This is a genomic window from Prevotella pectinovora (assembly GCF_041323955.1).
Lineage (GTDB): Bacteria > Bacteroidota > Bacteroidia > Bacteroidales > Bacteroidaceae > Prevotella > Prevotella pectinovora.
Map to the genome: position 1 here is coordinate 2,479,868 of NZ_JBGLIV010000001.1, position 57,671 is coordinate 2,537,538.

Sequence of the window (57,671 nt, forward strand, 5' to 3'; positions counted from 1 at the left end):
ACTGCCTGCAGGATGCTACGTAAACTGCGACAAGTGCGGATTCAAGAACGTGATGATGGCTATGCCTACAACTATCGACAAGACTGGCGTTCACTTCGTTGAACCTAAGGGAACAGAAGAGGAGATGGCTTCTCTTGCCAAGTCTTATGAGCACCTCTGCAAGATGCGCGACGAGATTGTTGAACTCGGCATCGTTCCTCCTGTGGCAGAGTGGACAAAGATGAACCCGAACCTCTAATTCATCTGCCGACAATAACGGCACAAAAGATATGCGGGCGACAAGGAAGACAATTCCATGTCGCCCGTTTTCTTGATGAATAATATTTGATTAATATTTTCCCCCACGGCGTGGGGAATGAAACCCCACATTAGGGGGTTCTGTTCCCCACGGCGTGGGGGATTTTTGGCATATATTTTTGTCTTCGTATTTTGGGGCAATTCATTTAACCCAAATCACAAACAAGTATCTCTGCCGAAGGTTATATCGTTTATCGCCTCAATGACCACAGCTTTGCTCTTGACAAAGAATAATTATCCTGCAACTGCTGAATGACAAAAAAAAGAAGTAAATTTGCAGAAGATTAATAATATACATAACAAGAAAAATCAATGGCACTTATAAAATCAATAAAGGGTCTCACTCCCAAATGGGGCAAGGACTGCTATTTCAGTGAGAACGCCGCAATTGTCGGCGAAGTGACGATGGGCGACGAATGCTCAATATGGTTCAATGCCGTGGTGCGCGGCGATGTGGCTCCCATTACAATCGGCAACAGAGTGAACGTGCAGGACGGAGCCTGCGTACATGTGACCAACCAGACAGGACCCACGATAATCGAGGACGATGTGTCAATAGGCCACAATGCCACAGTACATGCATGCACAGTGCGCCGAGGTGCCCTGATAGGCATGGGCGCGACGGTGCTCGACAACGCTGAAGTGGGCGAAGGAGCAGTAGTTGCCGCCGGAGCACTCGTTCTGGGAGGCACTAAAATCGGCGAACATGAAATCTGGGGAGGTGTACCGGCAAAATTCATCAAGAAGACGAGACCGAACCAGGCGGAGAGCTTCGCACAACACTACGTGGAATATTCAAAGTGGTATCTTGAGGAACAAGACTGAAAACGACATCCCCACAATCCAAGAGCATCACAACCACATATCATCCTATGACAGAAAGACCGACGACATACGTTGACATCATATTGCCTCTGCCCCTCAACAGCCTCTTCACCTACTCCATTCCGGAGCCGTTGACAGAGGCGGTGAAGAGCGGCGTAAGGGTTATCGTGCCGTTCGGCAAGCAGAAGATGATGGTGGGACTGGCGGTGCGCATCCACGACAAGGAGCCGGAATTCAAGGTAAAGGACATCACGAGGGTGCTCGACACGACGCCTATCGTGACCGAAGACCAGCTGCGGATGTGGAACTGGATTGCAGATTATTACATGTCTCCCATCGGCGAGGTCTTCAACGCCGCATTGCCTGCCGGACTGAAGGCAGAGGACGGGTTCAGGCCGAAGACGGAGACCTACGTCACACTGCCTGAGAACCTGCGCCACGAACAGGCGCTGCACATCGCTTTCGGCATGCTGAAGAGAGCACTGGCACAGCTCAAGACATTCAACACATATCTGACACTCTCCCACTGGGACACCATTGTGGGCGACTGCACCGACGAACCGGTGGTGGAGGTGACGAAAGATGAACTGATAAACGAATCGCATGCCACAGCCGGAGTCATGAAGCAACTGCTGGACAAGAAGATGCTCGTGACCTACGAGAAGGAGGTGGGACGTCTGAACTGTGGCGGAGTGCCTCAGCTCGACAACGTGAAGCGACTGTCGGCAGCACAGCAGGAAGCATACAACAACATACTGTTCCAGTTCCTGAAAAAGAACGTGGTGCTGCTGCGCGGCGTGACGTCGAGCGGCAAGACGGAGATATACATCCATCTCATCAAGCAGGCACTGGAGCGCCACGAGCAGGTGCTCTATCTCCTGCCGGAAATCGCCCTGACGGTACAAATAAGGCAAAGGCTTCAGAAGGTGTTTGGCGACAGACTCGGTATCTACCATTCCAAATACAGTGATGCCGAGAGGGTGGAGATATGGAAAAAGCAACTCTCCGACTCACCTTACGATGTGATACTGGGAGCACGCTCCGCCGTGTTGCTGCCGTTCTCCAAACTCGGTCTCGTGATAATCGACGAGGAACATGAAACGTCTTTCAAACAGCAGGACCCTGCACCGCGCTACCATGCCCGCAGCGTGGCGATAATGCTCGCCCACCAGCATGGAGCGAAAACGCTGTTGGGCTCCGCCACACCGTCGGCAGAGAGCTGGCATAACGCCGAGACCGGCAAATACGGTCTTGTGGAACTCGACGAGAGATACAAGGGCATCGAGATGCCGGAGATAAAGGTAGTGGACGTGAAGGACATGCAACGCCGCAAGATGATGTACGGTCCGATATCACCGCTGCTGCTCGAGACGATGAAAAAGGCATTGGATAACGGGGAGCAGGTGATACTGTTCCAGAACAGGCGCGGTTTTGCGCCGATGGTGGAATGCCGCACCTGCGGATGGGTGCCGAAATGCGACAACTGCGATGTCTCACTCACCTTCCACAAGAACATGAACATGCTGACATGTCACTACTGCGGTTTCACCTACAGCGTGCCAAAGAAATGTCCGAACTGCGAGGGGGAGGACCTGAGGCCCTATGGGTATGGAACGGAGAAGATTGAGGAGAAGATAATGGAACTGTTCCCCAACGTGCCCGTTGCCAGGATGGACCTTGACACTACCCGTTCCCGCAACGCATACGAGAGGATAATAAATGACTTCTCTGCCGGGCGTACGAAGATTCTCATCGGAACGCAGATGGTGAGCAAGGGACTCGACTTCGACCACGTACGTGTGGTGGGAATACTGAATGCCGATTCCATGCTCAACGTGCCCGACTTCAGGGCATACGAACACGCCTTCACCATGATGTCGCAGGTGGCGGGAAGAGCAGGAAGGAAAGGCGACCGCGGACTGGTGATACTGCAGACGAAAGACGTGGAGCAGCCCATCATAGAACAAGTGGTGACAAACAACTGGCGGGCATTCTATTCACAGCTGATGGCAGAGAGACGACTGTTCCACTACCCTCCCTTCTATCGGCTCATATATGTCTACCTGAAGCACAAAGACGATGACCGCGTGAACACGGCAGCGATAGAGATGGGCGGCAGACTGAGACAATGGCTTGGAGCAAGGGTGCTCGGTCCTGACAAGCCTGCGGTATCGAAGGTGCGCACATTCTTCATCCGCAAGATAATGCTGAAGCTCGAACCGGGTATCGACATGAAGAGGGTGCGCCAGTGTCTGTTGCTCGCCCAGCGCCAGATGGAACAGGACAAGCGATACTCCTCCCTGCAGATTTACTACGACGTGGACCCGAGCTGACATCCATCCGACGTCCGACAAACAAAGCACCAATCCCCGGCTCTCTCACACGAGACAACCGGGGATTATTCTATTTCTTATAAGACCAATTGTTTTGCCCATTCCGGGACGTCGTCAATATACTGTTTGAAGACAGGTCTTGTCAATTTACTCATAATCCCATTCTATGTGTCGCTTTGCGCCTAGCAATCTCAGCTTTGGCAGCATTAAATCTCTTATCAAGTTCTGCCTTGGCCTTGAGTGTTGACAGGCATGCCGATTTCTGAACTTCAAGCATTATGGCTTCCAGCATCTCATCCGTCGGTTCCTCTGCTGAATTCAATCTGTATGACCTAAGTTCTTCTTTTGACATTGCAACGAATCATTTTAAGTTCCAATTAATTAATCAATGCAAAGATTGTGCAAACGAGAGCAATGAAAATTTACTTTCAAATTGCCAAGTGCAGCCAATCTTATGCAAGGATAGTGCAAGGCAAGAGCAGAATGAAATAAATACATTTATTTCTTATGCCGAGCCGCAGCTTATCTTATGCAAGGATAGTGCAAACCGAGTGCAATGAAGCTTGCTTCAATTGCTGAGGTGCAGCCTATCTTATGCAAAGATAAGACATTTTTCAATACAGAATAACAAATCAAGAAAAATAAATTGCCTTTATTACTATTACAAACACACCTAAAGGCAAGCGTGCTATCAATAATCCCCAGTCCTCTCACTACGAGACAACCGGGGATTCATCATTTATGTGTGTTATTTCAAAGAGTAGTTTCTTATCAGAAATCGATGTCAAGACCAACACCAAGCACATCATTGTCACGAGTGTAGTCTGCTGTATATGTCAGCTTGTCTGACACCTGCTCCGAAGTCTTCTTGTGCTTGTAGAAGGTATGGAAATAAGCTACGGAGAGTGACATCTTGCTTGTCAGGTTCACTTTCGCACCGAAACCGACAGAGTTTGAACTTACCACAAACGACTTGTCATCCATTGAGGCATCCGACAGACCATAGTTTGTGCTCTGCCATCCTGCACTCACGGTGAGCATCTTGTTCACATCATACTCAGCACCGGCATTATACTCCAGTGTACCACGTTTGAGATTCTTGTGACGGTCTACACGCTCCTTCGTTCCGTCAGCCTTGATCCAATTGTAGCCAGAGGTTGCCTCCTTGTCGTCAAACCAGTGGAAGCCCACATTGATGCGGAGAGCATCGATAGGACTATAGCCCACTCCGAGGGTGAGCAATGCAGGAATGTCACCGGCATCCTTGTGGTTCTGCTCCGGGTCATACTCAGCAATAAGCTCGTTGATGTTCTCCTTTGCCTGCTGGATTGCCGGACTGATGCCCTGGAGCACCTGTACCGGAACACCGGCGGCAGCAAGGTTCTCACCGATAGCGTTCAGCTTCTTCACAGGAGTGATGACGGTACCCTGGTTTACAAGACACAGATGGGTCTTGAACTCATACTTTGCAGAGAAGTTCCAACGGCCGGTCTTGTAGTCGATACCGATGATTGGAGTGAAGCCATAACCTGTCTGGTCGGTGTTCAGCTCAATGTCTGAACTCTCCGGATCGTTTCTGTCCACCATAGTAGAGAGTGGCAGTTTGGCACCGTTGTTACCCACGAAAGCGATGTTCTTCACATATCCGTAGTAGTTACATGTGGCGTAGATTCCTCTCACGCCTCCGAATACAGACAGGTGGTCGTTGATTCTGTAGGCAGCGCCGACAGAAAGTCCATAGTAATACTGACGACCGCGCATGAAGCTGTCGTAGGTATATCCATATCCTCCCATCGTTCCCGTTGCAGGGTTTGCGATATTTGGATTTACCGGCAATATGCCGTTAAGATATGGAGCGAGGGAGTTGCCGAGGAAACCGATGTTTGCCACAACCTTCTCGAAAGAACCGAGTCCGTTGTCGAACTTACATTTTCCACCTCCTCCGGCAAGGTCGAAGTTGGCCTGGAACGACCATCTGTTCTTGTTGTATGCATACTGGAACGAAGGAATTACAGGGGCAAAAGCCTTACCCTCGAATTTCCTTGGCGTAGTAGGATTCTTTACGTTGTAGTTGAAGAGAGCGTAGTCGTTCTCGATAGTACGTGTCTGCCATGCAGTCTGCAGATTGATGCTGAGGTGATGGCCGTCTTTCATAAATGCCACACCGGCAGGGTTGTAATACACTCCGTCAATGCCGATAGATGCCTCACGGCTCATCATACGGTTGAAAGCAATGTTCTGGTTGGTGTTAGTGAGCAGACCGCCAGCAGTGGCGGTTACTGCGGATGCCGACAACAGGGCTGCCAAGCAAACATTTTTTAAATTAATCATCTTTACCTAAAATACTTTTTAAAACAAATTGGTTGCAAAGGTATCTTATTTGTCCTTTATTTCCGTATAAAGAGTTGTTTGTTTAACATTGCTTAACCACAAAACGCCTATGTTTTGCGCAAAACAAAAGGTTTGTGCAAGAATTATAGCACAAACCTTCCATATTTATCCCCAAATGTGTATGTTACCCCCACTTGCCTATTCCTCGTCGTCTCTCTTCAGAGCCGGCTTCTTCAGTTCAGGATAGCTCACTCTCGTATGATAAATGGACTTGAGTCTTTCTATCAACACCTGCTTGGCCATCGCGATGTCGTGGAATGTGATCGGGCAATACTCAAAGTATCCCTCCTTCAGTTGTCCGTCCACGATCTTGTTCACGATATTGCTGATGCTGAATTCCGTATATTCCGGAAGCGAGCGTGCGGCAGCCTCAACGCTGTCTGCCATCATCAGGATAGCTTGTTCGCGAGTGAACGGATTAGGGCCTGGATAGGTGAAGAGCGAATCGTCGATAGGCTCATCCGGATGCTCGTTGCGATACGACACATAGAAATACTTCGTCATTCCCGCACCATGGTGAGTGCTGATGAAGTCCTTTATCACTCCCGGCAGATTATACTTCTCCGCCAGTTTCAGTCCGTCTGTCACATGGTTTATCACGATATGTGCGGCATCAATCCTCGACATGTTGTCGAGAGGGTTCACGCCATTCTGGTTCTCAGTGAAGAATGCCGGATTCTGCATCTTGCCGATGTCATGATACAAGGCTCCTGTACGCACCAGCTGCGCTTTTGCCCCGATCTTCTCGGCGATGGCAGAGGCAAGGTTGCTAACCATTATAGAATGCTGGAACGTTCCCGGCGCCACCTCGCTCAACCGGCGCAGCAGGTCCTTGCTGGTATTCGACAGCTCGATGAGCGTAACGTTGGATATGAATCCGAACGTCTTCTCGATGATGAGCATGAGAGGATACACGAAGAGCAGCATTATACCGTTTATCACGAAATACTTATACATGCTGTTGTCAATGGTAGTGAACGTATTGTCTGTCATCAGCTGCAGGGCGAAGTAGATGGCGCAGCTCGCCAACGTCACGAAGAGCGCCGTCTTGAAGAGCTGCCCTCGCTGCGATAGTTCCCTCAGCGAGTATATCGCCACGAGTCCCGCCACGAGCTGCACGATGATGAACTCATACTGATATTTCAACGCCGCCGCACACAACATCACCATCACGATGTGTGTAAGGAATGCCGTACGCGAGTCCATGAACACACGGATGAATATGGGCGCCATGGCAAAAGGCAGTATGTAGACGCTGAACACATTGTGTTCTATCATCAGCGACACGAGGATAGGAAAGACGGTGATCATCGCATAGAGCATGGCTATGCTGCGCGGCTTGCTGAAATAGTCGCGGCGGAACATGCCGAGATACATAGTAAAGAGGATTATGAAGAGCGAAACGAATATCACCTGTCCGGCAATGGTAGAAGGCACTGCGGTTGTGCTGGCGCTACGGCGCTGGGTCTCCTTTTCAAATGAACTGAGCACACGGAAGGTGTAGTCGTCAACGATTTCTCCTCTGTCCACGATTTTCTGTCCGGCAAGCACCATACCGCTTGCCAGCGGTATCTGCCCGAGCAGGTCGTTCTTCTCTGCCTCGCTCCTCTCCTTGTCGTATATCAGGTTCGGCTCTATGTATTCGTTGAGATTGCAACGCTGCAGCTGCGAACGGTAGGGTGCGAGTCTCTCGTCAAGGTATATCTGCTCATAGGCGGTCATTGTTGACAACACCCTGGATATGCGCACGCTGTAAGCAGTCTTGCCGTCAATGACCCTTATCATCTTGGTGGTGTCCTGGGCTATCGACGAGAATTCCGTCGCCCCCATGATTCCAGACTTGTACAGCTGGTGCAGCTTGTCTGCCACGATGTTGGTGTAGGTAGCCGGCATACCAGGCAGTCCGCCGGTGAAGTCTTCGAAGAAGCGCGTCATCTGGGCGCTCTCCATATTATTCTTAAAGTTGAAGTAAGGTTCGAAGTTGCGCAGCAGACTGTCGCGCTCCTGCTTTATCGCCTCGTCGGTCTTGTATATCGGGAAGTCGAACTTGGCAATCAGCGAACCATACATCCACGGCTTTCCCACGTCGTAGCGGAACTGCGGTCCGCTGTTGCGCGGAATAAACAATACGATGATAACCACGGAAATCAGGACCAACGCCATACGGCTGAGGATCTTCTTCCATTGGTTGCGTTCAGACATGTCGTACTTATTCATATTCTCATTCTTTTATAAGTCCGGCGCAACGACAAACCAGTGTAGCTGGCGCCAGCATTAATTACAGTGTATTATCTCGGTTTTAGCCTCCGAAAAGTACCTATTATATATATAAGGCACGTTTCAACTGCGAAAATACAAAAAATAATACAACAATTGATAAAAAAGTTGTATTTTTGCACGGTTTAGCATATATCTCTTGCCCAAATGCAGCATTACGAGGTAATAAAATCAATAAATTCACATATACACATAGCAATGTCAGAAAGAAAAGTTAGGGTGCGTTTCGCACCAAGTCCCACGGGCGCCTTACACATCGGCGGCGTGCGCACAGCATTATACAACTATCTCTTCGCCAAGCAGCACGGCGGCGATCTCGTGTTCCGTATCGAGGATACCGACTCCAATCGTTTCGTACCCGGTGCTGAAGAATACATCATCGAGTCGTTCAAGTGGCTCGGCATCAAGTTCGACGAGGGAGTGAGCTTCGGCGGAAACTATGGTCCTTACCGCCAGAGCGAGCGCCGCGACATCTACAAGAAGTACGTAGACCAGCTGCTGGATGCCGGCAAGGCATACATCGCCTTCGACACTCCTGAGGAGCTCGACGCCAAACGTGCAGAGATAAAGAACTTCCAGTATGATGCACACACCCGCATGCAGATGCGCAACTCGCTTGCCATGCCAAAGGAGGAGGTTGAAGCCCTCATCGCCGACGGCAAGCAGTATGTAGTGCGTTTCCTCATCCAGCCGGGAGAGGATATCCATGTCAACGACATGATCCGCGGCGACGTGGTGATAAAGAGCGACATCCTCGACGACAAGGTGCTCTACAAGAGTGCCGACGAGCTGCCTACCTATCATCTCGCCAACATCGTTGACGACCATCTGATGGAGATAAGCCATGTGATACGCGGCGAGGAATGGTTGCCAAGCGCCCCACTCCACGTCCTACTATACCGTGCGTTCGGATGGGAAGACACAATGCCACGCTTCGCCCACCTGCCTCTGCTGCTGAAACCAGACGGCAAGGGAAAACTGAGCAAGCGCGATGGCGACCGCCTCGGATTCCCTGTGTTCCCGTTGGAATGGCACGACCCCAAGACCGGCGACGTGAGCAATGGTTTCCGTGAGAGCGGATATTTCCCGGAGGCAGTAATAAACTTCCTTGCCCTGCTTGGATGGAACCCAGGCACAGAGCAGGAGCTGTTCTCTCTGCAGGAACTCGTGGAGCAGTTCGACATCACGAAATGCAGCAAGGCGGGAGCACGCTTCGACTATCAGAAGGGCATCTGGTTCAACCATGAATATATCCTGCGCAAGAGCAACGAAGAGATTGCAGAACTCTTCGCCCCGATCGTTGCCGGCAACGGCGTGGACGAGTCGATGGAGCGCATCACCAAGGTGGTGTCTATGATGAAAGACCGCGTAAGCTTCGTAAAGGAACTGTGGCCTCTCTGCTCATTCTTCTTCATCGCTCCTACGGAATACGACGAGAAGACTGTCCGCAAGCGCTGGAAGGCTGACTCTGCCGTGGTAATGGGCGAACTTGCCGACGTGATAGAAGGCATCGACGACTTCTCTCTCGAAAACCAGGAGAAAGTGGTTCTCGCATGGGTGGAGAGCAAGGGTTACAAGCTCGGCGACGTGATGAACGCCTTCCGTCTGGCTCTCGTCGGCATCGGCAAGGGTCCCGGCATGTTCGACATCACTGCCTTCCTCGGCAAGGAGGAGACACTGAAGAGACTCAGAAAAGCCATTGAAGTGCTGAAATAACAAACCGCATTCTATATGCCCGCTCTCCCTTCCACCGAGGGAGAGCCACAAGGGCAGAGAGAGAAACTGGAATAAAGAACTAAAAGCAACAAAGAAGCAGGCGTGTACAACATCATTATATATATATACCTTCTTGGTGTGGCGATAGCCAGCCGTTGGAACAGCAAGATACGCAAGATGTGGCGAGGGGAAAGAGAAACTTTCGACATACTGAGGCAGAAGACAGACCCGAATGCGAAATACCTGTGGTTCCATGCAGCATCGCTCGGAGAGTTTGAGCAGGGACGCCCCATAATGGAGCGTCTGCGCAAGAGCCATCCCGAATACAAGATTCTCCTCACATTCTTCTCCCCTTCTGGATACGAAGTGAGGAAGAACTACGAGGGGGCCGACATCGTCTGCTACCTGCCGCTCGACACTCCGCTCAACGTCAGACGCTTCTTCAAGATAATACACCCGGAGATGGCGTTCTTCATCAAGTATGAGTTCTGGTGGAACTACATGACATACATGAAGAAACACGACATCCCCGTATACAGCGTGAGCAGCATCTTCCGCCCGCAGCAGGTGTTCTTCCGCTGGTATGGCAACAGCTATCGCCGCGTACTGAACTGCATCACCCGGTTCTTCGTGCAGAACGAGAAGAGCCGCGAGCTGCTCGCCACACTCGGCATAACGAATGTGGAGATTACAGGCGACACGCGCTTCGACCGCGTGCTGGAGATAAAGCAGAGCGCAAGTCAGAAGCAGATGCCTATCGTGGATGCCTTCGCCAAGGGCTACAAGGTGTTCGTAGCCGGCAGCAGCTGGCCGCCAGACGAGGATATCTTCATCCGCTATTTCAACGATCACAAGGACTGGCGCATCGTCATCGCCCCTCATGTGATAGGCGAAGACCATCTGCAGCAGATACTCTCGAAGCTCAACCGCACCGCCGTGCGCTACACCCAAACCACTCCCGAAGAGGCAGCCAAGGCTGACTGCCTGATAATTGACTGCTTCGGACTCCTGTCGAGCATATACTCTTGTGCCAAGGTCACCTATGTGGGTGGCGGATTCGGAGTGGGTATCCACAATGTGCTGGAGGCTGCCGTATGGAACGTGCCGGTGATATTCGGCCCCAACAACAAGCGTTTCCAGGAGGCTCAGGAACTGCTCGCCACACAGGGCGGAATGGAGATAAACAGCTACGAGGACTTTGAGAGAATCATGGACCGCTTCGACTCTGACGCCGAATATCTCAGCATTTCGTCTGATCTGGCCGGTGCCTATGTGAAGACGAAAGCCGGTGCTGCCGACAAGGTTATCAAGGGTGTGGGACTATAATGGAATAATCACGACCGACTTCCTGTCTGCAGGACAACAAACAATATGGCAATCCCCGACATTCTTCACAGACCGTGTGGTCTGCATAGAATGCCGGGGATTGCCGTATTTATTCATTCATGTATGTCGGGGGGGCTGACTTCTTCCAATTCGAGAGTCAGTATCATCATTTGCCCTGGAGCTCGGTTCCGGAGATTTTCTTCAGGCTGTTGGTCGCCACATTAAATATACCCTTGATATATTTGTCGGGAGTACGCTCCTGCAGCTCTTTCATACCGTCGATACACAATGCGCGCTCATCCATAGTCATCACCGATCCCTTCTGCTTGCAGAGGTCGAGGATGGAATTTGCGAGTCCGGTCAGCAGGTTGGTGTTGTCGATATTGTCTCTCAGATTATTGAGATAAGCGGCACGAAGGTTGCCGAACTGCTGGATGGGATCGGTGTTGCTGCCCACGAGAGGTTTGGAAGCAGACTGCTGCATTCCCTTTACATTGCCGTCGGCTCCTATTTTCATGACGTTTCCCTCACCATCGTCAATAGTCATCGAACCATCTTTCTCTATCACTATCCGCTGCCTGTTCGACTTGAGGATGGTCTTGCCTTCTTTCGTCTCTATAGTATCGGTACCGTCAACGATTTTCCCGCCAAAAGCCTTTGCCAGTTTTCCCAAGTCGCCCAGACCTGACAGTACCGAGAGATCGCCAAGGTCGAACGAGTCATCATCATCGTCGTCGTCGTCAATGCTGTCGAGTTTGTCTGAGAGGTCTTCAAGATTCTTCAGCACTCCGTCGAGGTTCTGTGCGGAGCGTTTCTGCTTGGCAGACATCTTCTTGGGGTTCATACTGTAAAGCTTATACACCTTGCCTTCGATGTTCTTCCCGCGTTTCTGCCATTCCAGTCCGTAGACATAGCGATAGAGAGAGTCGGCGGTATCATCAACACACATCGTGAGATAGTTACGCCCCCACTTGCAATAGGGCCAGCCCAGATGCATTAGTTTTTCCAGATGGTCGCCATAGGCAATCAACCTGTTCGACTTCGCCGCATCTGTCTCTTTCTTCACGAACACGTCGTATGCCGCTGACATATCCTGATAGAAAGCCTTCTTCAGCGGTTCCAGATTCTTCTCCTGCTTCTTGGGCAGCGAGAATTCGTATATCTTGGCGTATGCCTTGGTATTTCCTTTGTCGACGGTAGAAGACTTTATGCCGTTTATCTCCACTGCCGTGCCAAAGGCATCAATCGCCTTGTTCACATGTTCCTGCGCCGAAGCGCCTAAGGGCAGCATCACGATGGATGCGAGTGCCACGATGTCAAATAGTCTTTTCATTGTCATATTCCTTTCCGTTTTATTCAATACACGTCTTCTTCGTCACACACGGCTGCTATCTGCGCAGAGTTCAATAAGCTGGCAGCCTTGACGAGATTCAGCATATATTGTTGTTCACATTCCACTTTCATCAATTCTATGTCGGCAAGCTGTTTCGCCACCACATTCACGGAGTCTGTCACCGAGATCGCCTCTGCATCGGCAAGCAACACCTCTGGCGGTGCGGGCTTGTAGCGGTATTTCCTCATCACCCGCCTTTTTTCCGGCATTTCGTCTGCATGTCTCTCCTTGTCAGAGATGGTATCGGGCTTGGCGACGGCACTGTCGGTGGGTTGTGCCTGTGCCACCAAGCGTTTGGAAGTCTGCATGACAGGAGTTTCATCCGTTCCGCCGGGCACAAAATGATAGGCTGCCACAAATATCACTGCTACTGCTGCAGCAATGCCTGCTATCCAACGGAGGCTCCAGACCGGAGCGGTATGGCGGACAGGCTTGCCTGATGGTTCACCGGTCATCCCGTTGTCGAAATATGCGAACATCTCCCGATAGGGGTCCAGTTCGGCAGGCACATGCTCATTCTGGCGGAAGAAGTCTCCCAATGCCTTTTCCTCATCCAGAGTGGTGGTGCCGCTCATGAACTTGTCGATCAATATTTTCAAATCCTCCTGTTTCATCTTCTTCGTTTTATCTCGTCAAACAATTTCTTTCTCGCCCTCGCCAGCATCGTGGGCACGGAGACGGCACTGACTCCCACTATGGCGGCAATCTCTTCGGTGGTTTTGTGTTCCACCTGTCTGAGATGCAGCACGGCGTGTTCCTTGGTAGGCAATTTGTCGAGCTGCGACTTCAGCCATCTGTCGTCTTCTGCCGTCTGGAGCAGCGAGTCGGGCTGACGATAACTGCTGTCTGGGGCGGCTGTCATATCGAGGGCTATCGTCTTGTTCCTTCGCAGCATGTCAATAGACAGATGCCTGGCTATTGTAGTGGCCATCGCCGCGGCAGACGGTTTGTCGTCTATCTTCTCTCTGATGGTCCATAGCTTGAGCATCGTGTCTTGAGCCACATCCTCAGCCGAGTCTGAATCGAGCCGGAATCCCCTCGCCAGCGTCACTATGCGCCGGCGCAGGTCTGCTGCCATGTCTTCAAACTCTTTCTGAACCATACTCATACATTTATATATATATATGACGCCGTTTCCTCCTGCCGTCACTCTATTAACGCACGATACACAGGATTATGAACAGACATTAATATTGTTTAACAATCAGACAATAAACTTGTACACTAAAAACACGAACAATGTGTCGAAAATGTGTAGATTCGCACAAAACAAGTACCAAAAATGTGTAAAGCTTCACATTTTTAGCACATCAACGATTCAATACCTCCTAAAAAAACCGCAACGTCGTCGAATTGACACGCTGCGGTTTTTTGATTATTTCCTAAGGATTATCGTCATTTTATCTGCACCTTGCCCGTCTTGATGCCGTTGGCAGAAACGGTCTTGATGATATACATGCCCTTGGCAAGTCCGCCGACAGCCTGGCCCGCTGTGGCGTCGGACATTTCTGCCACCTTGTTGCCGGCGAGGTCGTAGACTGAAACACGGGCTTTCTCTGTCATGTCGAGAGTAGAGATGCCAGAAGTCTCGCTTGCAAAATTCTTATAACATTTGTGACAGAAAGGACAAAAGCCGAATCAGTCATAATGGAAATAGTATAAAGAAAAATGTCATATCACAAAAAACGGTCGAAACTGTCAGATTGTCTGGTTTTTCATTGTAACATTCTGACAAACAGACAGTTGACTATCTGACGATTGTCAGCCGATTGTCTGGATGATTTGCAGATAAGAGGAAGTATCTGACAGCAGGTATTCAGATGACAGGAATTGCATGTGTTGGCAGAATCCTGAAAACAGGAATATGGATATTACAACATTAACTTATTGGGCAACCGCCTGGCGTCTTTTCTGCCCATCCGGGGCAAGCAGCGTGCCCATGTGGGGCAAGCACCTTGCCCTTGTTGGGCAAGCGGCGTGCCCATCTTACCCCAGAATCGGTCATAAGATGTAAGATATGTATATTTGCATAACACTTAGCTACACTCGGCAAATTGAGATTAAACTCTCTTTGCACTCGTTGGCAGAGTGTTTGCAGAAAACAACAAAACATCAAGCTTATGATGGTAAACATTGCTAATCCGATATACGACTCTGTTTTCAAATACCTTATGGAGGACGAGCGCATAGCAAAGACTCTTATCTCCGCTCTTTTGAAAAAAGATTTTGATCAAAGTCTGAAGGAGAAAGGCAACCACTAAGTATTGAGCGTTGATGAAGACAAGTTCAATGGCGACCTTCCTTTCATCAGCAAACCATCCAGACAGTTGGCTGACAATCGTCAGGTAGCCAACTGTCTGCCTGTCAGAATGTTACAAGGAAAAACCAGATGATCTGACAGTTTTTTTGAAATTTCTTGTTTATACTGAGAATCAGCGATATTGGCAACTTTTACTCATATCAACACTCGCTATTACTCATCAAAAGCCAAACAAAATCCACTCTTCTAAAAATCCAAATCCAAGCAAGCCCTAATGACCGATTTGGGTTGAATTAATTCCGCCAACCGGCAAGGTCTGTATATCCCTGCAATATGGCGACATTTATAAACCACAAAAGAAATTAGGATCTTCTGAATTAATACAAAACGGAATTGCAAGTTCAAAACTTTGCGATTCCGCTTTTCTATTTTCTTGATGATGCAAATTGCAACAGCAAAATGTATGGCCAGAATGTCATTCCGGCTGATATTTCAACACGTCGTCAGGATAAAGGATGCAGCAGTCTACCTCGGAAAGAGGGTGCTCTTTAAGGAAGAGCACATACACGATATTCTTGCCTTGCGAGAATGGAGCCTTTTCTGTCTTTGCCTTCAGTTTGGCAAGCAGACGGTCTGCAAAGTCTGCTGATTTCCATTTGCATTCTCCTACAAGGATTGTGTTCTTGTCACCGATGGCTTCTGCCACGACATCAAACTCCAGGTCTTCATAGCCTACAGGTGTCTTACGCCCGTCTTCATAAACAGAAGCCTTTCCCCACCAGCGCCGGGCCATCCCCCATGTATGTCCGAAAAGCTCGTTCCCCGAAACAGCTGTCTGACACAGCCGCTCCCATACATTCCCTACGAATGCAGGGAAACCGCTTCCTATTTTCTGCATAACAAAAGATGTTCTTCCGAGAGCAAGCATCGAACGGTGAGGCTCGATAAACGTATAGTAGAACGCCATGAAGTTGTCATCGATGACATACAATGTCTTTTTTGTCTTTTCCTCACTTTCACCGAAAGGAATTTCTTTACTGATATACGACATCTCCGTCAAGGCATTCAACGGCTTGGATATCTCCGTCGTCTTCTTTCCTATGGCTGATGCCACGGCAGAATATCGTGTGTTGCCATGTCCGAGGGCTGTCATGATAGACTGGAATGGAGCTATGTCGTTAGCCTCATCAATAAAGAGCGCACTCGGCTCACCGTACAGGATGCCGTGCTCGTCGAGTATCAGTTCGTTTATTGCTTCGCGCAATGACGGATATTCCTCACGCAGAGTCCAATAGCGGGGCACACCGCCCCACACGCTGTACTCTTCTATCGTGCTGACAGCGTCTAAATGTATGGCTTCCTGCCAATGCTGCGGACGAATCGGACGAAGGTTCATCTTTTCGTGTGCCCTGCCGTATAGAGGGTCTGTACTGTCAAGTACAAAATGCTGCATCATACGCTGTGATGAACCGCAGATTACAAGATTATACCGCAGTTCACCACTATCAAGGATATGCTGCAAGACGGAAGGCAAAGAGGAATCCTTCTCCACCATATATGGGAACTCATCAAGTACGAGCACGCTATTTTCCCTGCATACCTTGTTGAATGCCGTAAGCACAGACTCCCACGTAGGATAAAGAGGCATGTCAAATCCGCTGTACAAATTGGCTATCGTACCAGCCAGGAGCGAAATCTGCACTTGTGTCTCTTGGCGGCCTGCTTCAAAATACACGTCTTCGTCAGTTATCACTCTCTTCAGCAATGTTGACTTGCCAAGACGTCTGCGCCCGTATATCACGACGAATTTCTTCGTCTCGGATTCAAAAGCCCTTTTAAGACGCTTCTGTTCCTTGCCTCTGTCTACAAATTCCATAGAATATGATTTTTCTGAAAATGATTTTTCAAAATATGTTTTTGCAAAAATAATGTTTTTATGAATGCGCTGCAAGTGGAAACATATATTTTATGCATACATAATATTGATTTTTTTCTTTCCCCGAAGGGTTATACCGACTGCTCGTCCAATAGGAAATCAAGCACATTCATTATTACGATACCGTCGTCGTTCTGGTATTTCTTTATGCGGTCGCCGGTTATGACGTATTTCATGAAACTGTCGTTGATGCGGAGCAAGGAGGCAGACTCCTGCTGCATCTTCTCTCTGTCTGGCAGACTGAGTGCCGACTGTATGTAGCAGCGCTTGTAACCACGGTTGCACACGAAATCCACCTCAAGCATTCGCCTTACCTTGGTTCCTTTCTCGTCTACGGTATTCACTTCCACATTGCCGACATCAACACTATAGCCCCTTGCACAAAGTTCATTGTATACGGCATTCTCCATAAGATGGGTCTTCTCCTGCTGACGGAAACCGAGCAGGGCATTGCGGATGCCCAAATCGGAGAAATAATATTTCAACGGAGTACCGATGTATTTCCTTCCCTTCACGTCATAACGGTTGCAAGACTCAAGAAGGAATGCATCAGAAAGGCATTCGATGTATTTCTTTATCGTTGCCGGACTTATGGATACATTCTTCACAGACTGGAAGGTATTTGAAAGACGCTGCGGATTTGTCAGTCCGCCTATCCCCGAGGCAAGAATCTTGAAGAGATCATTCAGTTCTGAATCGTTCTTTATCTTGTTTCGGTTCACAACATCTATTATATATGTCTCAGCCAGCAGACTGTCAAGGAGCTTCACTTTCTCCTCTTCCGTTTTCAGAAGCACTACAGGTGGCAGTCCGCCATAAAGCAGATATTCGTTCCAGCCATCCTCGCGGTCGCCCTCATAAACGCTCATGAACTCTGCAAAGCTCAATGGCGACACATGTATCTGATAGCCCCTGCCACGAAATTCGGTTATTATGTCCTTTGAAAGGAACTTGGCATTGCTGCCCGTCACATACACGTCGGCATTGGGGATATGCAACAGTCCGTTGAGCACATCCTCAAACTCATCAAGCATCTGCACCTCATCAAGCAATATATAATAAGGTTGGTCGTCGATAATCCTGCCCTTCACGTAGGCATAGAACTTGTCGGGATTGCGAAATTCCTTGAAAGCGTAATCATCGAAAGCCATTTCCACGATATGGTCGTTCGCCACTCCATTATCCTCAAGAAACCTTCGGAACAGTCTGAACAGCAGGAACGATTTGCCGCAACGCCTCATTCCTGTAATAATCTTCACCAGTCCGTTATGCCGACAACTGACCAGTTCCTGCAGATATTTATTTCTCTCTATAACCATAGTCTACAAAAGATTTTTGCGGATATCCGCACTTTTCTTCTGCAAATATAGTCATTTTATCAATTCCATGAAAGATTTTTGCGGATATCCGCACTTTTCTTAGATAGAAGCAATTGGGGATGATGTTTGTAGCGTTACTAAAACGTACTCTAAAACGAGAACATAGAACTGGGCACCCTATAAAGTAATATCCGTTGATGGGATCAGTGCCTTGGTAAGTCCAAGCCTCACTTCTTTGTTAGGCACGTCGAGAGTATAGTAGTCATAATCTCTGTTGTAGTCTTTTATGGTGATGTAGCCGCTCTGGTAGAGCAGCGGCATTATGGTCGGCATATTCTCCGTAGGAGCATCAAACTCGCTGGCAGAAGCCTCAACACGTGTAATGTCGACAGGCTGCACATCGTATTTGCGCATCATGTTTATAAGATATGTAGGAGTGCCTGAAGCGAACCAGTATGCCTCGAATTTCTTTTCTGCAAAACAGCTTAGCAGACTGAAGGGATTGAACACGTCGGGAGAGGAAGCGGAGAAATGATAACCATCATAATTGTCTTTCAGCCTGCCGATGGTCTGTGTCCTGTCCATCCCCATTGCCTTCGACAACACATCTATGTCTGCCGACATCTGGGTCAGCAGTTCATCTTTCGTGATACCGCAGATTCCTGCATAATCATCATTCATGGATATGTTGGTGATATTGTTCAGCTCGCTGAAAATGCTAAGTTGTGAAAATTTCGTGATTCCCGTGAGGAACACGAAACGTAGCTTTGCCTCGCAAAATTTAAGAGGACTGTAAAAATTGCGCATTATATTGCGCAGCTCGTCAAGTTGTTCCTTTTCATAGGCAGCGTCGAGCATCGGTGCATCGTATTCGTCAACGAGCACAACAACCTGTTTGCCAGACTTTCGGTATGCAGCATTAACAAGGTCTATCAATCGGTTGTTGCTGCCGTTAGCCGGACTGCTGATTCCCCATTTCAGTTCTTCGTCCTTCAGTCTATAGCCCAGATATTCCTCCAGTTGTTGTGGATTCATATGCTTTCCGCCGCTCATATCAAAGTGCAACACTGGATATTCTGTCCATTCCTTTTCCAGTTTTTCAATGGCAAGTCCCTTGAACAAATCTTTCTTTCCCTCAAAGTAGCTTTGGAAAGTGGATACAAGCAGCGACTTTCCAAAACGGCGAGGGCGCCCCAAAAAGAAATACACTCCGCTGGTGTGTGCCATACGGTATACGTATTCCGTCTTGTCGATATAGAGTTTGTCTTCCCTACGGATTCTCTCAAATGTCTGTATTCCTAATGGATATAGTTTCAATGCCATAATCGTTGCCATTATTGTTTCCGACCGTAAATGTACGGCATTTATTCGATACATACAAACATTAATGCGTTTTTCTTCTATTACGGCAAGGTCATGAAATGTTTTCCCTGACAAACTCCTTTGGCTGTCAAACAGACAGAAGACATGCTACGGCATTGTAGCACTTATGTACGAATATGACAACATTGTTGAAACCATACTGTAACATAACGCCCCTATCTTTGCACCGGACAAAGAAAACAAACGATTTTATTGTATGGACAGAAAGGTAAAGAAGGTTCTGACAACCACAATGATGATGGTCGTCCCTGTGATAGGGACAATGGCCGCCGACATCATCGGCAAAGTGACCGACGCAAAGTCGAAGGAGGCTCTCATAGGAGCTACGGTGCAGGTGGACGGCACCGATTTCATTGCCGCTACTGACATTGACGGCAACTTCAAGCTTACAGGATTGGATTCAAACGCCAAGTACTCGCTGACGATAAAGTACGTGGCATACGAGAATAAAAAAATTGACGGGGTTCTGGCGAGTGACCAGCCTCAGATGATTAGCGTAGCGCTGACGCCCGAAGAACAGACACTGGGCGAAGTCACCGTAACCGGGATCGCACGGAGAAACACGGAAACGGCTATGGTGCAAGTAGCGAAGAACAGTCCCGTCATAGTGAACAACGTCTCGGCACAGGAGATTGGAAAAACGCAGGACACCAATGCGGGAGAGGTGATCAGACGTGTGCCGGGCGTAAGCCTTATCGATGACAAGTTCGTGATGGTGCGCGGCTTGTCGCAGAGATACAACAATGTGTGGATAAACGGTGGAGCGGCACCAAGCTCTGAGGCTGATTCGAGGGCTTTCTCGTTCGACCTCATACCGAGCGCACAGATCGACAACATGCAGATCGTGAAAACGCCGTCACCGGAATATCCTGCCGACTACACCGGTGGATTCATAGTGGTGAACACAAAAGACATACCGGCAGAAAGCATCACGCAGGTGCAGGTGGGCGGCAACTGGAACACGACATCGGTATTCAACGACTTCACACATGCCAAGGGTTCGGCAACTGATTTCCTCGGTTTCGACAACGGCATGAGGAGCCTCAACGGGGGATTCAATGCCTCACTCCGCCCTATCGGCAACGGAGGAACGGACCTGACGGGGAACGGACTGAACAATGATTGGACAACAAAGAGCATGAAGCCTTTCGGCGACCTGAAACTGTCGGCTAACATCGGCAGAAGATGGAAACTGGGCAGAAACCAGCTTGGAATGATCGCCGCCCTGAACTACACAAACGAATACCGCACGTTCAGTGATATGCAGAACAACCAGTTCGGTGTGTACGACGAGCGCAACGACCGTTCCATATACCTGAGCAACTCTCTCGACAACCAGTATAACCACAACGCCCGTCTCGGCGCTATGCTCAATCTGACGCTGCTCACTGCCGGAGGCAACAGCAAGTTCCAGATGAAAAACATCTTCAACCAGCTGGGCAACGACCGCTACACGTTCAGACAGGGCGTGGACGAACAGAACAACGACACTCGCTCGGCGGAATATTACTACCGCAGCCGCACTACATACAACGGACAGTTCACGGGCAAGCATACGCTGAACGACGATGAACTGGACTGGAGTCTCAGCTACTCTTATGCCAACCGCAACGTGCCTGACCGCCGACGCTATCTGCAGAACGACGCTCTGGAGACGGGAACGATACAGCTGACCACAGGAAACGACATTTCGAGGGAATGGACAAAACTCGACGAGCATATACTGTCGGCTGCAGTAAACGACAAACACGACTTCGACCTGAACGGATGGAGACCATCCATAAAGGTTGGTGCATACGGTGAATACCGTACACGTGAATACAAGACTCGCGAGTTCATATACAACTGGGAGCCGGAAAACAACACTCTGCCTGCGGACTTCCGCAAATGCGATTTACCTACACTGCTGAGCAACAGTGACAACTTCGGACAGGACAAGCTGTATCTGCTGGAAGAGCCGAACATGAGAGACAACTATAAGGGACACAACACTATGGGGGCCGGATATCTTGCTGCCACCCTACCCCTTGGCAAACTGAACGTATATGCCGGAGTGCGCTATGAATACGACAAGATGGAACTGGTGACCAACACCCGCGACGACCGCCCGAGCCCGTTGAGCCATTTCTATAAATACAGCGACCTTTTCCCGTCGCTCAACACCACATACAAAATCTCCGACAAACACCAGCTGCGCCTCTCATACGGCAAGACGGTGAACCGCCCGGAGTTCCGCGAAGTGTCACCGTCGGTGTTCTACGACTTCGACCTCGCCGCCGACGTGAAGGGAAATACGGAACTGACACCATGCTACGTGCAGAACCTCGACCTGCGCTACGAGTTCTACCCATCAAGAGGCGAACTGATCTCTGTGGCACTGTTCTACAAATATTTCGACGCTCCGATAGAATGGACATATACCCTCTCTGGCGGCAACAGACTGATATACTCTTACACAAATGCCGACCACGCAAACAACTACGGTATAGAGGTGGACATAAAGAAAGACCTCTCGTTTATCGGACTGCCGAACTTCAGTTGGTCGTTCAACGGAGCTCTGATAAAGAGCAGAGTGAACTTCAGCGGCAATGCGTTGATGGAAAACCGCCCTATGCAGGGACAGTCGCCATATCTCGTGAACACTGGTATCTTCTACAAGAACGAAAAGCTGCAACTCGATGCCGCCCTACTCTACAACCGCATCGGAAAAAGAATCATCGGTGTGGGACGCAGCGAAGGAACGACAAGTGGCAACGAGGCGCTCAGAGTGCCCGACAGCTACGAGATGCCACGCGACGTGCTCGACCTGTCAGTATCGAAGAAATTCGGAACACATTGGGAGGTGAAGGCAAACATACGCGACATTCTCGCCCAGAGGGTTTACTACAAGGAATTCGTGACGGCAACTCTCAACGACGGCACCACAAAGAAGGTGGAGCAGATAACGAGAAGTTTCAAGCCTGGCCGCAACATCGGTCTGAGTATCACATATAAACTCTAAGAACATACCCCTTCTATATAATCCAGAATTCCCAGAAGACCTAGAAAGCCTAGAATATCTTGAAAGTCTATAATAGGCTAGAATATCTAGAAAGCCTAGCCTCAACAAAAAAAACTATTATTCTAAATAATAAATTATGAACAAGACAAAATTTTACGGATGCCTTGGCATCCTCGCACTTGCAGGAACAATGTTTACTGCGTGCAGCGATGATGATGACAACAACGGAAAGAACAATGCCTCCACTGCCGTATGGACAGTAAACGGCGGCATCAACGCCTGCGACCACGTGCTCTTCACGGAGAGTGACAAAGCAGGCAGCAAAGACGTTAACGACAAAGGTACTCAGATTGGAAACGGTGACCAAGAGTTCGTGTTCACAGGAAAGCAGACTCTTAAGAAAGGTACATATATTCTGAAAGGTTGGGTGTACATCGCCGACGGCGCTGAACTGACTATCGAACCGGGAACCGTTATCAAGGGCGACAAAGACACCAAGGCCGCCCTCATAGCAGAGCGTGGCGGAAAGCTAATAGCCCAGGGTTCTGAGACACAGCCTATCGTATTCACTTCTGAGCAGGCTCCCGGCAGCCGCCGTCCTGGCGACTGGGGTGGCATCATCATCTGCGGCAAGGCTCGCACAAACGCCACTGAACAGCAGATTGAAGGCGGTCCGCGCACAAAGCACGGTGGCAACGACGACAACGACAACTCTGGTGTGCTGAGCTACGTGCGCATCGAGTTCGCCGGCTATCCGTTCGCAACGGACCAGGAAATCAACGGACTCACTCTCGGCTCCGTGGGAAAGCAGACAAAAATCGACCACGTACAGGTGTCTTACTCTAACGATGACTCCTACGAGTGGTTCGGCGGTACTGTTGACTGCAAATACCTCATCGCCTATAAAGGATGGGACGACGACTTCGATACCGACAACGGATTCAGCGGCCATGTGCAGTATGGTCTCTCCATCCGCGACCCGAAGATTGCCGACAAGTCTATGAGCAACGGATTCGAAAGCGACAACAACGCAAAGGGAACAAACGCTGACCCTCACACCTCTGCCGTATTCTCGAACATCACCTTCGTGGGTCCTAAGGCTGGTGCAGCTGACTTCGTAAACGACGCTTCATATATCACAGCTGGCAGCATGAACCCTAACAACGGTTCTGGTCTCGGACGCTTCCAGAGCGGTATGCAAATCCGCCGCGACTCTCATCTGAGCTGCTTCAACTCAGTGATAGTAGGCTGGCCTGTAGGTCTTATCCTCGACAACGACCTGGGTGACACCCAGGGTGCAGCAACATCAGCTTTGCTAAAACTGCAGAACATCTATATGACTAACGTTGACGCCATCGGAACTGACAAGAACAAGGTGCTCAGCAATCCTGAAAACGATTCTTTCTCAGCGAAGTTTTTCCTCGCACAGCCGGGCAACGTATACTCTCAGGCTGCAACAGGATGGTTTGACATGACTGGCTACCGTCCTCTCGCCGGCAGTCCGCTGCTCACTGGAGCTTCATTCACAGACGCTCTGCTCGCAGGATTCGAGAAAGTGGCATACGTGGGAGCATTCGGAGGAACCGACTGGACTGCAAACTGGACTAACTTCGACCCGCAGAACACAAACTACTAAATCTTAATAACCTGTAATATTGATGAGGGTGTGTCGTTTTTGACATACCCTCATTTTTTTGATTCCGTTCAGCCAATAGACCATTTAACTCCAATCTGCAAGTAGTACGTTTATCCCCAAACAGCAAGTAGTCCCTTTGGGGTGAGGTTAGCTTAAATACACTCTTCCCAAACTATATTATGGGACATTCCATAGGTTAAAACCCACCTAGAATAATAGGGAATCATACCAAAAGAGCGGCTTCATTTATACCCGAAAGGGTGTAATATAAATCTTAAATATTAATTTTATACCCGAAAGGGTGTAAATAAATATAATAATTACTATATTTGCACCCTAAAGGGTATAATTATATGGAGAACAGTTTATCGGGATTTGTAAAGGAAATGCGAAAGCAGTTCGGACTGACACAGGTTGACCTTGCAGAGAAATCGGGTGTTGGACTGAGATTCGTGCGCGAACTGGAACAGGGAAAGACAACGCTCCGTCTGGACAAGGTGAACCAGGTGCTTGCCCTGTTCGGCAGACAGGTGGGAGCGGTCAGAATAGGAAATGAGGAGGATAAAGCATGAAAACAGGAAAAGTATATATGCATGACCGTCTTGCCGGCACGCTGACGGAAGACGAGACGGGATTCACTTTCAGATACGACAGCGCTTATCTCGATTCTGACAATGCGGAAGCGATAAGTCTCACTATGCCGCTGACAAACAAGGAATACCACGACACGGTGTTGTTTCCGTTTTTCGACGGACTGATTCCTGAGGGGTGGCTGCTCGACATAGCGGAAAAGAGTTGGAAGATAAACCAGCGCGACAGGATGTCGCTGCTCATGGCATGCTGCAAAGACTGCATCGGAGCAGTGAGTGTGGTACCTATTGAAGAAGAAAGGGAATAAGGATGGCAAAATGTCTATATTGCTACAAAGAGCTGAAAGAGGGACAGACTGACTATCATCCCTCATGCGCAAAAAAACTGTATGGGGTGAAGACGGCACCGGTGCTGCCATACAACAGGAGCCAGATTGGAGAACTGGCAAAGAGAGTGGTGAGAGCACAGACCACGCTGACCGGAGTGCAGGCGAAACTGTCGCTCGACGTGAACCATGGCCAGAAGAACGAACCTGACCGCTTCACCATCGTGGGTCTGTGGGGACGCTTCATACTGAAGCCCCAAACCGATACCTACCGTTCGCTGCCCGAACTGGAAGACCTGACCATGCATATGGCAGAGGCAGCGAAAATCGCAGTAGTGCCTCACGGGCTGATAAGATTCGACGACGGTGAACTGTGTTACATAACGCGGAGGATTGACCGCCAACCCGACGGCAGCAAAACGGCAATGGAAGACATGTGCCAGTTGTCGGAGCGACTGACGGAATACAAATACAAGGGGTCGTATGAGCAGATAGCGAAGCTGATAAAGAAGTATTCGGCGGTGCCACAGCTCGATCTGGTGAATTTCTGGGAGGTAGTGGTCTTCTCATGGATAACGGGAAACTCCGATATGCACCTGAAGAATTTCTCGCTATACAAGACCCCTCTGGGATTCTGTCTCACTCCTGCCTACGACCTGTTGTCTACTCTGATAGTGATGCCACAGGACACGGAAGAGCTGGCGTTGACACTGAACGGAAAGAAAAGGAAGATAAAGAGGTCTGACTTCGAGAAGGCAATGACTGCATCGGGACTTAACGAGAAGGTGATACAGAACATGGCTAACAAGTTCGGCAAGGCAATATCAAAATGGATCGACCTCATAGACAACTCTTTCCTGCCAAACGACATGAAACGGGAATACAAAAGACTTATCATCAAAAGGGTGATAATGATGAGATGACAAAGGATAATCCATGGTACGGCAATAACACGCCATCACAAAAATGTGATAACACACTAAACAGCCTGATGACCGATTGGGGATAAACCCCAGACGGAGAGGAAACATACTCTGAACAAAAAAGGCCGGAGGAACATCATGTCCACCGACCTTCTTTTTTTATCCCTTACCCATAAGGCAATGGGGAATTAACCGTTCAGCACTTATCAGAAATAATATGCTGCTGAAATCTGCCAAGCGTTAGACTTGCCTTCGCTGTCGAGCAGATTCTTGATAGTCTCTGTAGCAACGCTCTTTCCTGTCACCTCACCGGTCTTGCCACAAGCGATGTTGTAGTTGAAACCAATCTCCAGATGATTGATGAGAGTAACGCCGGCACCAACGTTAACGCTGAAGTTTGTTGACTTCAACTTATAGTTGGCAGCCTTCAGCATGTCGAAGTTCTTGTCACCGACGTTGAAACCGAACTGTGGACCGGCAGCAAGATAAACTCCGGCGATGTCGCCAAGACCAAAGGTATAGCGAAGGTTCACAGGGATGTTGATAGCCTGCTGCTTAACCTTGGTGTTGAGATCTGCCTCATATCCGCTTTCCTCTCCCTTCAGTTTTGCCTCACGCTGGTCGTAGAGAGCAGAAGCGTCGATTCCCAAACCCACTACAGGAAGAGTGAACTTTACAGACGGACCGATGAAGAATCCTGCGCGGTTAGAGGCGTCGAGCACCTTGCTGTCCATAGACATATCAGTGATGTTGAGACCACCCTTGAGACCGAACTTGATCTGAGCCTGAGCCGGATTTGCAGTCATCATACCTAATGCCACGAGGGCAAGAGCGAAAATCTTTTTCATAAGCTTAATTTTGTTTTATGGTTAATATAGTTGTTATAATAAAACTAATGTCTGAATAATAAAAGCACCAGTTCATCTTATCCCCCAATCGGCCATTAGCGCTTGCTTGGATTTTGGTATTTTATAAGCAGAAAGGACAAGCAAGTCTCACCCTGACGGCTTCTCGCTTGTCCCCTTGTATATATGTTTCTTAGTGGCGCTGACGGCGCACCGACACCCTTGCTGACGATGAGCCTCCGCCAGAGGATGAAGAAGAGCTGCTACGTGATTTCTTCTTTACAGTGGTCTGTTTGTCTTCCGTAGCCGATCCACCGGCACGACGGTTCTTCTTGCGCACCTTCTTTCCCTTCACGGTCTGCTGAGCCTTGGCGATGCTGTCGAGAGAATCCTTGAGCTGCTGGTCGCCCCAGATATTCTTCTCAAAGGCGATGAGCTCTCCCTCTATACGTTTCTGCTCCTTGGTCATGGCAGAGTCTGACTTGCAATACTGTGCGAGCGTCTTGCCGAGCATATTGGTGGTCTTGTATATCTTGCCGCGATACATGTTCTTGGTGAAATAATCATCAAGAGTCATCGTGGCGGCATTGTTCAAGTCGCTCGTCATTATTATCTGCTTGCTCAGATATGGGGCGATGTCGTCATACTTCACCCAGAAGAGCGGATAGGTCTGAGGAGCATCGCCGAAGTCGTCTTCTCTCGACATGATAGGACAGAGCGCTATCACCTTGGTGTGGAAGGTGGCTGAACGCTGGTCGTAGTAGGCACTCTCCTTTATGTAATACGACTTCACTTCCTTCGACGGTATGTCGCTGTTGTCGATGTTGATGCCGTTGCCCTTCTTTTCATAATATATATGATAATTGTCGAGAAATGCCAATGGCTTTATCTTCGATGCGTCGTTGAACACCTCGTTGCCGTCGAGTCTGTATTCATAGGCATTGATGCGCTGGCGCATCATGAGCTTGAACATATAGGTGAAGAGGTTCATCTGTGAACCCACTGCCTCAACAGGATAGTAGAGTCCGGCATTGGCATCTTCGTTGAGGTCGATGATGCGATAGATGTCGCGGCGCCAAACCACGTCCTCGTCCATAGTGGCAGCGACGGGGAAGGATATCTGAGCCCTCGTCGTGATGTTCTGGGCGTTTGAGGTGGTCTGTTGCTGCTGTTTGCGGCGTGCGGCAGGCTGTGCGTTCGCCATTCCGGTGAGGCAAGCTGCGAATATTATTAGAAATATCTTCTTCATATATCGTATATAGTTTTTCTCATATTGTTATTTCACGATGACCTCCATCGACGAAGGCAACGTTCGCTTGATGCCGTCAGGACCTACTGCAGTGACACGGCTGATATAGAAGCGGCGGTTGCGGGAGAGTCCGCGGAAGGCATTCTTCTGGCGTTCCGAGAATGAAGCTCCGGCAGAAGCCATAGGAACGGCATTTCCCATATTGTCAAAGAATACTGTCTCGAAGCTGAGCACCTTGAACTGAATATCGAGGAGTCCGTCGTCGATTGCAGCCTTCACTTCGTGAGAACCCATAAGCGATGCCTTGGCGAGTCCGCCGCCACGATAGCGGTTGGTGCCGATGGCGAGATATGCCGTCGGATCCGGCAGTTTGCGCACGTGGAACGTGAACTTTCCCATCTGGCGCGGATGACCGGTGGTGGTCGACATCACTGTGATGGTGACGTCCTTGCCTACTGCTGCAGGACGGGCGATATACTTGCCCGGTCCTACCGGCTGCAGCGTACCGCCGCTCATTGATGCCGTCACTTTGTTGAGAGGCACTCCTGGAATGCTTATGCTTATAGGGTTTGTATATCCGGCATAGAGCACGTTCATGAGGTCGGCAGACACCGTGGCGCTCGGATCCACTACAGTATACTTCTGTGTGAAGTCACGACGAATCACGTCGCCCTGTCCGTTCTGCATCGTGATGTATCCGGCGAGATTGAACTCGCCAGTCCGTCCTGTCACTATCTCATAAGTGTTGTTGCGCAGGTTCATCTGTCGTCCGCCGATGTAGATCTTCGGCTGCTGTGTGGTGTCTACGGCAGCCATCACTATCTGGGCAGAGAACTTGTCGCCACGCACGATGGTCTGTGCGTTGGGAATTACGAATGCACTGAGTTTGTTCACTCTGATATCCTTCATGTCAATGTTTGCCACGAGAGTGTGCAACACTTCACCTTCGGCATAACGCACGTCGTTCTGCAGTTTGGTGAGAAGCGTTACGGCAGCAGCCACCGGCATGTCTTCAAACATATACTCCTGCCAGTTCTTGCCCATTGTCTTGGCTTTCTTGGGGAGTGTGGTCGACAGGTTACCGGCGATGATCTTATGCTGTGCGGCATCTGGCACCATCTTCAGGATGCGTTCACGGAAGGAATTGATGGCATCGAAGAGTTTCTTGCCTTTTCCCGTACCGGGAGCGAGCATCACATGACTGGCAGCCTCGAGGTCGTCCTTTCTTTCTATGTTATGGATGTCACCGTCTGCACCGTCTGCCTCGCGCACGATCTCCACCTTCAGTTCCTGAGCGAAGTTATACAGAGAGTCGCTCATGCGCTTCACTGCCGTGGCCTTTTCAAACCACTCACGCACCTTCTCAGGGTTGCTCTTCATCTGCTCGGCAAAATTGCCGTAGATGCTTTGGTTCTCCTTCGCCGAGTTGTCGGTTGAGCGCTGCAGGCTCTCCTCCACGATGGAGAAACCGTCGAGCACCTGTGTCGAGACGTTCATCGCGAGCATTGCCATCAAGACGACATACATGAGGTTGATCATCTTCTGGCGAGGAGATATTGGTCTTTTCTTTATTGCCACTTTTATGCTGTTTAATAATCAAGGATTTGTCTTTATTGCTGTGGGGTGCCGGGGGCTGCGACACGCATGTTGACGGTCATTGCCTCTATCATGCGGGCATAGATGGCGTTGAGCTGTTCTATCTGCTGTGCCATCTTCTGCAGCTTGTCGTTAATCTGGTCACCCGTACCGATTTGGGCGCTTGCTGCCTTAAGCTGCATCTCGTATATCTTGCAGATTCCGGTGAGCGTGCGGTTGAGGTTTTCCATCTCCTCTGAATCGCGGGTGAGGTGCATGCTCTGCTCCGACACCTTCTGTATGATTTCGGTGAGGTTGTTGAGCGACTCCACATAGTTTGTCGTTGCCTCTGCCATTTCCGGAGACACTTGTGCCTGCTGTGCCACCCACTGCTGCATGTTCACAGTCTGCGATGCTGCCATTGCAGCTGCTCCGGCAACTGTCGCCGCATCCTGTCCCTCGCTGTCGGCTTCCGATGATGGCGTTGGCTGCGCTGCAGCTGCTCCGGCTGGCATTCCGCCGCCGATGATTATCGTTCCGCCGCCGTTCACGCCTGCCATGGCAGCAGGCTGTACCATTGCCGGTTGTGTTGAGAATGGTTGTGAGTCGGGATTCTCTGCTGCCTCGCGGGCTTCCATATCCTCCTTATACTCTTCTTCTATCTCTTCTTTGGTGACGTGTGTCGGCAGGTCCTTACCGTCGGCAGTCTTGTCGAACGGACGGTCGAAGGCTGAGATGAAGAACACTATAACCTCTGTTCCCATTCCGAGGAAAAGCATGAAGTTTGCTCCCGGCAGGTGGGTGAGTTTGAACAGAGTACCGAGGATAACGATAGACGCACCCCAACTGTAAGCGTAGTTCATGAACGTCTGTCCCGGTACGCTATCCAACCACTTCTGCAAGCGGTATATCACGTTAAAATTGCTGTATACTGTCATTTTTTCTTCTTACTCCCTTTTTGTTTAGAACTTGTTGTACTTGCCAGACTTCTCACGCAACGGAAACCGATATAGCTTCTTGGCTGGTTCTGGTATTCCCATGTGCGCCATGCCGAACGGATATACGACTCAGGGTCTTTCCACGAACCGCCTCTCACGCTCTTCTTCTTCATCTTGTACGGATCTTCTATCGCCGCATTGTAGGAAAGCTGCGGATTGAGGTCGTTCATGGCGGTCACTCCGGCTTCGGTATATATCGTGCTTGTCCATTCTGCCACATTTCCCGCCATGTCATACAGTCCGTTTGAATTGGCGGAGTATATCCCCACGCGGCTCGTTATCAGGTTGCCGTCCTGGGTGTAGTTGCCGCGGTCTGGTTTGAAGTTGGCATAGAAGCATCCGCGGTCGTTCTTCACGTCGCGGTTCTCCCATGGGAATTCGTTTCCGTCTTTTCCGCGCGCCGCATACTCCCATTCTGCCTCTGTAGGCAGACGGTAGCGCTGGATGTATTTCGCCACGCCTCCGAGTCCTTTGAGCAGATAGTCGGTACGCCATGCACAGAAGGCGTTTGCCTGCTCCCAGGTCACTCCCACCACAGGATATTCGTTGTAGGTAGGACTGCTGAAATAGAGGCGCATGTATGTCTCGTTGTCTGAGTTCTGAAAATCGTTCACCCAGCATGTAGTGTCGGGATATACGTTCACGATGTAAGTGTTGAGGAAGTCCCACGGACCGGTGAGCTGTCTGTTGATGGTCTGTCTCACTATCCTTCCCTCATCGTCGATATATGCCGTATCCTTTGAAATCATCACCACCTCGTCCGGGTTCACCTGGACGTCGGTGTTGAGATTGCGCTCTGATGGATTCAGACGGTTACGGCGCTTTGCCGCCGTAACGTAGTCGTAAATCTCGTAGCGGTAGTTCATCTGGCTGGCGTCGAGCATCTTCTCACCGGTCACGGGATTGGTGACATAAAGGCTCTCTATGGCACGCTGCTCGTCTTCGTTCGGCTTGCGCGGAAGAGCCTTTTTCCAGTTGAGGTGTGGGGTCACGGGGTCACCGTTCTTGTCTTCGGTAATCATATACGACTCGTCGCCGCCGTATGAAGGGTCGGCGAGACGTGTTCTGAGGATTGAGTCGCGCACCCAGTATACAAACTGTCGATACTCGGAATTGGTTATCTCCGTGTCGTCCATCCAGAATCCGTCCACTGATATTTCCTTCACAGGGGTCTGCTTTCCCCAGAGGCTGTCCTGCCTCTCGAGTCCCATCTTCAGGAAGCCTTTCTTCACAAGGGTCATTCCGAACGGCGTCGGCTCGGAGAAGCCTCTGCCGCCTCCTGTTCCTGTCAGCTCGCCTCCCCTGCCGGTTGTGGCCATCTTTCCGCCGAAGCAGCCCGTAAACAGGGTTGCCACGCAGATCAGGGCTGCGATCACAATGCTATTCTTCATTTTCATATTTCTTTTTCCTATATTCTTTATTATATGTATCTATTCAGCAAGAGCGTCCCCTCTTATTGCCGCCAGCGTTTTGCCGGCCGTTTCGCATCACAGGATTCTCACGTTCTTGTGCTTGTTCTTGCCTTTCTTGAAGAGGTTGAGGTCGGTCTGATAACTGACCATCAGTTCATGGCTGCCGTTGCCCAAGCTTATCGCTGAGGTGTACATCTCGTAGCTGTAGCTCAGGTTGATGCCGTGGAACGATCCTCCGATTAGCGCCGTGACGGAATTCGTCGGACTGTATGACACTCCGGCATACATGAGTTTTTTCTCGTTAGTATACACTATCCTTGCGGATATGTCGGCACGGTATGCCTTGGTGTCTGTGCGCACGAGCACCGACGTAGGTATTGTAACAAACGGATTTCGTAGCTTTATATTGTATCCGCCCGTCAAATAATATGTAGGATCTATCTGCAGCTCGTTGGTCTCACCAAGCTCCACGAGCGGAGAAGTGAGGTGCTGCGCCGAGACTCCGGCATACCATCGGCCATGTGTGTAGTAGATACCTGCCGCCAGGTCCATGGCGTTTCCCTTCACGTCGGAAGTGGCGAATGCCGGGTCGTTTGACTCGCCCAGATCCACTTTCGAGCCATCAAACTGTTCGTTGAGGAATCCGAATTGTGCGCCCACGCTTATATTGCCGCCAAAGAGCTTGTGCTTATAAGCATACTGCAGGGCTATGCGCTGGTGGGTGAAAAGACCTATCTGGTCGTTAATGAGAGACACGCCGGCTCCGTGATATGCGCCGAGCAGGAAGAAGGGCATATCAGCACCGAGATACATCGTGCGGGGATTGTTTTCAAAACCTGCCATATCGAGGGCGTATGCCGCCACGACATTGAGTTTTGGCTGCTTTCCCACCGCTGCCGGGTTGAAATAAGGTTCCATGTCCCAGTAGTGGCTGAACGATGCGTCATACTGCGCCTTTGCCCCTACAGAAAGGAGCAGCGCAAGCGTAATTGTTATGTATAAACGTTTAAACACGTTTACATAACGAGGCTTTATAATATTTATTGTATAGAGGTTCTAAAAAATACTCCACGAGGACACTTCTACACGGCTTTGCATCCTATTTGGCGACTTCAGAAATCCAGTCGCCGATGTCGGAGAGCACTTCTTCTGAAATAGTGGTCTCTATCTTGGCATAGTCGAGCGGAGAACCGCTTTCTGACGGCTGGAAGAAATGGTTGAGCTTGGAATACGTCTTGAAGAGGCTCTTTGCCCTTACGGTCTTGCTGAAAAGAGTCTCCGCTGCATGGAAGTTTATTGTTGAGTTCACCTGCTTGTCGTTGTCGCCAATGAGAAGCATCACCGGACATTCCACTTTGCGGATATCCGCTGCCGGGTCGTATTTCAGATAGGAGATGAGCCATGGTGAGTCTATCTGCTTCACCACGCCAACGAGGTTGGCACGGAGTTCGGGCAGGAGGTCGATATCTGCCGTCAGCATCGGAATGAGTGCTTCGGGAGTTTGTGCAAACTTGTTCTGCTGTCCCGACATCTTGTATCTGAACACTCTGCCCAATGCTGTTGCGTATTTTTCGATACTTGCCTCATCGAGACCGGAAACGGCAAGCAGATCCCGGTTTTGTATCAGCAGCACACTGTCGCCACGCAACACGGGACCGGCGAGTGACACCACGAAGTCTGCCTTGCCTTTGGCGGCAAGCATATAGCCGATAATGCCTCCCTCGCTATGGCCGAGCACACCTATCTTGCCGAATTTCTTCGTGCTCCTCAGATAGTCTATTCCAGCCTGGGCGTCGAGCATGTTGCTCTGGATGGTGACCTTCGTAGGATCGCCTGTCGACTTGCCCACTCCACGGTCGTCATAGCGCAGCGTGGCTATGCCGCGACGGGCGAGATAGTCGGCTATCACGAGGAAGGGCTTGTGACCAAGGATTTCCTCGTCGCGGTCTTGCTGTCCGCTGCCGCTTACCATGATAACGACCGGCATCCCTGCCTTGAAATTCTTTGGATATGTAAGCGTACCGCCCAGCCAGGCTTCTCCGCCTTCCGTTGGAAGACCAGTCTTGCCGTCGACGCCCTTGTTCTGGAATGCCACCTCCTGCATGGTATAGTCGAAAGGCGGCTGCGGAGTCTGCGGACGGTTTACTTTCACCTCGCCGCGTTTCAAGTTCAACGGGAATGAGTAGCCCATCTGTGAGAATGTGCCAAGAATCTCCTCGCCCTTGAGCTTTCCTGTATATTGCGCCCGAAGCTGGGGCAGTTCGATAGACAAGGTGTCTTCTTGCAGACATTTCACCTCTGCCGGCCGTCCCGTGGCCCCCTGGTCCGGACTGTCCATGGTAACGGTGCCGTCGGCATTGATATGGAAAACGATTGTCAATTTTGACGGACCTGCTTCAAGCAGTCCGTTCCACGCTCCCTTTATCCCCTGGGCATTCGCCAGCAGCGGCATAAGGACAGACAGGCATAGGAATATGTACTTTTTCATGGTTCACAGTTGTTTAGATAATTCAACATTTGCTCTGTATGCATATAAACTCCCAACCGCCTGACGACAGAATTGGGGTAGAATATGCGACAGCTGTGGGCAAAGATATAAAAAAAACAGAAAGCAGCAAACTATTGTGAATTAGAAACAGGCAAAAGACGCCTTATAAAAAGCAAAAGACTGCAAGCAGTTATTAAAATTATACATTAAACGGCCTAATGACCGATTTGGGGTTAACACGGATTTCCCCCTTCACTTTAGGGGAAACCATACACAGGCATATAGTTTCCCCTTTGCGGCAGAGAGCAAGATTACGTATCTTTGCAGCAGAAAAACAAGTAATAACCCTCAAAAAAATCTGGATTATGAAACGTACATTATTAGCAATCGTAGCGGCAATCGTGATGATAACATCCGCGAACGCCCAGAGACTTACCAACATTCAGGCTGAAGCCAGCTTCATCACCGACAAGATGATGGTGGAACTGGGATTGAGCAAGGCTCACCGCAACAGCATCCTGAGCATAAACCTCTCATATCTCAACAGCATAAACAGCTATCGCGACATCGATGCCTATGGATGGCAATACCGCAACAAACAGCTAAGGCGTATAATGTCGCCAAAGCAATGGAGAAGGTTCTGCGAGTCGTATTACTTCTACCGTCCCATCAGTTGGCGTGACAGGGCATACGTACACAACATCTACGTGAAATATCCTAAACACGACTGCCGCCCTTGCCACCACCGTCCGCACTACTACGACAGGCACTGCAAGCACTATAAGCACGACAAACACTGGAAGCAACACAAGAAGCACGACAAGCACTATAAGAAATATGACAAACATCACAAGCACCACAAACACCACAAACACCACAAACACCACAAGGACAGAGATGATGACTGACACGACGGCAGCCACATAGTCCGAACATGAAAACCTATCAATGAATGAGCCATAACAAATAGCGATATAGGGAATCCGCAAAGATTATCCCATATCGCTATTTTCATATCATATTCAAGAATGCTGGATGTCTCTTTCAATCCTCATATCCGCACCAATAACTAACGATTTGTGCCAGACATGACATTTTCCCGAACTTATCAGGTGGAAATACACAAAATACAGAGGGAACTTACAACTTTTCTGAAAGTTATTTTCACTCACTCTTTCAAGAAAAACAAGTCTGTTCATCGCATCAGACACTTAGATACGGACTTGTCGTAAGAATCATCAAGTGGTAAAAGCCCGAAAAAGCGGTATAGGAATCTCATAAAAAATTCCTATACCGCTTATATTCATTGCTTTGAGCTATACCGGATAGCTGCTTGAGCGATTAGTATTCGTCCTCGTTGAAGAGGAAGTCTTCTTTTGTCGGATAGTCGGGCCAGATATCCTCGATGCTCTCGTAGACGTCACCCTCATCCTCTATCTCCTGCAGATTCTCCAACACTTCAAGCGGCGCCCCGGAACGAGTTGCGTAGTCAATCAATTCGTCCTTCGTTGCAGGCCATGGCGCATCTTCGAGCTTTGAAGCTAATTCAAGTGTCCAATACATAGTAAATATAAATTATCAGTTTGCGATACCAGGCAGCATCACCATGCCAGCTCGCTGCCTATTATAAAATTGAGCGCAAAAATAATGTTTTTTTTCTTATCTACAAGTTTTTCTTCCATATTTTTTCTCTCACACCGTCATTAAAGTTTAATTTGCGTGCGAGCATGAAGAGATAGTCAGAAAGACGGTTGATATACTGCAATACATTTCCATCGAGCTTAGTGGTTTCACCGAGGAAGAATATGCGCCTCTCCGCCCTGCGGCATACCGTGCGGCAAACATGTGCGAGAGCTGCCTCATGTGAGCCTCCGGGGATGATGAATGACGTCTGTCGGGGCAGACTGCCGTTCAGATGGTCAATTTCCTCTTCCAGCACCGTCACCTCCTGCGGGTCGATGGTATACGAAGGTGCCAACTTGGTCTGAGTGGTATCGGTAGCGAGATATGAGCATACCGTGAACAGCGTGCGCTGAATGCTGATCACCATATTCTTGTCGTCGCCATCCTTCATGAAGGAAGCAAGCAGACCGAGCTGCGCACTGAGTTCATCCACGGTGCCGTATGCCTCGATACGAGGGTTTGTCTTTCTCACCCTCACTCCTCCTACCAAGCTCGTCATGCCCTCGTCGCCTGTCTTTGTATAAACCTTTGTTATTGCCATAGTCTTGAGATTTTTAAAAGTTAATCTTGTAATTCTGCTTATATCGTTTCGGATCGACATACACCAATCCACAATAATACATATCAAAGGACACTATATTCTGAAGTCTCCCCACTACATCTTGCCAGACCGCCTTGTTGTAGTTCAACCTATCCACTACCACGAAATCACCGGTCCGCAACCGCTTCACCGCTTCCGTCAGCCATTCTGCATCTATTGCAGGGGCATTGGCATGCAGGATATGCGCCCCCGGTGCATTTCCAAGCGTTTCCAGCGCCGGATCCGCATCACACGGCCCAATGCCCGTCCAACGCAGAGAATTGCAGCCTGCACGGAAATAAGCCTTGTCACGCTTCATGTCTTCATCATCAAAGCCCACCGCCACCACCATCTCCGGCTGGGCATGGTTGGCGAGACGGAGAAAGAACTCACCCATCTTGCGTCTCACGGCATCTGCCTCAGGAAAATCCTTTGCCAGACGTTCGTAGGCATAATACGGGTAATGCTCATTTATGACGTATCTGACGAGGCTGTAAGCCCAAGGCGACTGTATTCCGAAGCCCCGGCAACAGCCAATCCTACTGAGCCATATCATTCCGCGTATTAACCTATTTGTCGTCATCAGGCGCAAATATACGTATTTTTATCAAAAATAAAACGATTTGTCAGGACATTTTTCCACCAAGAACGTAAATATCAAGGATAAAAGGTAATAACAAGCTCTTAATATCAAAACAGGAAGAGAGAGAAACTGCAAAAAAGTCAACTCTGCATTTGCTATTGATATGATTTTCCGCTAATTTTGCATTTTAAAGGTAATAGAGATATGAAAACGCTTAAAGAACTTTTCAAAATAGGCAAGGGACCATCAAGCAGTCATACGATGGGTCCACAGAAAGCCGCAAAGATATTTCTGGAGAACAACCGCGGAGCAAGCTCGTTCGAGGTGACTCTCTATGGTAGTCTTGCCGCTACGGGCAAAGGACACATGACAGACATCGCCATCATCGAGGTGCTGGAACCAATTGCTCCCGTTAGGATAATCTGGAAACCGGACGTGTTCCTTCCGTTCCATCCCAACGGAATGAAATTCAGGTCGTTCACAAATGACGAGAAGCCTATCAACGAATGGACGGTATACAGCATAGGTGGAGGTGCGCTCTCTGAAGGCAAAGGAGATGACGACATGTTCAACTCACCTGAAGTCTACGACATGAACTCCATGACAGAGATAATGAAATGGTGTGAACGCACGGGAAGAAATTATTGGGAATACGTGCAGCTATGCGAAGACAGCAGTCTGTGGGACTATCTCGAAGTGGTATGGATCAAGATGAAAGAGGCGGTTGAACGTGGTCTGAAACGTGAAGGAAGACTTCCCGGACCGCTCAATCTGCCACGCAAGGCACCGACATACTACGTGAAAGCAACTGGCTACAAACAGTCGCTGCAGACAAGAGGATTAGTATATGCCTATGCTCTGGCAGTGAGTGAGGAAAACGCTTCAGGCGGAACAATCGTCACCGCTCCTACCTGTGGAGCATGCGGCGTGCTGCCAGCGGTGCTATATCATATATCAAAGAGCCACGAATTCACAGACAAACAAATCCTGCACGCTCTTGCCACAGCGGGACTGGTAGGAAATATAGTGAAGAAAAACGCATCCATCTCCGGAGCCGACGTTGGTTGCCAAGGAGAAGTGGGCGTAGCATGCGCCATGGCGTCAGCAGCATCCTGCCAGTTGTTCGGTGGCAGCCCGTCTCAGATAGAATATGCAGCAGAGATGGGACTGGAACACCACCTCGGTATGACTTGCGACCCTATTTGTGGATTGGTGCAGATACCATGTATCGAACGCAATGCCTTCGCTGCCACCCGAGCACTCGACTCTAATCTCTATGCCGCATTCTCCGACGGATCTCACCGCGTTTCGTTCGACCGCGTCGTAGAGGTAATGAAGCGCACCGGACACGACATTCCATCGCTATACAAAGAGACAAGCGAGGGCGGCCTTGCAAAGGGTTTCAACATGACGGGTAACGTGAATGACTAAAGCAACAATTCAAACGCTCAGACAATTTAGAATAAAGTAATACGATAACATTACGCATTCTGAGCCACAAAGCGGATTACATCTCCAGGTCGGGAACTGTAATCCGCTTTCTTTATCCTCAGACGGTCATCAAAACTAAAATTCAACAAAAACCGTCAACCATCTGGTCACATATTCGGAAGTGTCTATAATTCAGCCACTTCCGTCTGTTTCTGCATGCAAAAACCATCTGGTAATTGTCCGGACAATTCAATTATCGTCTGATGAAAACAGACATAAAGCTGCATGAGAACCAAGGAAGACCCTGATGCGTACAGACGCAAAAAAAATCCTCCGGAGGATTGCTCTTCCGGAGGATTCAAGCTTTAAAGTGAAAAAAGGCGGTTACCTACTCTCCCACATTGCATTGCAGTACCATCGGCGCAAGCGGGCTTAACTTCTCTGTTCGGAATGGGAAGAGGTGGAACCCCGCCGCTGTCGCCACCTGATATGGGGGACATGCGTTATAGTTACAGACATATCACTTGGTAGAATTGACAGTTGCAATACAACTGAAAGTGTGTGCCGGAAAGCGAAAGCTCTCGGGCAATTAGTAGCGCTCGGCTTTGACGTCGCCGTCTTTACACCTGCGCCCTATCAACGTCGTCGTCTGCGACGACCCTCAATGGAGTTCTAATCTCGTGGAAAGCTTCGCACTTAGATGCTTTCAGCGCTTATCCGATCCAGACGCGGATACCCGGCGGTGCGCCTGGCGGCACAACCGGTACACCGGAGGTCTGTCCGTCACGGTCCTCTCGTACTAGTGACAGCACCACTCAAAACTCCTGCGCCCACGATAGATAGAGACCGAACTGTCTCACGACGTTCTGAACCCAGCTCGCGTGCCACTTTAATGGGCGAACAGCCCAACCCTTGGGACCTTCTCCAGCCCCAGGATGTGACGAGCCGACATCGAGGTGCCAAACCACCCCGTCGATATGAGCTCTTGGGGGGGATCAGCCTGTTATCCCCGGAGTACCTTTTATCCTTTGAGCGACGGAGTTTCCATACACATCCGCCGGATCACTATGCCCCAGTTTCCTGCCTGCTCGGGATGTCTCCCTCCCAGTCAAGCGCCCTTTTGCCATTGCACTCTTGAAGGCCGCTTACCAAACGGCCCGAGGGCACCTTTGGAAGCCTCCGTTACGCTTTTGGAGGCGACCACCCCAGTCAAACTACCCACCAAGCAGTGTCCGCGACTATCCGCGTTAGACCTCAGACAGCCAAAGGGCCGTATTTCAAGGATGGCTCCACAACGCCTGGCGACGCCGCTTCGAAGCCTCCGGCCTATCCTACACATCGGATGACCAAGGTCAATGCTAAGCTGTAGTAAAGGTTCACGGGGTCTTTTCGTCCCATCGCGGGTAATCGGCATCTTCACCGATACTACAATTTCACTGAGCTCATGGCCGAGACAGCGTCCGGATCATTACACCATTCGTGCAGGTCGGAACTTACCCGACAAGGAATTTCGCTACCTTAGGACCGTTATAGTTACGGCCGCCGTTTACCGGGGCTTCAATTCAATGCTTCCCTTGCGGTGACATCTCCTCTTAACCTTCCGGCACCGGGCAGGTGTCAGGCTGTATACTTCATCTTTCGAGTTCGCACAGCCCTGTGTTTTTGTTAAACAGTTGCCTGGACCTATTCTCTGCGCCTCACCCGGAGGTGAGGACCCCTTATCCCGAAGTTACGGGGTCAGTTTGCCTAGTTCCTTAGCCATGAATCTCTCAACGCCTTAGTATGTTCTACCCAACTACCTGTGTCGGTTTGCGGTACGGGTACCGCCAACATGAGTTTAGCCCATTTTCTCGGGAGTATGATTACCCTCGCTGTCAGGTTCCCCCGAAGGGGACCCCGTACTTTCGGGTTTCAGCTCAAACGCCGGATTTGCCTGGCATTCTCATAGCCTACGCCCTTCAACGCCCTATTCCGTCAGGGCGCGGAGGTGTCACTGCTCCGTCTGGACATCACTGATGGCGGTAGTCACGGAATGTTGACCGTGTCTGCCATCGGCCTCGCCGCTCGGCTTAGCCTTAGGACCCGACTGACCCCAGGATGAATGGCATTGCCTGGGAAACCTTAGTCGTTCGGCGGGAGGGGTTCTCGCCCTCCTAATCGTTACTTATACCTACATTTGCTTTTCCATAGGCTCCAGCAGTAGTCACCTACTGCATTCTACGCCGATGGAATGCTCCCCTACCGATACTTTTATTATTTGCTATCCCGCGCCTTCGGTGCCTGTCTTATACCCGATTATTATCCATGCACGGACCCTCGACCAGTGAGCTGTTACGCACTCTTTGAATGAATGGCTGCTTCCAAGCCAACATCCTGGCTGTCTCAGGGACCACACTTCGTTAGACTAACTCAGACAGAACTTCGGGACCTTAGACGGCGGTCCGGATTCTTCTCCTCTCGGGGACGGACCTTAGCACCCGCCCCCTTACTGCAGGAATACTAAGCGTGAGCATTCGGAGTTCGTCAGGTCTCGATAGGCGGTGAAGCCCTCTTGACCTATCGGTCGCTCTACCTCTCACGCTGACCTTCCCACGCGGCACCTAAATGCCTTTCGGGGAGTACGAGCTATCTCCAAGTTTGATTGGCCTTTCACTCCTACACTCACCTCATCCAGAAGCTTTTCAACGCTTATTGGTGCGGTCCTCCATCCCGTGTTACCGGGACTTCAACCTGGACAAGTGTAGATCACTTGGTTTCGCGTCTGCCTCCGCCAACTTGACGCCCTCTTCAGGCTCGCTTCCACTACGGCTTCGTCCCTCATGGGACTTAACCTCGCTGGCGACGGCAACTCGTAGGTTCATTATGCAAAAGGCACGCCGTCACATCACATGGATGCTCCGACCGCTTGTAGGCGCATGGTTTCAGGATCTCTTTCACTCTTCTCGTCGAAGTGCTTTTCACCTTTCCCTCACGGTACTGGTACACTATCGGTCTCACGGGAGTATTTAGCCTTGCCGGATGGTCCCGGCGGATTCGGGCAGGATTCCTCGTGTCCCGCCTTACTCAGGATACCGCTAGGCCTTCGCTCGCTTCACGTACGGGGCTTTCACCCTCTACGGCCGGACTTTCCAGTCCATTCTGTTCACGATAAAAGTACCACAGCGCGGTCCTACAACCCCGGCGTTGCCTTGACAACACCGGTTTGGGCTCTTCCCCGGTCGCTCGCCACTACTGGGGGAATCATTGTTTATTTTCTCTTCCTGGAGGTACTAAGATGTTTCAGTTCCCTCCGTTCGCCTCCGGACTTTTGTCCGGATGACAGTCCTTCAGACTGCCGGGTTGTCCCATTCGGAAATCCCTGGATCAAAGGTCATTTGCACCTCCCCAGGGCTTGTCGCAGCTTATCACGTCCTTCATCGCCTCCGTGAGCCTAGGCATCCGCCATACGCCCTTTCTTACTTTCGCCTATGTCCGCATGTGAATATGAATACTCACAAGGGACCTAGCCCATACTTTCAGCTGTATTGAAATTTTCTTTTCTACAGTTTTGTCTGTAACAACATGTCAAAGATCGTTTTCGTTGAGAATCTTCAGAATTCTCACGAATCGTGGAGAATAACGGATTCGAACCGTTGACCCCCTGCTTGCAAAGCAGGTGCTCTAGCCAGCTGAGCTAATCCCCCAAATTACATTGAAGAACAATATTGGAGAGTGAGGCTCATTTCGTTTCGCCTCTTACGTAGTCCCAGGCAGACTTGAACTGCCGACCTCCACATTATCAGTGTGGCGCTCTAACCAACTGAGCTATAGGACTGTCAGGTTGGTCAGGTGTATGGACTTCTCCGCCCAGTTTCCTTTGTCTCTCTTTATTCTTGAAAAACAGGAGTTCGTGAGTACAAGAAGATTTTTGGAAAGACTTACTTCCGTATCCTCTAATCACAGGTGCACCTTTTCGAAAGGCATCTCCAGAAAGGAGGTGTTCCAGCCGCACCTTCCGGTACGGCTACCTTGTTACGACTTAGCCCCAATCACCGGTTTCGCCCTAGGCCGACCCTTGCGGTCACGGACTTCAGGCGCCCCCGGCTTTCATGGCTTGACGGGCGGTGTGTACAAGGCCCGGGAACGTATTCACCGCGCCATGGCTGATGCGCGATTACTAGCGAATCCAGCTTCGTGGGGTCGGGTTGCAGACCCCAGTCCGAACTGGGGGACACTTTCGCGATTGGACGGACGTTGCCGGCCGCCGGCGCTCTGTATGCCCCATTGTAACACGTGTGTAGCCCCGGACGTAAGGGCCGTGCTGATTTGACGTCATCCCCACCTTCCTCACACCTTACGGTGGCAGTGTCCGCAGAGTGCCCGGCATCACCCGATGGCAACTACGGAGAGGGGTTGCGCTCGTTATGGCACTTAAGCCGACACCTCACGGCACGAGCTGACGACAACCATGCAGCACCTTCACAGAGACCCCGAAGGGCGTCATTATCTCTAAATCCTTCCTCTGCAATTCAAGCCCGGGTAAGGTTCCTCGCGTATCATCGAATTAAACCACATGTTCCTCCGCTTGTGCGGGCCCCCGTCAATTCCTTTGAGTTTCACCGTTGCCGGCGTACTCCCCAGGTGGGATGCTTAACGCTTTCGCTTGGCCACTCGCCCAGGTGGGCGAATAGCGGGCATCCATCGTTTACCGTGCGGACTACCAGGGTATCTAATCCTGTTCGATACCCGCACTTTCGAGCCTCAGCGTCAGTTGCGCTACCGTCAGCTGCCTTCGCAATCGGAGTTCTTCGTGATATCTAAGCATTTCACCGCTACACCACGAATTCCGCCAACGTCCCGCGTACTCAAGTGGACCAGTTCGCGCCGCACGTCCGCCGTTGAGCGACGGAATTTCACGACACGCTTAACCCACGGCCTGCGCTCCCTTTAAACCCAATAAATCCGGATAACGCCCGGACCTTCCGTATTACCGCGGCTGCTGGCACGGAATTAGCCGGTCCTTATTCAAATGGTACATGCAATGCGGGACGCGTCCCGCACTTTATTCCCAAACAAAAGAGGTTTACAACCCGTAGGGCAGTCTTCCCTCACGCTACTTGGCTGGTTCAGGCTTGCGCCCATTGACCAATATTCCTCACTGCTGCCTCCCGTAGGAGTTTGGACCGTGTCTCAGTTCCAATGTGGGGGACCTTCCTCTCAGAACCCCTACTGATCGTCGCCTTGGTGGGCCGTTACCCCGCCAACAAGCTAATCAGACGCATCCCCATCCCATACCGCCAGTCCTTTCGTCATCAATATATGCATCTTAATGACAGCATACGGTATTAATCCGCCTTTCGACGGGCTATCCCGTGGTATGGGCCAGGTTGGATACGCGTTACTCACCCGTGCGCCGGTCGTCATCCTGGAAGAGCAAGCTCTACCAGATGTTACCCCGCGACTTGCATGTGTTAAGCCTGTAGCTAGCGTTCATCCTGAGCCAGGATCAAACTCTCCATTGTATAATATCTTTATAATGACCTTTCCCGAAGGAAAGTTCGTTTTGTCTCTGTTCAGAATGCCTCCGAAAATCATCCGGTATCACCTTCAGAAATTGATAGGTTTCGTTCTACCCAGAACTTCTTTCTCCATGACCCCTATATAATATAAGGTGGAAAAGAAGCCTGCTTCTTGTACTACTACTTCTCTGTTTATTGTAATCTTTTCAAAGAACTCTTTCTTTTGTCGCTCTTTCTGACTTAATAACTGTTTTGTAACAGCGTTCGTTCTCAAAAGCGGATGCAAAGGTATGGGTTTTTCTCATACCATCCAAATGTTTTCAAAAGAAAATGAGAAAAAAGTGACGGTTTTCCTTTTATTTGACAGAATTGAAGGGAAAGGTGTAGGGTTCACATTATATTTATATATGCGCGCGAAGGGAAATATCAATGATTCCTCTTTGGGTGTTTCTTAGATTTGAAAGTGCGGGGCTCTCCATTTCACTTAGCAAATGATTCGGTTGATGGTTTTTTATACAAAAACCATGATAAACCGCAAGTATAATGACAGAAAATGGAAACAAGTCTGATGGCATCAGCCCACTCTCGGTCTCGAACCCATCCAAACCTTCCCAGTAGGATAACCCATCCTGACATTCCCAAAGGGAAGGAACAAGTTACTATGCTTTGCCAAAGACTTCTTCAGACAATCATATCAGCCCCCACCTAGCCTCCCCCGTAGGGGAGGGACAGTTACTATTGCTATTGATAAGTCACTGATAATCAAACGACTACTGACGATAATATTACTTGCAAGGATATCTGTCCCTCCCCTACGGGGGAGGCCAGGTGGGGGCTGATGACAATTGGCGGAGTTATATTAATAATTTACTGCGCAGCAGGTTTATCTTGGTTTTTGTCTGAAAGGCTTCAGGGTGGGTATTCTGGTTTTTGTCTTATATAAAAGTTGTTACTCCGTGATGACAAATCCGTGTTCCTAGAGTGATATCCGCTTTCTATTTTAGACCTGTGCCTGTCGCCGAAGGCTGATGGGCACTTTATTCTCACTGTCATGGAAAATGGAAGATTTTGGGTACTACTTGAAAAGAAAATGTGCCCAGGTGGGGCAACGTGCTTGCCCAAAAATGGGACAAAACAAGACTGGAAACCACTATAAGCGGAGAGGAACGGCAAATGCCTGAAGCGGGGACACAACGACAATACTGAATGACTGTATCAGTGAGCAACAAGATCAAAGAACTGAAGGAACCGGTTGTATTACAAGGTTTCACTGCCCAAGAAAAAAAAGAGTAGACATCAATACAGCAACAAAATAATTTCGCAAACAGACGTTCAAATGTTAATCACTTTGAAATATTGCAAGCATATCAATAAGAATGACTATCTTTGCATAATGTTGGCCCTGTTACACTAGGCTGCCGACAAACGATAATAATTACCACATTAACAGAACCATAAAAAACGATATGCAAACAAGCGTAAAGCCCGCTGAGGGCAAATTAGGAATAATGATTGTTGGCAACGGTGCCGTTGCCACGACATTCATGACAGGTGTGCTGATGACACGCCGCGGTCTGACCAAGCCCATCGGCTCCATGACACAATACGACAAGATACGCGTAGGCAAGGGAACCGAGAAGAAATATCTGCACTACAAAGACATCGTGCCACTGGCAAGTCTCGACGACATCGTGTTCGGCACATGGGATGTATACCCACAGAATGCCTATCAGGCTGCGATGTATGCCGAGGTGCTGAAGGAGAAAGACATCAACCCCGTGAAGGACGAGCTGGAGAAGATCAAGCCTATGAAGGCCGCCTTCGACAAAAACTACGCCAAGCGCCTCGACGGTGACAACGTGAAAGACTGCAAGACGCGTTGGGAGATGGTAGAAGCACTGCGTGAAGACATCCGCAACTTCAAGAAGGAGAACAACTGCTCACGCATCGTGGTGATTTGGGCTGCCTCAACGGAAATCTACGTTCCGGTGGACGAAAAGATCCACTATTCGCTCGAAGCCCTGGAGAAGGCGATGAAGGAAGACGACCGCGAACACGTGGCACCATCAATGTGCTACGCCTATGCCGCCCTCACCGAAGGAGCACCGTTCATCATGGGTGCGCCAAACACAACTGTCGACATTCCAGCAATGTGGGAACTCGCCGAGAAGACGAAGATGCCTATCTCGGGCAAGGACTTCAAGACCGGTCAGACCCTCGTAAAGAGCGGTTTCGCCCCAATCATCGGCACCCGTTGCCTGGGACTGAGCGGATGGTTCTCTACAAACATCCTCGGCAACAGAGACGGTCTCGTGCTCGACGAGCCGGCAAACTTCCACACCAAGGAGGTGAGCAAGCTATCCACACTGGAGACAATTCTGAAGCCCGACGTGCAGCCCGATCTCTATGGCCACGGCAACGACGAGGACACACAGTATTATCATAAGGTGCGCATCAACTACTACCCTCCACGCAACGACAACAAGGAGGGCTGGGACAACATCGACATCTTCGGATGGATGGGTTACCCAATGCAGGTGAAGATAAACTTCCTCTGCCGCGACTCCATCCTCGCAGCCCCTCTGCTGCTCGACCTCTGTCTGCTGAGCGACCTCGCCGCAAGAGCTGGACGCTATGGCACGCAGCGTTTCCTGAGTTTCTTCCTCAAGAGTCCTATGCACGACTATACCAAGGGCGAAGAGGCAGTAAACAACCTATACCAACAGTACACAATGCTTAAGAACGCCATCCGTGAGATGGGTGGTTATGAAGCTGATGAAGAGATTGACTAATAAACAAAAGAAGACAATATTGTGGTCGCTACCAGTAGTAATACTGGCAGCGATTGCTTTTATTACGGTACCCTCGCTGCTGCCCGAAAGCTACGACAGCATGAAACGGAGCGTGGTTACCGTTGAATGCGGTGAATACTACGAGATTCTGAGCCGTGGCAGAGTGATAGCCTGTTGCAACGACATCAATGCCGACACCACGCTCCATGCCGTTAGCATAAAGCCCGACAGCGACACGGAGCGCAAGGCAATGGTGTGCGGATGCTGGATAAACAGGTTCACATTCATGCCCTCATGCCAGGGCCGCATACTCACCGTCAGTCCATTTTCCACCGACGCAAGACTGATTTCCATGGCAAACAGGAACATCGGCACCCTGATTGAGAATACCATCAAAAGAGCCGAAGAGATGCTTGCCACCGACATGAAGAGGGAGACCGAAATGGATTATTATCTGAATACCCACAACGTGAAAGACGAAGGATACAACGCCATCGCCGCATACGCTGAGGAGAACAAGAAGAAAAAAGACAGTCTGCAGCACAGCATCAACCTGCTGAAATCGCTGCAACAGAAAAAGGGACTCAAGATAAGGCGCAAAAGCAGATATACGCTGGTATACCCCGTCAACGCGAAGAAGGCGAACAGAATAGCATGCCGCATCCTGCCTGAGGAGTCGGGAAAGACATCAAGAAGCACCATCGTGCTGCAGACGAAAGGCAAGTTCATGCCCGAAGATGCAAACAGCCTGTATGGATTCGACGTGTTCTGCCTTATCCCCGAAAAGGGCGACACCATATCCATAGCCGGAGTCTTCGGACTGACAAAGAACAGTCTGCCCAGCACAGCGCTCCAGAAGCCAAACATCTTCAGAGGCACCACCATCTCAACCGAGCGCCATGCCACACCAGAGCTGCTGGCTCCCGAGGGCGCGCCGATATTCAACCGCAACGGATATTTCATCGGAATAAACAACAAGGGAGGAATAGTGAAATGAAAATATCCCACCTTATTATATATGCCTTGACGGCACTCGCCATCATCTCATGCAAAGACGGCAAGCCCATCGACACCGTGACCCTATACCACGGCGACTACTGCTACCGCGGAGAGATGGTACACGGCAAGCGGAACGGCTACGGAGTGTTGTCGCTGAAAGACAGTATCGTGTACAGCGGAATGTGGAAAGACGGCAAACGCTGTGGCTACGGCACTACGACCGACTCTCTGGGCAGACGAATCACCGCACTATGGCACGCCGACACGATAGTGAGCGGAACGCGAGAGGACTCTCTCGGAATATACCACGGAGGATTCAGTGAAGACCTGCTTGCCGACGGACACGGCACATGGAGAAATGCCGACGGAGAATTCTATACCGGCCAGTGGACCGCCGACCGCCGCAACGGTTTCGGCTGCGGAGTGGCAGAGAACGGCAAGGTGAAAGCCGGCGACTGGCGGAAGGACAGATACCGCGGAGAGAAGATGGTGCATACAGCCGACAGGATATACGGCATCGACGTGTCGAGATACCAACACGAGAAGGGAAAGAAGAAATTCCATCTCGACTGGACAAAGGTGCGAGTCATCGGACTGGGTTCCGGAAGGAGAAGTGCCGGCGACATAAACTACCGCATCTCATTCGCATACATAAAGTCAACGGAAGGCGTCACCGTGCGCAACAGATATTTCGCCTCCGACTATGTCAACGCCAAGAAGAGAGGCATCGCCGTAGGGGCATACCACTTCTTCTCGACAAGGAGCAGTGCTGCGGCGCAAGCGCATTTCTTCCTTAGACACACGGCTCTGAGAGTCGGCGACATGCCTCCCGTTCTCGACGTGGAGCCAAGCGACGCCCAGATAAAACAGATGGGCGGACCGGAAGTGATGTTCCGTGCCATCAGGACATGGCTCAACATCGTGCGCAACGCCACCGGCACGAAGCCCGTGCTCTACGTGAGCCAGAATTTCGTGAACAGATATCTGTCTGCCGCTCCCGACATCAAGGGCAATTACCCCGTATGGATTGCGCGCTACGGACAATACCGTCCTGACGTCAGGCTCGCCTTCTGGCAGCTCACGCCCTACGGCAAGGTGAGAGGAATACAGGGAGACGTCGACGTCAACGTGTTCAACGGATACAAGGAGCAGTTTGCCGAATTTCTGCATAAGGAGACGATAAAGAAATAAACGCCATGCTACCTTTGCCCCTGCCTGCCACACGGCAGAAAAATGGCGCAAGGAAGGGAATAACAAAGAAAATAAAACTACATAAAACGACGACATGAAGAAAAGCAAATTCAGAACATTAGCCACGCTGATTGCACTGGCTTGTTCCAGCGTAGCATCCCTGGCGCAGATTCCAGAGGGCTACTACGACTCACTGAAGGGAAAGAAGGGTGCAGAACTGAAAAGCGCAGTCCACGACATCATCAAAGACGCCAAAGTATTGAGCTATGGCTCTGGTAACGGAAAGACCTGGTGGGGATTCTGGATTACCGACCGCACCAGCGACGGACGCTTCATCGACCGCTACTCCAATGAGAGCACATGGCCGATGAGCACAAGCCAGGGAGCAGCGGGAGCCGGAATGAACATCGAGCACTCGTTCCCCAAGAGCTGGTGGGGAAAGACAGAAAACCAGGCATACAAAGACCTCTACAACCTCATGCCCTGCGAGAGCAAGATAAACAGCAGCAAGAGCAACTACCCGATGGGCGAAGTGGTGAGCGGCGACACAGGAAACGGATGGACGAAGGTGGGCAACGGCAACGACGGCAAGAAATACTGGGAGCCTGCCGATGAGTGGAAAGGCGACTTCGCACGCGGATACATGTATATGGCAACCTGCTACAGCGGACTGCCCTGGACGGGAGTGGGACTGCAGATTCTGGAGAAGAACGACTACCCCACCCTACAGAAATGGGCTTACGACCTATACATAAAATGGGCAAAGGCAGACATGCCAAACGAACTGGAGATAACGAGAAACAACAAGGTGAGCGAGATACAAGGCAACCGCAACCCGTTCGTTGACTTCCCTAACCTGATGGAATATATCTGGGGCGACAGCATAGACTACGCCTTCGATCCTATGACCACCACCTGTTCAGACAACTACAAGGGCGATGACACACCAGTCACCCCTTCCGATGTGATTGCCTCATACGATTTCACCAAGGGCGAGTGTGGCTTCACAATCGAAGACGTGAACAACCCGCTTGACAACAGCAACATCTGGGTGATAACAGACACATACGGATGGAAGGGAACGGCATTCAAAGGCAGCTGCCATGAGGCCGACTCTTATCTCGTATCGCCGGAGATAGACCTCACGGGCTATGAATCGGCAAAGATGAACATCAACCAGGCAGTGAACTTCATAAAGACCGACAACATTACAGACAGGCTCAGCGTGGAGGTACGTTGCGACGGAACGGCAACGGTGCTCAGCGGTTTCACATGGCCTACGGGCGACAATTGGACTTTCGTGGAATCAGGTGACATCAGCCTCAACGAATTCGCCGGCAAGAAGATACGCGTGGCATTCAGATACACCAGCACCTCTACAATCGCCTCTACATGGGAGATTAAGAAGATGACGGTGAGCGGCAAGAAGATGACCGACGGCATCAGCGACGCCGCAACGATTACCAACTCCAAAGAGCCTCGCCAGACCTTCAGCATCAACGGCGAACGCATCACCGACACCGCCAACCACAACGGCATCATAATAGTGAAGCAGGGTGGCAAGAGCTGGAAAATCACAAGATAAGATGAACAGCTGACAATACTTGAATCACAAAAAAAACGGTCATTAGGGCATCATGAATTATATAATTCCGAGCAAGCCCTAATGACCGTTTTTTGTTTAACCCAAATCGCTTTCTATGTTAATATCCAAATGTTTTGACCATTATTTTCAATTTATGCTGAGATTTTATATTCAGGGGTGAATGTTTGGCGATTTCTGACCATGGCTGTGACCAAATGTACAAGTTTGTTCTTGACATTGTTCAGTGCAACCTGCTTCTTCTTTCCTCGTTCTACGAGGCGCATGTAGTACCTCGCCATAATGGGATTGAAGTTGACGGCAGCTAGTGCCGCTTGCGTCAGCATGGCCTTTATCTGGCGGTTAGCCATATAATGTACATGCGGATCGGAATGCACACTGGTTCCCGAATCTTTGCCAAATGGAGCTAGGCCGTAATAGCAGGCAATCTTGCGTGAGTCGTAGTTGAAACGCCGGAAGTTGTCGGTGTACACCATCAGGCACACAGCGTTCTGCGTTCCTATGCCAGGCACCGAGGTCACGATGGTGAACACCTCGGTGAGTTCCTCGTCCGACTTGATGAGATCGGCAATGCGCTTATCTATCTTCTCTATCTCCTTATTGAGTTCAGAGACGATGTGCCGTCCGCTCTGCGAAATCATTGTCTTGACTGGCGACTTCTCCATAGTGAGTCGCTTTTCGCCTCTACGCACCTGGAAACTGCATCTGTGTCTTACGATCATCTGACGGTATAGGAACAGCTCACGCAGTTGTGTAAGCGACTCGCTAAGAGGCTCGTACATAACGGCTTTATCGTAATTCCTCATGGCGTATTCTGCAATCATCGAGGCGTCAGCACGGTCAGACTTCAATCGTCTAAGACCAGATGCGTCTTTGATGCTCTTTGCGTTCTCAAGCCACATGTCGTAGCCTTTACCGTAGAGGAAGTTGCACAGTCCCTTGCTGTAGTCGCCCGTGTTCTCGCCACAGAAGAGCCACAAGGACGAGTCGATACCGCAGGAATTCTGCTCAACCCACTTGACCAACTGCCTATAGCCAGACACGGTTGTCTTGAACTCGTTGAACACTCTAGCAGCGGTTTCTGCCAGTCCGTCTGCAAAAAGGATAGCCACATCAACTTTTTCTTTCGAAAAATCAACTCCGATAAATAAATTCTTCATAACTTTGTACGAGTTATATTGTGTAGAATTGGTCAATAGTTGTATGGACTAACACTCTAACAAGGCTCAGAGCCGATAACTTTCTATCTGGTCTTTGCAACTATGTCGATGAGGACCTAAACGATTTATAGCTTTACGGCTGGGTCATTAGCTGGTTTACCTCTTCGACAGACCGATTCTACCTTTTTACAACAAAGGTACGAAACTGTCTTTAGCAATCATAGTTTTACCTTGATTATTTTGGAGTTTATGCGACTTCGTCGCAATCTTCTGCAAACTTAGAGGTCATTAGGGCTTGCCTGGATTTTGTTCTTTTAGAAGAGTGGATTTTGTTTGGCTTTTAATGAGTAATAGCGAGCTATTACGAATTAAAAACAAGCAAAAGACGCCTTATAAAAAACAAAAGACTGCAAGCAGTAAATATAAAATACAATAAACGGCCTAATGACCGTTTTGGGTTTAATTGTTCTTTTACTTGAGGATGAACTTCCTGTCATTGATGATGTAAGCACCCTTCTTCAGACCCTTCAGACTCTTCGCATTGAGCATCACAGCCTGACCGTCGAGAGTATATACATCATAAGAAGAAGCGTTCATCGCATTCTCTATCGCCTCTATCGACAATGAGAGGGAAGCAGTGTTGGAGAATGAACTCTCCGTAACGTTGCCCTGAGCGTCGGTGAATACAGCCGTCACATTGTAGTAGTGGTCGTCGTCGATTCCTGCATCATCGTAAGAAAGCGTTGTTCCGCTCACCGAACCAATCTTCTCACCATCACGATAGATATTGTATCCAGTGATGTTGTCGTCAACACACTCAGTACCGGCCTCGAATGTAACGTCGTCGATACCGAAGAGATAAGTGTTGGCAGAAGGAGTGGTCTGGTGGATTGCGAAATACTTCGTTCCCTTAGGCACGAACACTGATATTTCCTTCCAGTTGGCACCCTCTGTAGAGAGAATCTGTCCGTCGGCAACATAAGTAGAACCAATCTTCGTGAAGCTGTCACTAATTTCCAATGACATAATATCAATGCTAAGAAGAAACCTGCAAACACTGCAAGAAAAGACAAATCGCAAGGAAAGGCTCCGCCTCTGGCAAACATTCAGACGGCGCTTCCTATCCAACCCTAACGGATAGCAAACGACAAGCATCTGACAGCGGGGAAACGGAATAATTCCCCATAATGCGCATCAAAAACACGGAATAATTCCCCAATATGAGGTCGGTTTTTATGGAATAATTCCTTTTTTTGACACCGTTTTTCATGGAATAATTCCCCAATGCTTGCGTAATTCGCTTATTATTAGTACATTTGCAGAAACTCAATCCACATATCATGTTAAAGAGGAAGTTTACGGAACAACTGGAAAAATTCCTTACCAAGGAAACGCGAAAAATACTCCTTGTTAATGGTGCAAGACAGATTGGCAAGTCTTATCTGATAAGGCATATCGGAAAGAATCTGTTCAAGCATTTTGTAGAGATAAACCTGAAAGCCGACCAGGAGGGCGAACGCATCTTTGCCACGATAAGAAGCAAAGAGGATTTCTATCTGCAACTTGGCGCAATTGCCGGCGACAATCTCGGTAACGAGAATGACACGCTGGTATTCCTTGACGAGATACAGTCGTATCCGCATCTGTTGACGTTGCTGAAATTCCTGAACGAAGACGGGAAATACAGATATGTGGCAAGCGGTTCGCTATTGGGCGTTGCCCTATCGCAGACCCCATCGGTGCCAATTGGCAGCATATCCATAGAGCAGATGTATCCGCTGGACTTCGAAGAATTCTTATGGGCGATGGGATGCGGTGAGGAAACGATAGCAGGCATCCGCAAGTGTTTTTCATCACATGAATCACTCAACGACTCCATGCACAACTACCTGTTGCAGCAGTTCAGGATATATCTCCTTGTTGGCGGAATGCCTGATGCAATAAACAAATTCAAGGAAAACCGCAACATAGCCCAGGTAAGAGCCATCCAGCGCGATATCCATGCGCTGTATAGGATTGACGCCTCACAATATGACAATGAACGCAAGCTCGTAATTCGGAAAATCTACGATATGGTGCCTTCGAACATGGAGAACAAGAAGAAGAGGATAATAGTAAAGAACATAGAAGACACCAAATCACACAAGCAGTTCAGCGACTACGCTGAAGAGTTTGAATATCTCACGAATTCCGGAGTTGCATTGCCGGTGAATGCCATCAGCAACCCGAAATTTCCACTTGCCGAATCTGAAAGCAAGAATCTTCTGAAACTGTACCTCAGCGATGTAGGACTGCTGACCAACCTGCTTTACGGAACAAACATCAAGGCTGTGTTGAAAGATGAGCGCAGCGTAAACTTGGGAGCGGTATACGAGTCGGCTGTAGCTCAGGAATTGCATGCACACGGGTTCTCGCTCCACTATTATGACAACAAGCAGAAAGGAGAGGTGGATTTCCTCATCGACGACTACGAACGCCTCACCGTATTGCCGATAGAAGTGAAATCAGGAAAGGACTACCGCATACACAGCGCACTGGACAAATTCCTTGCCACACCAGACTACAACATCAACCGTGGCGTGGTGTTGAGCAATGAACAGAAGGTACACTCGGACAAGGGCATCATATATATGCCGATATACTACTGTATGTTCTTCCTGCGCGACAACTCAAAAGAATCCGACACCATAATCCCGGAACTGACGCTTCCAGAACAAGCAGCAGATGACAAACAAGATCCTCTCTTCTGACAAACAAAATCCGAGCAAGCCCTAAATGACCGATTTAGGGTTTTATCGGCATAATCCGACAACTCTGAATTATATTTATGATTGGCGGAAATCAGGTTATAGCAGAAAAGAGGGAAGCGTCTACAAGAAAGGAGTGAGGAAAACAGACAGGAAGAGTGTTCTCGCCAGACTGCAATCTGGCCCTACAATCGAGTAGGAGGAAAACGAAGCAGTTTTCTTCCTACTTTCGTTTTCCGACCTCTCACACCACCGTACGTGCGGTTCCGCATACGGCGGTTCCTATTTTGGATACCATTCGAGATATGCCTCCATTAAAGTAGCATACCCTGCGGAGCGTAGTTTATTGTTATCTATCGCCCTTTTTAGAACAGGGCTGTCAGCTATTCGCCAATAGCCCTTGCGAGTATTACCCCATTCGTATGCTTGGTATTTATTAATGCCACATCTGATGAGGTTTGCCACTTTTGTCTTGACTTTCTTCCAAGCTTTCCATATACACATGCGTATTCGACGTCTTAACCATTCATCAGTATCAAGTAAGAGACGTTTCATATTAGCAAGATGATAATAGCCGACCCACCCTCTTATGTATTCTTTCAGCTTTTGCTTTCTCTTGGCGTATCCCCATCCGTTGCTGCGACTTGTCAATTCTTTCAACCTTGATTTCATCTTGGCTTTGGACTTTGGGTGCACTGTGAGTTGGCATTTGCCCTTCATCACATAAAAGGAGTAGCCGAGGTATTTCACTCCGCGCACATACGACACTACGGTCTTTTCCTTGTTGACTTTGAGATATAGAGTATTCTCTATAAATCGGGTTATAGACTCCTTCACTCGCATTGCTGCCCTCTTGGACTTACAAAATATCATCGAGTCATCTGCATAGCGTACAAAGGGAAGCCCTCTGCGTTCAAGTTCTTTATCCAATTCATTGAGCATGATGTTGCTCAACAACGGACTTAGCGGTCCTCCTTGGGGAGTTCCTTCCTCACTCGCTTCAAACAAGCCTTTGTTCATTACACCACTTCGGAGATATTTGTGTATAAGACTGACAACTCTGCCGTCTTTTATCGTACGGCTGAGGATTTCTATGAGCTTGCTATGGCTCACGGTGTCGAAGAAGCGTTCAAGGTCAAGGTCTACTACATAGGTGTAGCCCTCGTTGATTATCCTTTGCGCTCCACGCAGTGCATCATGGCATCCTCTTCTCGGTCGGAAGCCGTAGCTTGTCTTGGAGAATTGGTTCTCATAGATGGGAGTCAGTACTTGGTTGATGGCTTGTTGCACCACACGGTCTACTACTGTAGGTATTCCCAACAGGCGCATCTTGCCGTTGTCTTTGGGTATTTCTACCCTTTTCACTGGGTTCGGACGGTAAGAGCCGTCCATCAAGGAACGGATGAGCACATCCTTGTTGGTCATGAGCCATGGGAGCAACTGCTCGCATGACATCTTGTCGATACCACCACAGCCTTTGTTTCTCATAACAGCCTTGTAGGCTCGGTTGAGATTGGAAGGACTGAGGATTTGCTCGAAAAGGTGCTCCTTGTCGAATGGTACTTCCACGATGTTGTCTTCACACATCCACATGAAGGTCTGCACTCCCCCATACCATTCGGTTTCCGACCTATCTCTTTGGGGGCAGCCATTAACTTGGGATAATGTTTTCTGCATTCTTTCCTTCATGAGGTATGTTTCAATTACTATCGTTTAATTGTTAGGTTCAGCCCTTCGTGCAACGTTATCGACTATTGCACTACTATGGCGTCTGCTGACTTCTCACGGTAAGCTTTACTCCGCTTCTTTCGTAAAAAAAAACTATTTGAAGCGTCCGTGAGACCTCCTCGGATAAGGGCATTGTCTTTCCATCTTATACCCACTTCATTTACACCGACCGTTCCGAATAGCTATGGGGCTTTGGTCTGTGTTGCAACCTTACCCACGGTCATATGCCTTGTATGAAGTTTCTGTACGTTAGGTCAGATGTTTGCCACCGGCTTCTTTCAGATTTCACCTCACGATGAACACCCTTGCCTTTGGCTATGTAATTCCCGCTATTAAGGCTTACTCGGGACTTGCACCCGTTAGACAATGCTCGTGCCGAGCATACAACTATAAAAAGCGTACCAGCCTTTGCAGACCGGTACGCTTTTATGGTATGTTCAATGATATAAGAATCCTTACTTCTCCTCCGGAGCCTTGTCGATGAGGTCCATAAACTGGTCGAGCTTAGGAGTGATGATAATCTGAGTGCGGCGGTTGCGCTGCTTTGCAACATCAGAATTGTTGTTGGTGATAGGGTTATACTCGCCACGTCCACCGGCTGTGAGACGCTTAGGATCTACACCATACTGGTTCTGCAAAGCCTGAACCACGCTTGAGGCGCGCAGACAAGAGAGGTCCCAGTTGTTGCGGATGTTCTTCATCGAAGCGGCGCTGCTGTTAACAGGCACATTGTCGGTGTTACCCTCGATGAGCACGTCGTAGTCTTTGTAGTCCTTGATGATCTTGGCGATTTTGCTCAGAGTCTCGGCAGCACGGTCGTTGATTTCATAGCTACCGCTCTTGTAGAGCATGTTGTCGGCAAGCGAGATGTAAACGACGCCCTTCAGCACCTGCACGTCAACCTCCTTCATCTCCTCCTTGCTCAGCGAACGGGTGAGGTTGTTTGTCAGCACCATGTTGAGAGAGTCGCTCTTGCTCTTCACCTCAACGAGGTGACGGATATACTGATTAGACTCGTTGATCTGGTCTACGAGCTTCTCGATGCTGATATTGTTCTGTCCCGCATTTGCCAAGCTCTTGTCGAGCGAACCCTGCAGGGCGGCATAGTCTTTCTTTGCCTGGGCGAGCTGGTCTTCGAGGCTTGCCACGCGAGCGCGGCTTGCAGCGAGCTGCTCCT

The 57,671-nt window shown here is 49.6% G+C and carries 41 protein-coding genes, 2 tRNA genes, 3 rRNA genes and 1 pseudogene (2 of these 47 running past the window's edge); 18 read left to right on the plus strand and 29 right to left on the minus strand.

Features of this window, described 5'->3' with window-relative positions:
- From ACDC99_RS09690 to priA, 3 genes are all read left to right on the plus strand, one after another.
- Positions 1-238, plus strand: the final stretch of a protein-coding gene (locus ACDC99_RS09690) for a malate dehydrogenase (protein ID WP_022315707.1). 755 nt of this gene lie to the left of the window's left edge; only the last 238 of its 993 coding nucleotides appear in the window; its start codon lies beyond the left edge, outside the window; its stop codon occupies positions 236-238.
- Between the two features lie 371 nt (positions 239-609).
- Complete coding sequence (locus ACDC99_RS09695) at positions 610-1,122, plus strand: gamma carbonic anhydrase family protein (protein ID WP_022316804.1); 513 nt, start codon at positions 610-612, stop codon at positions 1,120-1,122.
- A gap of 47 nt (positions 1,123-1,169) precedes the next feature.
- Positions 1,170-3,455 (plus strand): replication restart helicase PriA, encoded by a 2,286-nt coding sequence (gene priA, locus ACDC99_RS09700; protein ID WP_288745961.1) that lies wholly within the window; start codon positions 1,170-1,172, stop codon positions 3,453-3,455.
- Positions 3,456-3,606: 151 nt separating this feature from the next.
- On the opposite strand, the gene ACDC99_RS09705 is transcribed toward priA, so the two are convergent.
- The 3 genes from ACDC99_RS09705 to ACDC99_RS09715 form a co-directional block, all read right to left on the minus strand.
- Positions 3,607-3,807: a hypothetical protein gene (locus tag ACDC99_RS09705; protein ID WP_022316801.1), complete on the minus strand. Its 201-nt coding sequence runs from the start codon at positions 3,805-3,807 to the stop codon at positions 3,607-3,609.
- A 419-nt stretch (positions 3,808-4,226) separates the two neighbouring features.
- Positions 4,227-5,786 (minus strand): OmpP1/FadL family transporter, encoded by a 1,560-nt coding sequence (locus ACDC99_RS09710; RefSeq protein WP_370756660.1) that lies wholly within the window; start codon positions 5,784-5,786, stop codon positions 4,227-4,229.
- Positions 5,787-5,984: 198 nt separating this feature from the next.
- Complete coding sequence (locus ACDC99_RS09715) at positions 5,985-8,063, minus strand: HD family phosphohydrolase (protein WP_370756661.1); 2,079 nt, start codon at positions 8,061-8,063, stop codon at positions 5,985-5,987.
- Between the two features lie 258 nt (positions 8,064-8,321).
- Between ACDC99_RS09715 and gltX the strand changes: the two genes are divergently transcribed.
- Together gltX and ACDC99_RS09725 are read left to right on the plus strand one after the other, a co-directional pair.
- Complete coding sequence (gene gltX / locus ACDC99_RS09720) at positions 8,322-9,839, plus strand: glutamate--tRNA ligase (protein ID WP_278840652.1); 1,518 nt, start codon at positions 8,322-8,324, stop codon at positions 9,837-9,839.
- A gap of 102 nt (positions 9,840-9,941) precedes the next feature.
- Positions 9,942-11,165 carry a 3-deoxy-D-manno-octulosonic acid transferase gene (locus tag ACDC99_RS09725; protein WP_022316797.1) on the plus strand — a complete coding sequence of 408 codons (1,224 nt, stop codon included), beginning with the start codon at positions 9,942-9,944 and terminating at the stop codon, positions 11,163-11,165.
- A 166-nt stretch (positions 11,166-11,331) separates the two neighbouring features.
- Here the strand turns inward: ACDC99_RS09725 and ACDC99_RS09730 are convergent, their stop codons facing one another.
- From ACDC99_RS09730 to ACDC99_RS09745, 4 genes are all read right to left on the minus strand, one after another.
- Positions 11,332-12,498, minus strand: a complete 1,167-nt coding sequence (locus ACDC99_RS09730; protein ID WP_370756662.1) for a hypothetical protein — start codon at positions 12,496-12,498, stop codon at positions 11,332-11,334.
- Between the two features lie 23 nt (positions 12,499-12,521).
- On the minus strand, positions 12,522-13,172 hold the full coding sequence (locus tag ACDC99_RS09735) for a hypothetical protein (protein WP_370756663.1): 651 nt from the start codon (positions 13,170-13,172) through the stop codon (positions 12,522-12,524).
- Positions 13,169-13,660, minus strand: a complete 492-nt coding sequence (locus tag ACDC99_RS09740) for an RNA polymerase sigma factor (protein WP_287074837.1) — start codon at positions 13,658-13,660, stop codon at positions 13,169-13,171. The genes ACDC99_RS09735 and ACDC99_RS09740 overlap by 4 nt, the downstream gene beginning before the upstream one ends.
- A gap of 293 nt (positions 13,661-13,953) precedes the next feature.
- Positions 13,954-14,136: a T9SS type A sorting domain-containing protein gene (locus ACDC99_RS09745; protein ID WP_262503137.1), complete on the minus strand. Its 183-nt coding sequence runs from the start codon at positions 14,134-14,136 to the stop codon at positions 13,954-13,956.
- 542 nt (positions 14,137-14,678) lie between these two features.
- Between ACDC99_RS09745 and ACDC99_RS09750 the strand changes: the two genes are divergently transcribed.
- A complete protein-coding gene (locus tag ACDC99_RS09750; protein ID WP_156145811.1) occupies positions 14,679-14,819 on the plus strand; it encodes a hypothetical protein in 141 nt (46 codons plus the stop codon).
- A gap of 474 nt (positions 14,820-15,293) precedes the next feature.
- Here the strand turns inward: ACDC99_RS09750 and ACDC99_RS09755 are convergent, their stop codons facing one another.
- The 3 genes and pseudogenes from ACDC99_RS09755 to ACDC99_RS09765 all read right to left on the minus strand — a co-directional run.
- A complete protein-coding gene (locus ACDC99_RS09755) occupies positions 15,294-16,694 on the minus strand; it encodes an ATP-binding protein (protein WP_308008357.1) in 1,401 nt (466 codons plus the stop codon).
- 131 nt (positions 16,695-16,825) lie between these two features.
- Positions 16,826-18,073 (minus strand): ATP-binding protein, encoded by a 1,248-nt coding sequence (locus tag ACDC99_RS09760; protein WP_302962266.1) that lies wholly within the window; start codon positions 18,071-18,073, stop codon positions 16,826-16,828.
- A 195-nt stretch (positions 18,074-18,268) separates the two neighbouring features.
- A pseudogene (locus ACDC99_RS09765) lies at positions 18,269-19,396 on the minus strand (ATP-binding protein); the annotation flags it as partial.
- A 256-nt stretch (positions 19,397-19,652) separates the two neighbouring features.
- Here ACDC99_RS09765 and ACDC99_RS09770 point away from each other — a divergent pair.
- The 5 genes from ACDC99_RS09770 to ACDC99_RS09790 all read left to right on the plus strand — a co-directional run bounded on the left by ACDC99_RS09770 (position 19,653) and on the right by ACDC99_RS09790 (position 25,932).
- Entirely contained in the window at positions 19,653-22,457 is a 2,805-nt protein-coding gene (locus ACDC99_RS09770; protein WP_370756664.1) for a TonB-dependent receptor, read from the plus strand.
- Positions 22,458-22,593: 136 nt separating this feature from the next.
- Positions 22,594-24,093, plus strand: a complete 1,500-nt coding sequence (locus ACDC99_RS09775; RefSeq protein ID WP_288768558.1) for a hypothetical protein — start codon at positions 22,594-22,596, stop codon at positions 24,091-24,093.
- Positions 24,094-24,446: 353 nt separating this feature from the next.
- Complete coding sequence (locus ACDC99_RS09780) at positions 24,447-24,665, plus strand: helix-turn-helix transcriptional regulator (RefSeq protein WP_022316181.1); 219 nt, start codon at positions 24,447-24,449, stop codon at positions 24,663-24,665.
- Positions 24,662-24,991 (plus strand): HipA N-terminal domain-containing protein, encoded by a 330-nt coding sequence (locus tag ACDC99_RS09785; protein WP_042519485.1) that lies wholly within the window; start codon positions 24,662-24,664, stop codon positions 24,989-24,991. The genes ACDC99_RS09780 and ACDC99_RS09785 overlap by 4 nt, the downstream gene beginning before the upstream one ends.
- Positions 24,992-24,993: 2 nt before the next feature.
- Positions 24,994-25,932 (plus strand): HipA domain-containing protein, encoded by a 939-nt coding sequence (locus ACDC99_RS09790; protein WP_022316179.1) that lies wholly within the window; start codon positions 24,994-24,996, stop codon positions 25,930-25,932.
- A gap of 206 nt (positions 25,933-26,138) precedes the next feature.
- Here ACDC99_RS09790 and ACDC99_RS09795 read toward each other — a convergent pair whose 3' ends face one another.
- The 7 genes from ACDC99_RS09795 to ACDC99_RS09825 all read right to left on the minus strand — a co-directional run bounded on the left by ACDC99_RS09795 (position 26,139) and on the right by ACDC99_RS09825 (position 34,499).
- Positions 26,139-26,780, minus strand: a complete 642-nt coding sequence (locus tag ACDC99_RS09795) for a porin family protein (RefSeq protein WP_370756665.1) — start codon at positions 26,778-26,780, stop codon at positions 26,139-26,141.
- 190 nt (positions 26,781-26,970) lie between these two features.
- The gene (porN, locus tag ACDC99_RS09800) at positions 26,971-28,026 is read right to left on the minus strand and encodes a type IX secretion system ring subunit PorN/GldN (RefSeq protein ID WP_287074847.1); all 1,056 of its coding nucleotides are present in this window, start codon (positions 28,024-28,026) and stop codon (positions 26,971-26,973) included.
- A 27-nt stretch (positions 28,027-28,053) separates the two neighbouring features.
- Entirely contained in the window at positions 28,054-29,604 is a 1,551-nt protein-coding gene (porM, locus tag ACDC99_RS09805; protein WP_370756666.1) for a type IX secretion system motor protein PorM/GldM, read from the minus strand.
- A gap of 32 nt (positions 29,605-29,636) precedes the next feature.
- Positions 29,637-30,539 carry a type IX secretion system motor protein PorL/GldL gene (gene porL / locus ACDC99_RS09810; RefSeq protein WP_370756667.1) on the minus strand — a complete coding sequence of 301 codons (903 nt, stop codon included), beginning with the start codon at positions 30,537-30,539 and terminating at the stop codon, positions 29,637-29,639.
- Positions 30,536-31,996, minus strand: a complete 1,461-nt coding sequence (gene porK, locus ACDC99_RS09815) for a T9SS ring complex lipoprotein PorK/GldK (RefSeq protein ID WP_042519491.1) — start codon at positions 31,994-31,996, stop codon at positions 30,536-30,538. Before porK ends, porL begins: the two co-directional genes overlap by 4 nt.
- Positions 31,997-32,086: 90 nt before the next feature.
- Complete coding sequence (locus ACDC99_RS09820; protein WP_370756668.1) at positions 32,087-33,025, minus strand: PorP/SprF family type IX secretion system membrane protein; 939 nt, start codon at positions 33,023-33,025, stop codon at positions 32,087-32,089.
- Between the two features lie 85 nt (positions 33,026-33,110).
- Complete coding sequence (locus ACDC99_RS09825; protein ID WP_370756669.1) at positions 33,111-34,499, minus strand: alpha/beta hydrolase family protein; 1,389 nt, start codon at positions 34,497-34,499, stop codon at positions 33,111-33,113.
- A gap of 365 nt (positions 34,500-34,864) precedes the next feature.
- Here ACDC99_RS09825 and ACDC99_RS09830 point away from each other — a divergent pair, with 365 nt between their 5' ends.
- Positions 34,865-35,407, plus strand: a complete 543-nt coding sequence (locus ACDC99_RS09830; protein ID WP_370756670.1) for a hypothetical protein — start codon at positions 34,865-34,867, stop codon at positions 35,405-35,407.
- Between the two features lie 433 nt (positions 35,408-35,840).
- On the opposite strand, the gene ACDC99_RS09835 is transcribed toward ACDC99_RS09830, so the two are convergent.
- The 3 genes from ACDC99_RS09835 to ACDC99_RS09845 form a co-directional block, all read right to left on the minus strand.
- Positions 35,841-36,062, minus strand: coding sequence for a DUF2795 domain-containing protein (locus tag ACDC99_RS09835; RefSeq protein WP_004342485.1), 222 nt, complete (start codon positions 36,060-36,062; stop codon positions 35,841-35,843).
- A gap of 100 nt (positions 36,063-36,162) precedes the next feature.
- Entirely contained in the window at positions 36,163-36,723 is a 561-nt protein-coding gene (locus ACDC99_RS09840; protein WP_022316163.1) for a cob(I)yrinic acid a,c-diamide adenosyltransferase, read from the minus strand.
- 13 nt (positions 36,724-36,736) lie between these two features.
- On the minus strand, positions 36,737-37,318 hold the full coding sequence (locus ACDC99_RS09845; protein ID WP_337776609.1) for a hypothetical protein: 582 nt from the start codon (positions 37,316-37,318) through the stop codon (positions 36,737-36,739).
- Between the two features lie 231 nt (positions 37,319-37,549).
- Between ACDC99_RS09845 and ACDC99_RS09850 the strand changes: the two genes are divergently transcribed.
- A complete protein-coding gene (locus ACDC99_RS09850; protein ID WP_288762927.1) occupies positions 37,550-38,776 on the plus strand; it encodes an L-serine ammonia-lyase in 1,227 nt (408 codons plus the stop codon).
- Between the two features lie 375 nt (positions 38,777-39,151).
- On the opposite strand, the gene rrf is transcribed toward ACDC99_RS09850, so the two are convergent.
- The 5 genes from rrf to ACDC99_RS09875 all read right to left on the minus strand — a co-directional run bounded on the left by rrf (position 39,152) and on the right by ACDC99_RS09875 (position 44,277).
- Positions 39,152-39,264, minus strand: a 5S ribosomal RNA gene (rrf, locus tag ACDC99_RS09855).
- 81 nt (positions 39,265-39,345) lie between these two features.
- Positions 39,346-42,241, minus strand: a 23S ribosomal RNA gene (locus ACDC99_RS09860).
- 144 nt (positions 42,242-42,385) lie between these two features.
- Positions 42,386-42,459: transfer RNA gene (locus ACDC99_RS09865), tRNA-Ala, on the minus strand.
- Positions 42,460-42,516: 57 nt separating this feature from the next.
- Positions 42,517-42,590: transfer RNA gene (locus tag ACDC99_RS09870), tRNA-Ile, on the minus strand.
- A 155-nt stretch (positions 42,591-42,745) separates the two neighbouring features.
- A 16S ribosomal RNA gene (locus ACDC99_RS09875) occupies positions 42,746-44,277 on the minus strand.
- The 16S, 23S and 5S rRNA genes sit together here with 2 tRNA genes alongside, the layout of an rRNA operon.
- 1,463 nt (positions 44,278-45,740) lie before the next feature.
- Here ACDC99_RS09875 and ACDC99_RS09880 point away from each other — a divergent pair.
- The 4 genes from ACDC99_RS09880 (at position 45,741) to ACDC99_RS09895 (ending at position 50,841) form a co-directional block, all read left to right on the plus strand.
- The gene (locus ACDC99_RS09880; RefSeq protein ID WP_044064595.1) at positions 45,741-47,066 is read left to right on the plus strand and encodes an inositol-3-phosphate synthase; all 1,326 of its coding nucleotides are present in this window, start codon (positions 45,741-45,743) and stop codon (positions 47,064-47,066) included.
- Positions 47,059-48,063, plus strand: a complete 1,005-nt coding sequence (locus tag ACDC99_RS09885) for a hypothetical protein (protein ID WP_302750919.1) — start codon at positions 47,059-47,061, stop codon at positions 48,061-48,063. The genes ACDC99_RS09880 and ACDC99_RS09885 overlap by 8 nt, the downstream gene beginning before the upstream one ends.
- Positions 48,060-49,256, plus strand: coding sequence for a GH25 family lysozyme (locus ACDC99_RS09890; RefSeq protein ID WP_044074563.1), 1,197 nt, complete (start codon positions 48,060-48,062; stop codon positions 49,254-49,256). The genes ACDC99_RS09885 and ACDC99_RS09890 overlap by 4 nt, the downstream gene beginning before the upstream one ends.
- 94 nt (positions 49,257-49,350) lie before the next feature.
- Complete coding sequence (locus ACDC99_RS09895) at positions 49,351-50,841, plus strand: endonuclease (protein ID WP_370756671.1); 1,491 nt, start codon at positions 49,351-49,353, stop codon at positions 50,839-50,841.
- Positions 50,842-50,993: 152 nt separating this feature from the next.
- Here the strand turns inward: ACDC99_RS09895 and ACDC99_RS09900 are convergent, their stop codons facing one another.
- Positions 50,994-52,019: an IS110 family RNA-guided transposase gene (locus tag ACDC99_RS09900; protein ID WP_042517114.1), complete on the minus strand. Its 1,026-nt coding sequence runs from the start codon at positions 52,017-52,019 to the stop codon at positions 50,994-50,996.
- 471 nt (positions 52,020-52,490) lie between these two features.
- A complete protein-coding gene (locus tag ACDC99_RS09905) occupies positions 52,491-53,045 on the minus strand; it encodes a hypothetical protein (RefSeq protein ID WP_330071033.1) in 555 nt (184 codons plus the stop codon).
- Positions 53,046-53,359: 314 nt separating this feature from the next.
- On the opposite strand from ACDC99_RS09905, the gene ACDC99_RS09910 reads away from it, so the two are divergent.
- On the plus strand, positions 53,360-54,769 hold the full coding sequence (locus tag ACDC99_RS09910) for an ATP-binding protein (protein ID WP_370756672.1): 1,410 nt from the start codon (positions 53,360-53,362) through the stop codon (positions 54,767-54,769).
- Positions 54,770-55,048: 279 nt separating this feature from the next.
- Here ACDC99_RS09910 and ltrA read toward each other — a convergent pair whose 3' ends face one another.
- Positions 55,049-56,455: a group II intron reverse transcriptase/maturase gene (ltrA, locus tag ACDC99_RS09915; protein ID WP_044075172.1), complete on the minus strand. Its 1,407-nt coding sequence runs from the start codon at positions 56,453-56,455 to the stop codon at positions 55,049-55,051.
- A 494-nt stretch (positions 56,456-56,949) separates the two neighbouring features.
- Positions 56,950-57,671, minus strand: partial view of an OmpA family protein gene (locus ACDC99_RS09920; protein ID WP_022316861.1) — the 3' portion only. The gene runs 130 nt beyond the window's last position; the window shows 722 of its 852 coding nt (coding positions 131-852); its start codon lies off the right edge, out of view — the gene reads right to left on this strand; the stop codon is at positions 56,950-56,952.

What these genes read in the sequence shown, in the direction of transcription:
- ACDC99_RS09695 (WP_022316804.1), top strand. Translation starts at nt 610, where the DNA reads ATGGCACTTATAAAATCAATAAAGGGTCTCACTCCCAAATGGGGCAAG.
- priA (WP_288745961.1), top strand. Translation starts at nt 1,170, where the DNA reads ATGACAGAAAGACCGACGACATACGTTGACATCATATTGCCTCTGCCC.
- ACDC99_RS09705 (WP_022316801.1), bottom strand. Translation starts at nt 3,807, where the DNA reads ATGTCAAAAGAAGAACTTAGGTCATACAGATTGAATTCAGCAGAGGAA.
- ACDC99_RS09710 (WP_370756660.1), bottom strand. Translation starts at nt 5,786, where the DNA reads ATGATTAATTTAAAAAATGTTTGCTTGGCAGCCCTGTTGTCGGCATCC.
- ACDC99_RS09715 (WP_370756661.1), bottom strand. Translation starts at nt 8,063, where the DNA reads ATGAATAAGTACGACATGTCTGAACGCAACCAATGGAAGAAGATCCTC.
- gltX (WP_278840652.1), top strand. Translation starts at nt 8,322, where the DNA reads ATGTCAGAAAGAAAAGTTAGGGTGCGTTTCGCACCAAGTCCCACGGGC.
- ACDC99_RS09730 (WP_370756662.1), bottom strand. Translation starts at nt 12,498, where the DNA reads ATGAAAAGACTATTTGACATCGTGGCACTCGCATCCATCGTGATGCTG.
- ACDC99_RS09735 (WP_370756663.1), bottom strand. Translation starts at nt 13,172, where the DNA reads ATGAAACAGGAGGATTTGAAAATATTGATCGACAAGTTCATGAGCGGC.
- ACDC99_RS09740 (WP_287074837.1), bottom strand. Translation starts at nt 13,660, where the DNA reads ATGGTTCAGAAAGAGTTTGAAGACATGGCAGCAGACCTGCGCCGGCGC.
- ACDC99_RS09750 (WP_156145811.1), top strand. Translation starts at nt 14,679, where the DNA reads ATGATGGTAAACATTGCTAATCCGATATACGACTCTGTTTTCAAATAC.
- ACDC99_RS09755 (WP_308008357.1), bottom strand. Translation starts at nt 16,694, where the DNA reads ATGGAATTTGTAGACAGAGGCAAGGAACAGAAGCGTCTTAAAAGGGCT.
- ACDC99_RS09760 (WP_302962266.1), bottom strand. Translation starts at nt 18,073, where the DNA reads ATGGTTATAGAGAGAAATAAATATCTGCAGGAACTGGTCAGTTGTCGG.
- ACDC99_RS09770 (WP_370756664.1), top strand. Translation starts at nt 19,653, where the DNA reads ATGGACAGAAAGGTAAAGAAGGTTCTGACAACCACAATGATGATGGTC.
- ACDC99_RS09775 (WP_288768558.1), top strand. Translation starts at nt 22,594, where the DNA reads ATGAACAAGACAAAATTTTACGGATGCCTTGGCATCCTCGCACTTGCA.
- ACDC99_RS09780 (WP_022316181.1), top strand. Translation starts at nt 24,447, where the DNA reads ATGGAGAACAGTTTATCGGGATTTGTAAAGGAAATGCGAAAGCAGTTC.
- ACDC99_RS09785 (WP_042519485.1), top strand. Translation starts at nt 24,662, where the DNA reads ATGAAAACAGGAAAAGTATATATGCATGACCGTCTTGCCGGCACGCTG.
- ACDC99_RS09790 (WP_022316179.1), top strand. Translation starts at nt 24,994, where the DNA reads ATGGCAAAATGTCTATATTGCTACAAAGAGCTGAAAGAGGGACAGACT.
- ACDC99_RS09795 (WP_370756665.1), bottom strand. Translation starts at nt 26,780, where the DNA reads ATGAAAAAGATTTTCGCTCTTGCCCTCGTGGCATTAGGTATGATGACT.
- porN (WP_287074847.1), bottom strand. Translation starts at nt 28,026, where the DNA reads ATGAAGAAGATATTTCTAATAATATTCGCAGCTTGCCTCACCGGAATG.
- porL (WP_370756667.1), bottom strand. Translation starts at nt 30,539, where the DNA reads ATGACAGTATACAGCAATTTTAACGTGATATACCGCTTGCAGAAGTGG.
- porK (WP_042519491.1), bottom strand. Translation starts at nt 31,996, where the DNA reads ATGAAAATGAAGAATAGCATTGTGATCGCAGCCCTGATCTGCGTGGCA.
- ACDC99_RS09825 (WP_370756669.1), bottom strand. Translation starts at nt 34,499, where the DNA reads ATGAAAAAGTACATATTCCTATGCCTGTCTGTCCTTATGCCGCTGCTG.
- ACDC99_RS09830 (WP_370756670.1), top strand. Translation starts at nt 34,865, where the DNA reads ATGAAACGTACATTATTAGCAATCGTAGCGGCAATCGTGATGATAACA.
- ACDC99_RS09835 (WP_004342485.1), bottom strand. Translation starts at nt 36,062, where the DNA reads ATGTATTGGACACTTGAATTAGCTTCAAAGCTCGAAGATGCGCCATGG.
- ACDC99_RS09840 (WP_022316163.1), bottom strand. Translation starts at nt 36,723, where the DNA reads ATGGCAATAACAAAGGTTTATACAAAGACAGGCGACGAGGGCATGACG.
- ACDC99_RS09845 (WP_337776609.1), bottom strand. Translation starts at nt 37,318, where the DNA reads ATGATATGGCTCAGTAGGATTGGCTGTTGCCGGGGCTTCGGAATACAG.
- ACDC99_RS09850 (WP_288762927.1), top strand. Translation starts at nt 37,550, where the DNA reads ATGAAAACGCTTAAAGAACTTTTCAAAATAGGCAAGGGACCATCAAGC.
- ACDC99_RS09880 (WP_044064595.1), top strand. Translation starts at nt 45,741, where the DNA reads ATGCAAACAAGCGTAAAGCCCGCTGAGGGCAAATTAGGAATAATGATT.
- ACDC99_RS09890 (WP_044074563.1), top strand. Translation starts at nt 48,060, where the DNA reads ATGAAAATATCCCACCTTATTATATATGCCTTGACGGCACTCGCCATC.
- ACDC99_RS09895 (WP_370756671.1), top strand. Translation starts at nt 49,351, where the DNA reads ATGAAGAAAAGCAAATTCAGAACATTAGCCACGCTGATTGCACTGGCT.
- ACDC99_RS09900 (WP_042517114.1), bottom strand. Translation starts at nt 52,019, where the DNA reads ATGAAGAATTTATTTATCGGAGTTGATTTTTCGAAAGAAAAAGTTGAT.
- ACDC99_RS09905 (WP_330071033.1), bottom strand. Translation starts at nt 53,045, where the DNA reads ATGTCATTGGAAATTAGTGACAGCTTCACGAAGATTGGTTCTACTTAT.
- ACDC99_RS09910 (WP_370756672.1), top strand. Translation starts at nt 53,360, where the DNA reads ATGTTAAAGAGGAAGTTTACGGAACAACTGGAAAAATTCCTTACCAAG.
- ltrA (WP_044075172.1), bottom strand. Translation starts at nt 56,455, where the DNA reads ATGAAGGAAAGAATGCAGAAAACATTATCCCAAGTTAATGGCTGCCCC.